Raw genomic sequence first — 56,378 nt, forward strand, 5'->3', positions numbered from 1 at the left:
CCACGAGCCGTTGCTGAAGGTGTCCGGACGCGGCCGGACCATGGTGCTGACCTTCGACGACGGACCCGACCCCCGCTACACCCCGCACATCCTGGACACGCTGGCCGAGTACGACGTCCGCGCGATGTTCTTCGTGTGCGGGGAGATGGCGGTCGACAACCAGGACCTGCTGGCCCGGATGTCCGACGAGGGACACGTCGTCGGCAACCACACCTGGTCGCATCCGCTGCTCACCCGGCTCCGCCGCTCCCGCATCCGCTCCGAGATGGAACGCACCAGCGACGTCATCGAGGACGCCTACGGTGAGCGTCCCCAATGGTTCCGGGCTCCCTACGGGGCCTGGAACCGGGCCGCGTTCCAGCTCGGCGCCGAACTCGGCATGGAACCGCTCGCCTGGACCGTCGACACCCTCGACTGGACCACCCCGGGCACCCGCCGCATCGTCGGCGCGGTGGAGCACGGCGCCGCGCCCGGCGTCGTGGTGCTCTCGCACGACGCCGGGGGCGACCGTTCCCAGAGCGTCCGGGCGTTGCGCGCCTATCTGCCGCAGCTCATCGATTCCGGCTATCACATCACCGTCCCGCGACGGCAGTACGCATAGCCGCAATGCGCCCGCCGGGTCGGGGAACGCTCAGCGGACCTCGACCAGGCGGGCGAAGGCGACGACATTTCCCGCGTATCCGCTCTGCTTGGAGAAACCGCCTCCGCAGGTGATGACCCGCAATTCGGGGGTTCCCTTGGAGCCGTAGACACGGTCGCCGGGGAAATTGCTCTTCTCGAAGACCTCGATGCCGTAGATCTCGAAGATCGCCGTCTTTCCGTCCTGGCGTCTGATCTCGACGCGATTTCCCTTCTTCAGGGCCCCGAGTCCGTAGAACACGGCGGGGCCCTGTTTGTTGTCGACATGACCGACGACGACCGCCGTGCCCTTCTCGCCGGGGGACACCGCGCCGGTGAACCAGCCGGCCAGGTTCGGGTCCTCCGGCGGCGGCGCGCCGACCCAGCCGTCCGGGTCCAGACCGACCGGCACCATCGGCGCGTCGACCCGGATCGCCGGGATGGAGACCCGGTCGGGCGCGGCGTACGGCAGGGGAGCGGGGGCATTGCCGAAGGCCGTGCCGTGCACCCGGCTGTCCGCCGCGGCCGCCGACGCGGGCTGCGGCGGGCCGACGTCGAACTCCCCCGAACCGTTCCGAATGAGCGCGAGGCCGGTCAGCAGAACAAGCGCTATCACGCCCCAGGGAGCGCGCTTCCTCCGCTGCTCCTCCTCTTCGGCCAGCCCGGCCAACTCGGACGCAGACATTGACTTCCCCTCTCGACACGGCCGTCGCCACGTCATTCGCGCATACGAGAACGCTAAGTCCCGCGCGCGAAACCGGCGACGGTTCAGCGGCGAACGGGTGGCCCCCCAACGCGGGTGGTGCGCCATCCGAGTTGCCGTGAACAGGAATTTTCTGACGGTCCGTGACCTGCGGAGATATGCGATTGTGTGCTTTTCGTTCGGCGTGTCCTCTCCACCGTACGGACCAGTGCCGAAATGCGGGCTTGCGCACGGCATCTGAGGGTCTGTCTGGGAGGCGTTTTCTCGCCGATCCACCGGGGACCGTTCCCGGGGCGTCTCCCGCGGAGGATTCACATGCGTACTACTCGTGCCCTGGCGGCCGCAGGCGCCGCGGTCGCCGTGCTCGGACTCGCCGCCCCGGCGGCCGTCGCGCGGGACGGCATGAACCTGAGCCCGAGCAATGTCGTCGCCCTTCCCAACGTCATCGCCCGGGGTGGACAACTGACCATCACCGTCAACAACTGCACCGGCAACGCCACCGCCAGCTCGGACGCCTTCCGGACGATCAGGCTGCGGACGGGAGTGAACAACCTGGCGACGGGACGCGCCACCGTCAACCGGAACGCGGCCACGGGATCGCACAGCATCAGCGTCGTCTGCAGCAACGGCACCGTGATCAACCCCACGGCCTTCACCGTCATCGGTGGCGTCCACGGTGGTCTCGGCGGCAGCAGCTCCTCCGGGGCCACCCCGACCGACATGGCCATCGGGGGCGCTCTGGTGGGCCTGGCCGTCGTCGGCGGCGGGGTGTTCTGGATGCGCAGGCGGTCCGAGAGGCTCATCTGATCTGCGCCGCTCCGCCCCGGACTCCGAGAGGACCGGGGCGGAGCCCTGTGCGGCCGGAGGAGCCGTGTCAGGCGCTGTCGTCGCCGGTGCGACGGCGGGAGAAGTGGTACGCCGCTCCGACCGAGCCCGTGATCAGCAGGGCGCCCATGCCGAGTTTCTTCACGTCGAACCCGGCGAAGCTGCCGCCCTCACCGGCGTGCACACCCCGGCCGGGGTTGAGCGGCACGGGGGTGGGAGCGACCGGGTGCCGGCCGGAGATGGTCAGGGCCGCGGAGCCGCTCACGCCGTCGCAGGTGACCGCCACCCGGTAGACCGCACCGGGCTTGGCGTCCCAGTCGACGACGACCGTCGTCTGGCTCTTGTGCGGCGGGATGACGACGGTGTCGAACACCGCCGACGCCACGGTCGCGGAGCCCCGGCAGCCGCCGTGGTCCCGTTCCAGCAGCAGCGTCACCTGTTCGCCCGCGGTGACGGTCGAGGGCAGCACGCTGAAGCCGAAGGGCGTGATGCCGTTGTCGCCCTTCGCCACGGAGGCCGGTGCGCAGAAGGTCAGGGCGCTCACGCCCAGCAGTGCGGCCGAAGCGACGCGTATCGCGCGCATGGTGGTTCCTCCGGTCCCCGAGGAGCAGCCGCGGATCTTTTCCGCCTACGCCAGAAATGCACCTCGATGACCGAAACGCTAGGAACAGGAGTACGTCCGCGCGATCGCTGTCACTCCGAATGGGGCACACGTGTGGGCCGCTCGGGGGACGCCGGCGGCGTGTCGCACACCGGACGTCCCCACAGCGGTGCCGCGATGAGCGGCCCTCAGCCCTTGATGTCCGGGAACAGGGCGAAGAACGGCTCCGCCGACGCCGTGATGCCACGGCTGTAGGGCGCGTCGAAGTCCCAGATCAGGAAGAGCAGGAAGGCGATCAGCGCGGAGAACAGGCCCGCCAGGATCAGCTCACGTGCCGTACGCCGGATCTGCAGGGCGAAGACCATCCCGATGGTGACGACCGCGCCGCCCAGCAGGCCGAACCAGACCACCCCGGGCATGGTGGGCTCGACCGAGTCCGCGCGGGCGTTGCGGGCCTGGTCCACGGCGGCCACCTGGTCGACGAGCGGCTGGTAGGCCTGGGCCTCGAAGTCGCTCTTCGGCTCGTAGGAGGTGACGTCCGTGCGGAGTCGGTCCAGGAGTTCGGTGCCGCGCTCGGTCATACGGCGGTGGTCGGCCATCTCCTTCCACTCCGTCGTGACGACGTGTCCGACATAGGCGTTGACATCGGCCCGAATGCGGTCACGGACGTCGGCCGGATAGACCTGCACCCGCTCCGAGACCTCGTGCAGCGCCTGGGCCTCCGTCTGGACGTGGTCCTGGGCGGCGCTGCGGGCCTCCCACACGCCCGCGATGGCCAGACCCAGGACGATGGCGTACACCACCCCGATCCACATCGTCATGTACTCGATGACGTCCGGAGTCTCACTGGGATCCTCGTCCACGGGCGCCGCCTTGTGGCGGATGAGCGTGATGACGACCACCACCGCGCACGCGGCCAGCATCGCGAGGATGAGAACAAGCCATTCCGGCAAGGGATGCCTCCAGGGTCGGCACTAGCGGGGCCGCAGGGCGGCCACGGCGACCACCGCGGGCGCGGTGATGAGCAGGACGTAGATCACGGGCGAGGTCGTGCTGTGCGCGGGCCGGTCGGGGGCCTTCGCGTGGTGGTACGCCGGGTAGGTCACCGGGAGCGCGGAGGGGCCCGGGGCCGGCCTGGGCGGCGGCGTCCGGGTCGGGGGCGGGGCGGGAGTCGGGAGGGGGGGCGGAGGCGGGACGGGTGCGGGCGGTGGTGCCGGCCGCGCTCGTGGTGGCGCCGGCTGTGGTGCCGGCGGGGGTGGTGGAGGCGGCGGCTTCGGCGTCGGGGTGGGTGTGGGCTTCGGGGGCTTCGGCGCCGGAGGCGGCTTCGGTGTGGGGTCGGGGGAGGGCGTCGGAGTGCAAGGGGGCTCTGGGGGTTCGGGGGTGGGGGTCGGTGTGGGCGTGGGCGTCGGCGTGGGTTTCGGTTTCGGGCAGGGCGGAGGAGTGGGCCACGTCAGGCTTCCGGCGACCGACACCACCTCCGCGCCCCCGGGACCGACCGAGGCGTAGGCGCAGGCATCCGCCTCGGCCACCTGGGCCGTGGGACCGATGAGCGCCCACGTCAAGGCCAGCAGGGCCAACACACGTATGGCGATGGCGGATTGGGGCGATTCGGGTCGATGCACGACGCAGATCATGAGGCCTGGCGCGCCGTCTCATGCGCGGGCGCGAAGAGATTGCTCCGAAGGAGGGATAAAAGATCGCCCGATGTTTGAATCCAGGGCGTTCGTCCGTCCGGTGAGGCGTATGTCTGTGCGGTCCGAGACGGGTGTGGTCACAGTGTCCGAAAAGAAATATGCGGGACGGTTGAACACAACCCCTGCTCCGGTGCGTACCCATTGTCGTGCGGCGGCGCAGCAGGGCGCTGCAACACCCTTTTGAATTATGGGGAGTTGACGATGAAGACCTCCTGGCGGAGCGCCTCGCTCGTGGCAAGCGCCGCGGCGGTGCTGGCATTGACGACGGCGTGCGGTCAGGAAGGCGGCACCTCGTCGGTGGGCAGCCAGAACGTCGGCGCCACCGCGGCGGCGGGTGGCTACGGCGGTGTCGGCTCCGGTATCGGCACCGGAACCAGCGCCAGCCCCACCGCGAACTCGACCGCGATCGGCCAGGGAAACCTGGGAGCCCAGTCGGCCTCGGCGGGCAAGTTGCAGGTGTCCGCGAACGCCGAGCTCGGCAAGGTGCTCACCGATGCCACCGGTCTCACCCTCTACCGCTTCGACGAGGACACCGCCGAGCCGCCGAAGTCGAACTGCAACGGCGACTGCGCCACGGCCTGGCCCCCGGTGCCCGCGGACGATGCCTCGGCCGGTGCCGGTATCGACAAGGCGCTGCTCGGTGAGGTGACCCGGGCCGACGGCAGCAAGCAGCTGACCATCGCCGGCTGGCCCGCCTACCGCTATGCCAAGGACACCAAGGCCGGCGATCTGACGGGCCAGGGCGTGGGCGGCAAGTGGTACGCGCTGGCGCCCACGGGCAAGAAGGCGTCGGTCGCCAGCCTGCCCGGACTGTCCACGCGCAACGACCCCAGCCTCGGCGAGATCGTCGTCGACAAGAACGGCATGACGGTCTACCGCTTCGCCAAGGACAAGGCGTGGCCCGAGCCGGTCTCCAACTGCACCGGAGCCTGCCTGGAGAAGTGGCCGGTCGTGGCGCCCGTGTCGAAGAACGACACCAAGGGCGTCCAGCAGAAGGGCCTGATGAGCTTCACCCGTTCCGACGGCGTCAAGCAGCAGACGGTCAACTGCTCGCCGATCTACACCTTCGCGGCCGACAAGAAGCCCGGTGACACCAACGGCCAGGGCGTCGGCGGCACCTGGTACGCCGTCCGTCCCGACGGAAAGATGGTCGGCGTCTCCGACAAGTGACACCGGCATCGCCGGCCTCACCGATCCACCGGTCCGACCCCTCCGCGCCGCACGGAGGGGTCGGACCGGTTTGCCGTCATTCCCCGCAACTCCCCCCGATTCGGCGCCCGTTCCAGAACTCTCCGGAGCGCGGCGCCTACGTTTCGTGAAAAACTCACAGCCGCTTCCGAGCGGCACGTGCCGCAGGCAGTGACCGGGAACGGACGGTCAATTTCCGTTTCCGCTCGCTCCATTGGCGGGCGATCAGTAGCCTCAGCTCGAACACCGGATCGCCTACGCCTTGGAGAGATACATGGAGCGTCCCGCCTGGGCTCCCCGGAACATCGACATCTCGGTGCCGAGCGTCGCGCGCATCTACGACTTCTACCTGGGCGGTTCGCACAACTTCGAGGCCGACCGGGAGGCCGCCCGCAGGGCCATGGAGCACGCGCCGGGGCTGCCGAAGACCATGCAGGCGAACCGGGCGTTCCTGCGGCGGGCGGTGCGGTTCGCCGCCGAGGAGGGCATCACCCAGTTCCTGGACATCGGCTCCGGCATCCCGACCTTCGGCAACGTCCACGAGGTGGCCCAGAGCGCCCGCCCCGGCGCCCGGGTCGTCTACGTCGACCACGACCCGGTGGCCGTCGCGCACAGCCAGGCGGTCCTGGAGGGCAACCCGGACGCGGGCGTCGTCGCGGCGGACCTCCGTAAGCCCCAGGAGATCCTTGCGAACGCCGAGGTCCGGGAACTGATCGACCTGAACCGGCCGGTGGCGCTGCTTCTCGTTGCCATACTGCACTTCGTGGAAGACGCGGACGACCCGTACGGAGCGGTGGCCCAGCTGCGCGACGCGCTCGCGCCCGGCAGCCTGCTGGTGCTCTCGCACGCCTCGTACGACGGAATCCCGCTTCCGCCGGAGCGGGCCGAAGGCGCGGTGGACGTGTACAAGGACATTCGCAACCCGCTGATCATGCGCTCGCGCGAGAAGATCGCGCGGTTCTTCGAGGGGTACGAGATGGTGGAACCGGGACTGGTGTCGCCGCCGCGGTGGCGGCCCGAGTCGGCGGCCTGGGACCCCGACGACGAGGACCCGTGGGCCTTCGCGGGGTTCGCCGGCGTGGGGCGTTCCGCGTGATCGCCGAGCCGGACGGGCCGGAGGACAGACTGCGCCGGTTCGCGACGATCTGGAGCCGGGCCGTGTTCCCGGTGACCTCGACGTCCGCGACCCGGCCGGAGTTCGAGGAGCAACTGCTGCCGCTGGCCCGCCGGTTGAGCCAGGCGCTCGCGGCCAGGACCGTCGACACGGACGCGGGCCGGGCGATCGGCGCCGCCCTCGTCGACGCGCACTGCACGGACCCCGAGGCGCTGAGCCGCTCCCTGGACTGCGTCGACGCCTATCTGGTGCTCTACTGCGGCGGCGACGGTGACCGCGAGGACCTGCGGTCCCGGTCCGCCCGTCTGCAGCACGCCATGGCCGCCGGGTTCGCGCAGGCGCTGCGCGAGCGGACGCTGGCCGAGCAGGAGGCCATCGCGCAGGCCGCCCTTCAGGCGCAGGGCGCGGTGGCACAGGCGCTGCACGCGACCGAGGCGCGTTTCAGGGCGGTGTTCGAGGGCGCGGCCATAGGAATCGGCATCGCCGACCTGGACGGCAACGTCCTCCAGGTCAACGGCGCGCTGCTGCGCATGTTCGGCCTCACCGACCCCACGATGCGCGGCCGCAAGGTCCAGGAGTGGACCCACCCCGAGGACGCGCCGCAGACCTGGACCCTCTACGACGAACTCGTCCGCGGCGAGCGCGAGCACTACCACCTCGAAAAGGCATTCTCCCGCCCGGACGGAACGGTCCTGTGGACCAACCTGACGGTCTCCCTGCTGCGCGACGCCGACGGCGCCCCGCAGTACCAGCTCGCCCTCATGGAGGACACCACCGAGCGCCGGCTGCTCAACCTCCGGCTGCGCTACGAGGCCACGCACGACGCCCTCACCGGGCTGCCCAACCGGACCCTGTTCTTCGAACGCCTGGAGAAGGCCCTCAGCGCCGGCGAGGGCCAGCGGTTCGGCCTGTGCTACCTCGACCTCGACGGCTTCAAGACCATCAACGACAGCCTCGGCCACGCGGCCGGCGACCGGCTGCTCGTCGAGGTCGCCGACCGGCTCCAGTCCTGCGCGACCGCGCCGGGCGAGATGGTCGCCCGCCTCGGCGGTGACGAGTTCGTGGCGCTGACCACCGGCCCGGACACCGAGAGCGAGGTCGACGACCTCGCGGCCCGCATCATGAACGTGCTGCTCGCCCCGGTCCGTATCGACGGCCGGGAGCTGACCGTGCGCGGCAGCATCGGCATCGTCGAGGGCCCGGCAGGGGAGCGGGGTCCCGCGGAGGTCCTGCGCAGCGCCGACATCACCATGTACCGGGCCAAGTCGGCCGGCGGCAACCGCTTCGAGCTGGCAGACCCGGAGGCCGACGCCCGCGCCATCACCCGGCACGGGCTGACCACGCAGCTGCCCGCGGCCCTGGAGCGGGGCGAGTTCTTCATCGAGTACCAGCCGCTGGTGCACCTCGGCGACGGCAGTGTCCGGGGCGCCGAGGCGCTGGTGCGCTGGCTGCACCCGCAGCACGGCGTCCTCGGCCCCGACCGGTTCATCCCGCTAGCCGAGCACACCGGGCTGATCGTGCCGCTCGGCCGCTGGGTCCTGGAGCAGTCGGTGCGGCAGGCCCGCGAGTGGCGAGAACGGTACGGCGAGAACACCGCGGGCGGCCCGCTCCGCATCAACGTCAACCTCTCGCCCTGCCAGCTCAGCCACCCCGGCCTGGTCCAGGACACCGTGGACATCCTGGAGCGCGCCGGCGTCGACCCGGACGCGCTCTGCCTCGAAGTCACCGAGTCGGCCCTCATCGGCGCCGACGACGACCTGCTCAAGCCGCTGCGCCAACTCGCCGAAATGGGCGTCGACATCGCCCTGGACGACTTCGGCACCGGCTACTCGAACCTGGCGAACCTGCGCCGTCTGCCGGTCAGCGTCCTGAAGCTGGACCGCTCCTTCACCCGGAGCATGCAGCAGTTCCCCGCCGACCCGGTCGACCTCAAGATCGTCGAGGGGATCGTCTCGCTCGCCCACGGCCTGAACCTGGCGGTGACGGTCGAGGGCGTCGAAACCGGGGCCCAGGCCGAGCAGTTGCGGATACTGGGCTGCGACACGGCCCAGGGCTGGTACTACGCCCGCCCGGGCCCGCCGGAGCGGCTGCACCAGCTGGCGCTGGTGGACGCGGCGGGCTGAGTCCCGCCCCGGCTAGGGCAGCGGCAGTGAGCGCAGGGAACCGTGGGTACGGGCCATGACGACGACGTGGCCCGTGTCCCCGCCCGGCGCGACGAGCACGGGGTGTTCGCCGCCTCTGGTCTGCGAGTACGCCGCGGACATGCGGGGCGCGGCGGTTCCGGTCCCCTGCGGACCGGCGTGCAGGTCGATCGTGAGCACGCGGCCCCGCCTGGTGCGGTCGTTGACGGGGGTGAAGGTCACGAACCGGCCGCCGGCCACGGTGGCGTCCGCCTCGGTGGCGTACGTGCTCCACAGCTTGCGGTCGTTCTCGAGGTCGTACGCGAACCAGTTGCCCGCGCTCGTGTCCTCGGCACCGGCCTCGTACAGCACCAGGATCCCGTCGTCGGAGATCACCCCGTGTACGGGCTTGTCGATCGTGTTCCTCGGGGTCGGCAGCACCCTCAGCGTCGCCGGATCCAGGCGCCGCATGGGCGGGAAGGCGTCCCCCGCGGAGAACGGGCTGCCGGTGCAGACCAGGTAGTGGCCGCCGGTGACGAGGTGCGGGCACTCGACGCCCGTGGGGCTGGTCGCCAGAGTGGCGCCGGTGCGGGCGTCGCGGGCGGTGACCCGGGTGCCGTCGGCCGTGTAGACGCGGCCCCGGAAGGCGGCCAGGGGTTCGCCCGTGCTCCAGGCGACGGTCCGGTGCCACAGGGGCCTGCCGTCGGATGCGCGAAGGGCGTCCAGTACGGCGGTCCTTGACGTGGGGTCCGACGTTTCGAGGGTGTAGACGACACCGCCCGCCGCGCCGAGGGAGGTGTAGGCGCTGCCCGTGGGCAACCGATGGGTCCACGCCTGCCGACCCGTGCGCAGGTTCGCCGCGCGGAGCCTGCCCGCGACCGCGGTCACGGCCCGTTCGTCGGCCGCGTCGACGACCAGTCCGGCGCTCTTGCCGCGGTCGCCCGCGGGCACGGTCCAGGTGATACGGCCGTCGGCCCGCGAACGCCCCACGAATCCACCGGAGTCGGTCGCGCACACCACCTGGTGCGCCGTCGCGCCGCAACTGCCGTGGGCCTCCCGGCCGGAGAGGGACGCCGTCCACGCGCGCCACGGGCCCGAGACGGACATCGAGGCCGTCTGCACCGTCTGTACCGTCGGTCCGGAGGCACCGGACGGCGAGGAGACCACCGGACTCTGCGGTCCGCCGGACGCGGTGTTCCCCGCGCACCCCACCAGCACCAGCAGTACTGCGCCCACCGCAACGATCTGCCGCTTCATCCCCGCCCACCCCGTCCGAGAAGACCCCCATACTACGGCCGCTCAGCGCTCCAGAAGCATCCGCTGCAACTCCCGTGCCGCCCGCGGCGGAGCCACATCGCTACGGTGGGCCAGCGCGATCGTCCGGTGCAGGCCGGGACGGGCGAGCGGGGTGACCCGCAGCCCCCGCCCGGAGCGCGTGGCGACCATGCGCGGTACGACGGCCACGCCCAGGCCCGCCCGCACGAAGCCCAGCACCGCGTCCATCTCCCCGCCCTCCACCGCGAAGTCCGGCTCGAAGCCCTCGGCGCGGCACGCGGCCACGGTCAGTTCGCGCAGGTCGTAGCCGTGCCGGAACATCACAAGCGGCTCATTCTCCAGGTCGGCGATCCGTACGGTACGGCGGCCCGGACCGCCGGGCGCGGACGCCTCCGGCGAGGACACGACGACCAGGTCCTCCCGCAGCAGCTCCACCGTCGTCAGCGCCGGGGACGGCGACGGCAGCGGGAGGACCACCAGGGCCAGATCGAGGGCGCCGCGCGCGAGCAGCCGTACGAGATCGTGGGAGCCGCCCTCCTCGATCATCAGCCGGATACCGGGATAGCGGTCGTGGAAGGCGCGCAGCACGTCCGGCAGCAGACCGGTGCACAGGCTCGGGGTCGCACCCAGCCGGACCCGGCCGCTGCGCAGCTGCACCAGCTCCTGCACCTCGTGCCGGGCCGTGTCCGCGTCGGCCAGGATGCGACGGGCCAGCGGCAGCAGGGCCTCACCTGCGTCGGTGAGGCTGATGTTGCCGCGCGCCCGCACGAAGAGGTCCGCCCCGAGCTCCCGCTCCAGCGCCTTGATCTGCTGGGACAGCGACGGCTGAGCCACATGGACGAGGTCGGCGGCGCGGGTGAAGTGCCGGGTCTCGGCGACCGCCACGAAGTACTGGAGCTGCTGGAACTGCATCCCCGTACGATAGCCGCTATCTATGGAATCAAGCCGGACCATGTCTTGGACCGATCGGGCCCTGGGGCTCTAGCGTCTTGGCCATGGCTCTGGCAACGCGGACGGGCCGACGGCCGTCCATGGCACGCACCGTGTGGGACAGCTCCGTCGGCAAGAAGACCGTGATGGCCGTCAGCGGACTGATCATGCTGCTGTACCTGGTCGTTCACATGATCGGCAACCTGAAGATCTTCTTCGGGGCGGGCGAGTTCAACCACTACGCGCACTGGCTGCGCACGGTCGGCGAACCGTTCATGCACTACGAGTGGACGCTCTGGATCGTCCGGATCGTGCTGGTGGCCGCCGTCGTCGCGCACGCCGTCTCGGCGTACCAGCTCAGCCGCCGCGACATCCGGGCACGGCCCAGCAAGTACGTCCACAAGAAGCCCCGGGCGAGCTATGCGACCCGCACCATGCGCTGGGGCGGGATCATCCTCGGCCTGTTCATCGTGTGGCACGTTCTCGACCTGACGACCGGCACCGTGCACTCCGGCGGCTTCCAGGAGGGCCACCCGTACCAGAACGTCGTGGACACCTTCTCCACCTGGTACGGCGACGTCGTCTACATCGTCGCGATGCTCGCCCTCGGCCTGCACGTCCGGCACGGCTTCTGGGCCGCCGCCCAGACCCTCGGCGCCGGCAGCCGCACCCGCGACCGCGCCCTCAAGGCCGTGGCCAATGTCCTCGCACTGCTGCTCACGGCCGGCTTCATCGCCGTGCCCGTGGGTGTCATGACCGGAGTGGTGAGCTGAACATGACGTACACCGACTACCTGACCGGCGAACCGGTCGTCGACACCAAGGCACCGAAGGGCCCTGTGGGCGAGCGCTGGGACAAGCGCCGTTTCGAGGCCAGGCTGGTCAACCCCGCCAACCGGCGCAAGCACACCGTGATCGTCGTCGGGACCGGCCTCGCGGGAGGCTCCGCGGGCGCGACCCTCGCCGAACAGGGCTACCACGTCGTCCAGTTCTGCTACCAGGACTCCCCGCGCCGCGCGCACTCCATCGCCGCGCAGGGCGGCATCAACGCGGCCAAGAACTACCGCAACGACGGCGACTCCATCCACCGCCTCTTCTACGACACCGTCAAGGGCGGCGACTTCCGGGCTCGGGAGTCCAACGTCCACCGGCTCGCGCAGATCTCCGTCGAGATCATCGACCAGTGCGTGGCGCAGGGCGTGCCCTTCGCGCGGGAGTACGGCGGTCTGCTCGACACCCGCTCCTTCGGCGGTGTGCAGGTCTCCCGGACCTTCTACGCCCGCGGCCAGACCGGCCAGCAGCTCCTGCTGGGGGCGTACCAGGCGCTGTCGAGGCAGATCGCCGCCGGGAACATCGAGATGCATCCGCGCACCGAGATGCTCGACCTGATCGTCGTCGACGGGCGGGCGCGGGGGATCGTGGCGCGCGATCTCGTCACCGGGCGCATCGACACGTACTTCGCGGACGCGGTCGTGCTGGCCTCCGGCGGCTACGGCAACGTGTTCTACCTGTCGACGAACGCCATGAACTCCAACGCGACCGCCATCTGGCGGGCCCACCGGCGCGGCGCCCTCTTCGCCAACCCCTGCTTCACCCAGATCCATCCGACCTGCATCCCGCGCACCGGCGACCACCAGTCCAAGCTCACGCTGATGAGCGAGTCGCTGCGCAACGACGGCCGGATCTGGGTGCCCAAGGCCAAGGGCGACACCCGTCCGCCGAACAGGATCCCCGAGGACGAGCGCGACTACTACCTGGAGCGCATCTACCCGTCCTTCGGCAACCTGGTCCCGCGCGACATCGCCTCCCGCGCCGCGAAGAACGTCTGCGACGAGGGCAGGGGAGTGGGGCCCGGCGGACAGGGCGTGTACCTCGACTTCGCCGACGCCATCGAGCGGATGGGCCGGGCAGCCGTGGAGGCGAAGTACGGCAACCTCTTCGACATGTACCAGCGGATCACCGACGAGGATCCGTACGAGGTGCCGATGCGGATCTACCCCGCCGTGCACTACACGATGGGCGGGCTGTGGGTCGACTACGACCTCCAGACCACGATCCCCGGCCTGTTCGCGATCGGCGAGGCCAACTTCTCCGACCACGGGGCGAACCGCCTCGGCGCCTCCGCGCTGATGCAGGGCCTCGCCGACGGCTACTTCGTGCTGCCGGCGACCATCAACGACTACCTCGCCCGCAACCCGCACCAGGACCCGGTGACCGACGAACACCCTGCGGTACAGGAGGTGTTGGCGGAGACAGAGGACCGGCTCCACCTGCTGCTCGCCGTCGACGGCGACCGTACGCCCGACTCCTTCCACCGCGAAGTCGGGGAACTGATGTGGGAGTTCTGCGGGATGGCACGCTCCGACTCCGGGCTGCGCAAGGCGCTGGACCGTATCCCGCAGATCCGCGAGGAGTTCTGGCGGCGGATCAAGGTACCGGGCACCGGCGAGGAGTTCAACCAGTCGCTGGAGAAGGCGAACCGGGTCGTCGACTACCTGGAGCTCGCCGAGCTGATGTGCCTCGACGCGCTGCACCGCGCCGAGTCCTGCGGCGGTCACTTCCGTGAGGAGTCCCAGACGCCCGACGGTGAGGCCGCACGCCGGGACGACGAGTTCGCCTACGCGGCGGCCTGGGAGTTCACCGGCACCGGTGAGGCTCCCGTCCTGCACAGGGAAGACCTGGTCTTCGAGTACGTCCACCCCACCCAGCGGAGCTACGCATGAAGCTCACCCTGCGCGTCTGGCGACAGAAGAACGCCGACGCCGACGGCGCGATGTCCACGTACGAGGTGGACGGCATCTCCTCCGACATGTCCTTCCTGGAGATGCTGGACACCCTCAACGAGGAGCTCATCCTGCGCGGTGAGGACCCGGTGGCCTTCGACCACGACTGCCGCGAGGGCATCTGCGGCGCGTGCTCGCTCGTCATCAACGGCGACGCGCACGGACCCGAGCGGACGACCACCTGTCAGCTGCACATGCGGTCCTTCTCGGACGGCGACACGATCGACGTCGAGCCGTGGCGGGCGTCCGCGTTCCCGGTGATCAAGGACCTGGTCGTGGACCGGTCGGCCTTCGACCGGATCATCCAGGCCGGGGGATACATCACGGCGCCCACCGGGTCCGCACCGGAGGCGCACGCCACGCCGGTGCCCAAGCCCGACGCCGACCTCGCCTTCGAGCACGCCGAGTGCATCGGATGCGGGGCGTGTGTCGCCGCGTGTCCCAACGGGGCGGCGATGCTGTTCACCTCGGCCAAGGTGAACCATCTGAACGTGCTGCCGCAGGGGGCCCCGGAGCGGGAGACCAGGGTCCTCGACATGGTGGAGCAGATGGACGAGGAGGGCTTCGGCGGCTGCACGCTCGCGGGCGAGTGCGCGACGGCCTGCCCCAAGGGCATTCCGCTGGTCTCCATCACCGGCATGAACAAGGAGTGGCTGCGGGCGACCCGGAAGGTCGCCAAGCGCTGAGAGACGTTCGCCGACAAGGTGCGGACGGGCGGGGCCGGACGTGGTGCTCAGGTCCGGCCCCGCCAAGGTCACGTGGAGAGGGCCGTGTCGATCAGGGCGCGGAACTTCTCGTCGTCAAGGATTGCCCGGTAGTCGCCGTACGCGGAGAGACGGGCGTCCCGGGCGCGGAGGGACTCCAGGGCGGTGCGTGCCGGCTCACCGAGTGTGCCGCCGAGGCGGATCAGGGCGCTGAGCGCCTCACAGAACGAGCCGTAGTGCTCGCCGCCCGCCGCCATCGCCAGGAACTCCGCCTCCAGGAGCGGGCGGGCCGGCTCGGGATCGCCGGTGATCGACCAGAGGGCGATCGCCGCCCGGAGCCTGACCCCACCCAGCTCGCTCTCCAGGGCGTTGCGCACCCGGTCGGCGTACGGCGCGGCCGCGGGGCCGAAGTCGGCGAGGAAGTCGACCGCGGCCAGACCTCCGGCCTGACTCGTGACAGGGAGGGACTCGCCGACGGCCCGCAGGTTCCCGGCGGGATCGTCGCCGATGCGCCAAAGGACCCAGTGCAGCCAGGTGTTGTTCTCCTCCGGGTCCTGGGACAGGTGCGCGCGCACGGCCGGGGCGGCGCAGAGGGCGGCCGGACCCAGCGTCGCCAGCGTCCGCACGGCGTCGTGCCACCGGAAGCGGTCCGGCAGAAACCCCGTGATCTCCGGCAGGGCGGGAAGGGCGGCGGGCCCCCAGGCCCGGAGGACCTCCAGGAGGTCGGCCATCAGGTAGCCGTCCGCGTCGGGGTCGGTCAGCCCGCGGCGCAGTTCCTCGCGTATCGACGGCAGGAGCTCATCGACGTGGGCCGTCATCGGCCCCAGGACGTCGACGAGTTCGGGCCGGCGTGGATCTCCGGAGGTGTAGGAGCGCCCGTCCTCCTCGCGGAACCGCGCGCACAGCCGCTCCACCAGCTTCGGCAGCGCCCGTGGGTCGTCCATCCGGGTCAGCGCCCACAGCGCGTGCTCGCCGACGGTCCCCTCCAGGAAACCGCCGTCGCCGGGGTCGTCGAGCAGGCCGGCGAGTCGGTCCGCGTATCCGACGGCTCGGGGGCCCAGCGCGGCGAGGAGATGCACCGCCCTGAGGCGCACCGGGGAGTCCGGGTGGTCCATCAGACCCGCCGCGACCGGGAGCAGTGCGGCCTCGGCGGACCGGTGACGTGTCAGCAGCCGCCAGGACCGGTCCAGCACCGCTCGCAGCAGATCGGCGTCCTCGACCGGGTCCGCCGCCGCGGCCAGCCCGGTCAGGAACCTCGTCTCCACGTCCGGCGTGTCCTCGAACAGGACGGCCGTCCAGAAGGCGACGTCCTCACGGCTGAAGGGCTCGTCCACGTCCGGGACATACCAGACGGCCTTCCAGCGCGACCGCAGAGCGGGATCGGCGAGGGTCTCGACCAGAGCGTCCAGCTCTCGTACGGCGAGCTCGGGCTCCGTTCTCGCGAGGGTGTGGACGGCCGCGACCCGCAGCACAGGGTCGGAGCCCCGCAGTAGTCCGGTGAGAAGACGGTGGACTTCGGGGTCCGCCGCGTGGTCGCCCAGCGAGAACAGCACCGTCAACCGGACCGCGGGGTCCCGTTCGGCCCGCCAACGCTCCCCCAGTGGGCCGGGGCCCTCCGCGAGGCGGAGCGCCTCTCGTCGTACGGCGGGATCGGCGTCGGTGAGCAGGGCCTGGACCGTGTCGCGGGCGCGCCGCCACGCCTCGGGCCAGCCCGGGTCCACCGGGCCCTGCCGTCGGGTCAGGGCGGCCAGCAGTTCGACCAGGGTCTTGCGCGCACCCGTCCCGGGGTCGGCGACGAGCGCGACGACGAACGGCAGGGCGGCGGTGGCGAGCGCGGAGACACCGGTCGGTGGGCCTGCCAAGGCCCAGAACAGCGGGTCGCAGTCGCTCTCGGTCGAGTCCGGGCCCAGCTCAAGCAGCCGGCTCAGAGCGCGCCGCACGTCCTTCGCCGACACGCCCAGCTCCTCCCACGCAACCGCCTCCAGCGCCTCCACCACTCGCACGCCCCCCTGTTTCCGCGATCGGCTCCCGGAGAGAGACGGTAGCCCTGGCACGGGGGTTGCCTTGCTCCGGCCACCGGCGGGACACCGGCCGGTCGACGGAGTCGGAGGCTCCGGACACCTTGCCCGAGCCGTTCAGCGTCCGCACATCCGCGCTCTCGGAACCGGTCACGTACACGCCAACCGGCGTCGGAAGAACTGGGACAGCGGCACCGCTCGCCGCTCCCGCCCGTGACCTGGAGAGTGCCATGACCGGCGTTTCCACCCTGGACCGTCCCCCGCAGAGCGTCGCCCCCACCCGCTACACCGTCAGCCTGGCCCGCGACGAGGACGACGTACGGGCCGCTCAGCGGCTGCGGCACGACGTGTTCGCCGGGGAGATGGGCGCTCTCCTGGCCACCCCGGAACCCGGCCTCGACGTGGACGGCTTCGACGCCGGCTGCGACCACCTGCTCGTCCGCGACAGCGTGACCGGACAGGTCGTCGGCACCTACCGGCTGCTGCCTCCGGAGCGTGCCGCGGTGGCCGGACGCCTGTACTCGGAGGGCGAGTTCGACCTCGCCCCGCTCGACGCGATCCGCCCCGGGCTCGTCGAGGTCGGCCGCTCCTGCGTGCACCCCGACCACCGCGACGGGGCCGTCATCGGCCTCATCTGGGCCGGGATCGCCCGCTACATGGTGGACCGCGGCCACGACTGGCTGGCGGGCTGCTGTTCGATCCCGCTCGCCGACGGCGGCGCGCTGGCGGCCGGCACCTGGGGCCGGGTGCGCACCAAGTACCTGGCTCCCGAGGAGTTCCGGGTACGGCCCCTGCTGCCCTGGGAGCCCGCGGAGGGGACGCCCGCGGTCCGCACCGAGCTGCCCGCGCTGCTGCGCGGCTATCTGCGCCTCGGCGCCTGGGTGTGCGGGCCGCCCGCCCACGACCCGGAGTTCGGGGTCGCCGACCTGTACGTGCTGCTGTCGATGCGCCGGGTCGACGCCCGCTATCTGCGGCACTTCCTCTCGCTCGTCCCGGCCTGATGAGCGTCTGGCTGCCCAGCACTCCCTGTACCCCCGGGGCGTGTCTGGAGCGGACGAAGGCCACGGCCGTACCCCGTGCCGTGCTGCTGCTCCTGGCGGTCGCGGTGGTCCTGCTTGCCGGGATCACGCTGCTGCCGGCCGGCCGGTGGGTCCCGGCCGGAGTGGTCAGGTGGTGGTGCCGGGCGGTGGTGCGGGCCTCGGGGGTCCGGGTCCGCCTGTCCGGCGTCACCGCACCCACGGGCGGGGTGCTGCTGGTCGCCAACCACATCTCCTGGCTGGACATCCCGCTGCTGGCCGCCGTACGTCCTGCCCGGATGCTCGCCAAGTCCGAGATCCGCCGGTGGCCCGTGGCGGGTTGGCTGACGGCCCGCAGCGGCGCGCTGTTCATCGAGCGGGACCGGCTGCGTGCCCTCCCGGACACGGTCGCCCGGATCGCCGACGCGCTGCGCGGGGGCGCGGCGGTCGCCGTCTTCCCCGAGGGAAGCACCTGGTGCGGCCGCGCCCAGGGCCACTTCCGGCGCGCGGTGTTCCAGGCGGCCCTCGACGCCGGGGCGCCCGTCCAACCGGTGAGCCTGCGCTACCGGCTCGCCGGCGGCGGGCCCAGCACGGCCCCCGCCTACATCGGCGACGACTCGCTACTGGCTTCGGTGTGGCGGGTGGTGTCGACGCGCGGGCTGACGGCCGAGGTGGAGGTCCCGGCCTCGATCGCCCCGGGCGTCCACCCCGACCGCCGCTCCCTGGCCAGGGCGGCACAGTCGCGCGCGTGCAACGGGCGCACCGGCAAGCACACGACCGGCTGCAACCCGTCGCCCGTGGCAGGCAGGCCCTTCGGCAAGTCGGCTGACCGCGTTCCGCGTCCGGGCGAGGGCGGCAGCCGTCGTGCCGCCTGACGGAGTCGGCCGCCCGCGCGCCGGAGCGGCAGCTCGGTGCCGGGGCTCCCGGACTCAGGCGCCGGCCCCCAGCGTCCTGGCCAGGTACGGCGCCGTGGCGCTGCCCTCCGCCGCGGCGACGTGTTCCGGCACGCCGGTCGCCGTGATCCGGCCGCCCGCGTCGCCGCCGCCCGGGCCCAGGTCGATCACCCAGTCGGCGCCCGCCACGACCGACATGTCGTGCTCGACGACGATCACCGTGTGCCCGGCGTCCACGAGGCCGTGGAGCTGTCGCATGAGGACCTCGACGTCGGCCGGGTGGAGACCGGTGGTGGGTTCGTCGAGGAGGTACAGGGTGTGGGCGCGGTGGGCGCGCTGGAGTTCGCTCGCGAGCTTGATGCGCTGGGCCTCGCCGCCGGAGAGCTCGGTGGCGGGCTGGCCGAGGTGGAGGTAGCCGAGGCCGATGTCGAGGAGGGTGGTGAGACTGCGGGCCACGAGCGGGGTGTCCGCGAAGAAGTCCGCCGCCGACTCCACCGTGAGGTCGAGCACCTGGGCGATGTTGCGTCCCCGGTACGTCACGTCGAGCGTCGCGGGGTTGTAGCGGGCCCCGCCGCAGTCCGGGCAGGGCACGTAGGTGCTCGGCAGGAAGAGCAGCTCGACGCTGACGAAGCCCTCGCCCTGGCAGGTCTCGCAGCGCCCTCCGGCCACGTTGAAGGAGAACCGGCCCACCCCGTACCCGCGGTCACGCGCCGCGTCGGTGGCGGCGAAGACCTTGCGCACGACGTCGAACAGGCCCGTGTAGGTGGCCAGGTTGGAGCGCGGGGTCCGGCCGATCGGCTTCTGGTCGACCGAGACCAGGCGGCCCACCCCCTCCAGCTCCTCCGTGATCTCGCCGACCAGCGTGGACTTGCCCGAGCCCGACACCCCGGTCACCGCGGTGAACACGCCGAGCGGGAACTCGGCCGTCACCCCGCGCAGGTTGTGCCGGTTGACCGGACCGACCTTCAACGTCCCCCTCGCCGCCCGCACTTGACGCTTCGGGACAGGTGAGCGGTCGAACAGGTACCGGGCGGTCGCGGACTCCTCGACCTTCGCCAGCTCCGCGACCGGACCGCTGTGCAGCACCCGCCCGCCGTGCTCACCCGCCCCCGGCCCGACGTCCACCAGCCAGTCCGCGCCCCGCATGACGTCCAGGTCGTGCTCCACCACGAACACGGAGTTGCCGGCCGCCTTCAGCCGTGCCAGCACCGTGAGCAGAGCCTCGGTGTCCGCGGGGTGCAGTCCGGCGGAGGGTTCGTCGAGGACGTACACCACGCCGAACAGTCCCGACCGCAACTGGGTGGCGAGGCGCAGTCGTTGAAGTTCGCCCGCGGACAGGGTGGGGGTCGCGCGGTCCAGGCTCAGATAGCCGAGGCCGAGCTCGAGGACGGGCTCGATACGGGACTTGAGGTCGTCGGTGAGGACGCGCGCGGTCTCGCCGTGGGCGACCAGCGAGGCGGCGAGCTCGGTCAGCGGCAGGGCCGCGAGGTCGGCGATCGTGCGGCCCGCGAAGGTGACCGCCATCGCCTCGGGACGCAGCCTGCTGCCGCCGCAGACCGGGCACGGGGCGGAGACCAGGAACCGTTCCGCCTTCGCCTTCAGCGCCTGGCTCTTGGAGTCCGCGAACGTCTTCAGGACATAGCGGCGGGCACTCATGTACGTGCCCTGGTAGGGGCGTTGGATCCGGTCCGCGTCCCGTACCGGGTGCACGGTGACCACCGGCTGCTCGTCGGTGAACAGGATCCACTCGCGCTCCTCGGCGGGCAGTTCACGCCACGGCCGGTCCACGTCGTGGCCGAGCGCGTCGAGGATGTCCCGCAGGTTCTTGCCCTGCCAGGCACCGGGCCACGCGGCGATGGCGCCCTCCCGGATCGACAGCGACGGGTCGGGCACCAGCGACTGCTCGGTCGTACGGTGGACGCGGCCCAGGCCGTGGCACTCCGGGCAGGCGCCGACCGCCGTGTTGGGGGAGAAGGAGTCCGAGTCGAGCCGTTCGGCGCCCGGCGGGTAGTCACCGGCCCGGGAGAACAGCATCCGCAGCGAGTTCGAGAGGTTGGTGACCGTGCCGACGGACGAGCGGGACGTCGGTGCCGAGCGCCGCTGTTCCAGCGAGACCGCGGGCGGCAGCCCGGTGATCTCCCCGACCTTCGGCGCCCCCACCTGGTGGATCAGCCGGCGCGCGTACGGCGCCACCGACTCGAAGTACCGCCGCTGCGCCTCCGCGTAGATCGTCCCGAACGCCAGCGACGACTTGCCCGACCCGGACACCCCCGTGAACACGGCCAGCACATCCCGGGGGACATCGACGTCCACGCCCTTGAGATTGTGCTCACGGGCACCGCGGACGCGGACGTACGGGTCGTGGGAGCCGGTCGGGTCGTGCATGAGATCGACTCTAACCGGAGGTGATCGCCGCCAGCCGCCGATAGGAGTCCAGCAGGGCCTCGCGGTCGTACGTACTGGTCGTGACCAGCACCTCCTGTGCCCCCGTCTCCTTCAGGACGGTCTCCAGCTCGTGGGCGACCTGCTCCTCGGTGCCCGCGATGTGGCCGGCGAGCCCGGACTCGTACAGGTCCCGTTCCCTGTCCGTCATGGGGAGAGTCTCCACGCGCTCGGCGGGCGGCAGGGGCGGGAAGGTGCCATGGGTCCGGGAGTACGCCATCGACCAGGCCTCCGGGATCAGCAGGCGCCGCGCCTCCTCGGGAGTGGCGGCCACCGCGACCGTCCCGGAGATGACGACGTACGGCTCCCGCGCCCACGGAGAGGGCCGGAAGTGTGCGCGGTACTGGTCGATGCCGCGCTGCATCTTCTCCCGGTTCCTGAGGTCGCCGATGACCATCGGCAGGCCCGCGCGGGCCGCGATCACGACGCCCTCGCCCATGGCCAGCACGAAGGGCGGCACGGTCAGGCCCTCGGCGGGGCGGGCGTGCACCCCCGTCGGGGAGGTGCCGCGGAACCAGCCCAGCAGTTCCTCCAGCTGTACGGCGAAGTCGTCGGCGTCGTCCTTGTCGCGGCCCAGCGCCTTGCGCACGCCGCCGGTGAAGCCGACCGAGCGCCCCAGGCCCATGTCGATCCGGCCCGGGAAGAGGGAATCCAGCACCCCGAACTGCTCGGCGACGACCAGGGGTTGGTGGTTCGGCAGCATCACGCCACCGGTGCCGACCCGGATGGTGTCGGTGGCCGAGGCCACGGCGGCGGCCAGCACGGTCGGCGCGGAGCCCGCGACCCCCGGCACGCCGTGGTGCTCGGAGACCCAGAAGCGGTGGTAGCCGAGTGCTTCCAGCTCCCGCGCCAGTTGGACGGTGTCCTGGAGCGCCTGCGCGTTCGTGCCGCCCTCGCGGGTGCGGGAGCGGTCGAGGACGGAGAAGCGGGTGGCGGCGGTCAGGGAGCTCACACAGGGTTCAACGCCCGACCGGATGCGGTATTCCCGCGGAAAATTGGGTGACCGCGATCGCCGCAGGTCAGCACAATGGGCCGGGTGACCGTTCAGAACATCCTGCTCTCCGGCATCGTCGGCTCGACCGCGTACGGCCTCGCCCGCGAGGGCTCCGACGTGGACCGGCTCGGCATGTTCGCCGCGCCCACCGAGACCCTGCTCGGCCTGCGCACCCCGAAGGAGTCCCACGTCAGCACGGCACCGGACCGCACGCTGCACGAGGCGGCGAAGTGGTGCCGGCTCGCCCTCGGCGGCAATCCGACCGTCATGGAACTGGTGTGGCTGCCGGACGAGCTGTACGAGGTGCGCACCCCGCTGGGCGACGAACTCATCGCCATCCGGGGGTCGTTCCTGAGCGCCAAGCGGATCCGGGACGCCTATCTCGGGTACGCCTCCCAGCAGTTCAGGAAACTGGAGAGCCGCGACGGCGACCACCGCACCGCCAAGCACGCCCGGCACCTGAAGCGGCTCTGCCACCAGGGCCTGGAGCTGTACACCACCGGACGGCTCTCGGTGCGGGTCGAGGACCCCGAGGAGTACCACCGCTTCGGGGACGCCGTCGCCGCCGACCCGGCCTCGGCCCGCTCGCTGCTCGCCCGCTACGAGACCGCCTTCAGCGAGTCCCACAGCGCGCTCCCGGACCGGCCCGACGAGGCACCGGCCGAGGCGTGGCTGCGCCGCGTCCGCGCCGAGTTCTACGACACGGCGGCGTGAGCGGGGGCTTCAGCTCAACCGGCTGACCCGGGCCCTCAGTCCTCGGGGCGGAGCAGGCCGCGCTCGTACGCCTTGACCAGGTGCTGGGGGACCAGATGCGCGACCCCCTCGATCGTGACCAGCACCAGCCGCGGGGTGCCGGCCTTCCACTGCGCGCGGCGGTGGCGGGTGTTGCTGCGGGACATCTTCCGCTTGGGGACAGCCATGGCGGGAACCTCTTCGGTGGCCTCGGTGGGTGAGCACCGAGGACGCTACATGAAAATGGATCCCATTAACAGTCAGCGGCGGCGCCGGGACCGCACCCGGGCCTCCCTCGGCGGCTCGATGAACTGCAGCTCCAGCGCCACCGGCGGCTCGGCGACTCCCGGCCCGCCCGCCGCAGCCCACCGCACGACCTCCTCGGTGCCCTCGTCGTCCTTGACGAACCCGATCCACGCGGCCCGGCCCCCCGCCCGGCGCCCGGCGCCCGAGGGCCGCACGACGATGACGTTGGCCTGGTCGCAGGGGCCCAGGCAGTCGGTCGTACGGACCTGGAAGCCGTGCTCGGCGGCGCCGGCCCGCAGCAGCTCCAACTGCCAGGCGTGGTCGGTACCGGGGTGTTTGCGGGCGTCGCCGCAGCAGCAGCCCCGGCAGACGACGAGCGTGCAGGAGCCGGAGCCGGTCAGGAACGTACGGGGCGTCGGGGGCATGGGAGAAGCATGATCCATACCGTCCGCGCCCCGTGCCACCGGGTCGGCCGGATCAGAACCTCGCTCCCACGGCGGCCCCGCTCCGCGGCACCAGGAACGACGGCGCCGACGGCAGTGAACCGTCGGCCCCGCGTGCGCCCGTGAGCGGCGCCGGGTCCGTGCTCAGCACCGAGGAGGCGTTCCAAGTACCGCCGAGATCCCAGGAGTTGCCGCTGGAGACGGTCGCCGAACCGAGCGCAACGGCCTTGGCGTCGGCGACGGACAGGTTCGCGGTCAGCTTGGCCTTGCCGCCCGAGACGTCGGCGTCGAAACCGGTGCCGCCGTTGGCCCACGTCGAGTTGCGGTTCAGGACGAGGGCACCGGTGTTGCCGTTGTCCGTGACGCCGTGGGCGGCGTTCTTGAAGGCGACCGAGTTGCGCAGGGTGTGCGCCACCGCCGGCGCCGGACTGCCGCCGCCCAGCTTGAAACCGTTGCCGTCCCCCGCGAAGTCGGGGAAGTTCCAGCGGTTGAACCCGTTGCCGTACGCGACGGTGTTCTCGATCAGGACCGGCGAGGTGAACTTCCAGGTGTCGAGGCCGTCGTCGACGTTGTTCCACAGCCGGGCACCCCGCACGACGTTGCCGGTGCCCGAACCCTCCTTGATGGCGAGGCCGTCCGCGCTCTCGCCGTTCTTGCGCGGATCACGGTTGGCGTAACTGTCCAGGTTCAGGATCTGGTTGCCGCTGGAGGCGCCCTGCAGCTGGAAGCCCGACTCGTAGTTGTCGTGGGTCTTCAGACGGGCGAAGACATTGCCGTTGCAGCCGTCGCAGTAGACCCCGTACGGGCCGTTCACGATCTCCAGGTCCGAGATCCGCCAGTAGGACGCCTCCTGGTGGAGCGCCCCGCGCTCGGCCCGCGGGATGCTGCCGCCGACCGGGGTGTGGCTCGCGGCCAGCTGCTCGCCGTCGATCACGACCCGCTCGCCCTGGTAGGCGCCCAGCGTGATGGGCTGGGACGCGGTGCCCGAGGCGGCGATGGTGATGTTGTCCGTGAGGGCGTACGTCCCCCCGCGGACGGCGATGGTGTCGCCGGGCTTCGCCAGGTCCACCGCTCGCTGGACGGTCCGCAGCGGCTGGGCGAGCGTACCCGGGGCGGTGTCGTTGCCGTTCGTCGCCACGATCAGGGTCGTCGGCGCCGCGGACGCCTCGGTCACGGGTAAGGCCAGGGCCGCGCCCACCAGTGCCGCCGTCCAGATCGCTGTCTTCACGCGCATGGAGTCTCCCGCCTCGACCGACTGTTCTCTCGTGAGCCAGTGGTCGCCCGGGGCGGGAAGGTTGCCGGGTCTAGGGTGGGTGACGTGACCGACAGCAGCAAGCGCCCGCTCGCCGTGTTCGACCTGGACAACACCCTGGCCGACACGGCCCACCGGCAGCGGTTCCTGGAGCGCAGGCCGCGCGACTGGGACGGGTTCTTCGCGGCCGCGCCCGAGGACCCGCCGATCCCCGAGGGCATCGCGCTGGTGCTGGAGAGCGCCGAGGAGTGCGAGATCGTCTATCTCACCGGGCGGCCCGAGCGCTGCCGACGCGACACGCTCGCGTGGCTCACCGCGCAGGGTCTGCCCGAGGGGCGCGTGTACATGCGGCGCAACGACGACCGGCGGCCTGCCCGGCGCACCAAACTGGAGATCCTGAAGCGACTCTCCGGCACCCGGGAGATCCGGGTCCTGGTGGACGACGACGAGTTGGTCTGCGAGGACGCCCGACGGGCCGGATTCACCGTCGTACAGGCACGCTGGACCGCCCCTTCCGCGACCCTGGAGGTGGCGCAGGAGCGGGAGGGGCGCGCCTGAGAACCTCAGCCGGACTCGTCCAGGCGGAAGCCGACCTTGAGCCCCACCTGCCAGTGCTGGACCTGCCCGTCCTCGATCTGGCCCCGCACCTGGGTCACCTCGAACCAGTCGAGGTTGTGGAGGGTCTGCGAGGCACGGGCGATGCCGTTGCGGATCGCCTGGTCGACGCCGTCGGGTGAGGTGCCGACGATCTCGGTCACCCGGTAGGTGTGGTTCGTCATGGTTCCACGGTGCCCCAGGCGGCGGTGGAGCGCGAGCCGTCCGGCCTATCTTTGACCCATGGACGGTATGCCCCGTGACATCCACGCGCCCACTGCCGTGAACCCCCTGCGCCGGCTCACCCTGGAACAGCTCCGACGTCGTACGAGCATGAAATGGCGGACGTACCCGGCGGACGTGCTGCCGCTGTGGGTCGCCGAGATGGACGTCCCGTTGGCCGAACCGGTCGCGCGGGCCGTCCGGGACGCGGTGGCGCTGGGCGACACCGGGTATCCGGCCGGGACGGCGTACGCCGAGGCGCTGGCTGGCTTCGCGAGCGAGCGGTGGGACTGGGACGGGCTCGCGGTGGAGCGTACGGCGATCGTCCCGGACGTGATGCTGGGCGTCGTCGAGATGCTCAAGCTGGTCTCCGGACCGGGTGATCCCGTGGTCGTCAACTCGCCCGTGTACCCGCCCTTCTACCAGTTCGTCGGGAACATGGACCGGCGGGTCGTCGAGGCTCCGCTCGGTGGGGACGGCCGGATCGACTTCGAGGTCCTGGAGGACGCCTTCCGGCGGGTCCGGAAGGGTGCGGCCCGGCCCGCGTATCTGCTGTGCAGCCCGCACAACCCGACCGGCACCGTGCACTCCGCCGAGGAACTGGCGGAGGCGGCGGCGCTGGCGCGGACGTACGGGGTGCGGGTCGTGGCCGACGAGGTCCACGCCCCGCTCACGGCGGCGGGTGTGACCTTCGTGCCCTACCTGAGCGTTCCCGGCGCGGGGAGCGGGCTGTCGCTGATGTCGGCGTCCAAGGGGTGGAACCTGGCCGGGCTCAAGGCCGCCGTGGCCGTCGCCGGGCCCGACGCCGCCGACGACCTCGCGCGCCTTCCCGAAGAGGTCGGTCACGGCCCCAGCCATGTCGGCGTCCTCGCCCACACGGCCGCGCTGCGGGACGGCGGCGCCTGGCTCGACGCCCTGCTCACCGGCCTCGACGACAACCGCCGGCTGCTGGCCGGACTCCTCGCCGAGTCGCTGCCCGCCGTGCGCTACGAACCGGCCGAGGCCACCTTTCTGGCCTGGCTGGACTGCCGTGCGCTGGATCTGGGCGACGATCCGGCGGCCGTCTTCCTGGAGCGCGGCCGGGTCGCCCTGAACTCCGGCGTCCCGTTCGGTACCGGGGGCGCCGGCTTCGTCCGGCTGAACCTCGCGACCTCGCCCGAGCTGATCACCGAGGCGGTACGGCGGATGGCCGCCGCCCTCGGCCGACGCTGACGGGGGGCCGGTACGAACCGGCCCCCCGCGCGTCGTCCCGCTACTTCACCACGCTCAGCGACAGCGCGAACCGGCCCTCGCTGTCCGTCCACCAGTGCGCCAACTCCAGGCCCGCGGCGGCCAGTTCACCGCGGACGCCCTCCTTGCGGAACTTCGCCGAGATCTCGGTGTACAGCTCCTCGCCCGCCGCGAAGTCGACGGCCAGGTCGAGCGCCGGGACCTTCACGGTCTGGTCCGTACGGGACCGCAGCCGCATCTCGATCCACTCGTTCTCGGCGTCCCAGAGGGCCACGTGGTCGAAGGCCCCGGGATCGAAGTCGGCGCCCAGTTCGCGGTTGACGACGGTCAGGACGTTCTTGTTGAACGCGGCCGTCACTCCGGCCGCGTCGTCGTACGCCCTGACCAGCACGTTCTCGTCCTTGACCAGGTCCGTGCCGAGCAGCAGCGCGTCACCGCGGGAGAGCAGGGAGCGTACGGAGGCGAGGAACGCGGCGCGCTCGACCGGCAGCAGGTTGCCGATCGTGCCGCCGAGGAAGGCCACCAGGCGGGGGCCCGGTGTCTGTGGCAGGGACAGACCGCCCGTGAAGTCGGCGATCAGCGCGTGCACGCTCAGCTCCGGCCGCTGGGCGATGAGCGCGTGCCCGGCCTGGGTGAGCGCGCTCTCGCTGACGTCGACCGGGACGTAGGTGTGCAGCCCGGTCAGCGCGTCGAGCAGATACCGGGTCTTCTCCGAGGAGCCGGAGCCCAGTTCGACCAGGGTGCGGGCACCGGTGGCCCGCGCGATCTCGCCGGAGCGCGCGACGAGGATCTCCCGTTCGGCGCGGGTCGGGTAGTACTCGGGCAACTCGGTGATCTGCTCGAAGAGTTCGCTGCCGTGGGCGTCGTAGAACCACTTCGGCGGCAGTGCCTTGGGCGTGTGCGTCAGGCCCTTGAGGACGTCGGCGCGCAGGGCGGCCTCGGTGGCGTCCTCGGGCAGGGTGCGGGTCAGCAGGAACGGACTCACGTGCGGGGCTCCTTGAGTGGTTCCAGGGACTTGAGGGGGGTCAGCAGGACGTCGGTGCGGCTCGCCGTGAGCAGCGTGCGGTCCGGGACCTCCTGCCAGTGCGGATCGTCGTCGTACGGCTCGGAGACCACGACCGTGCCCGCGCCGGGGCGTTGGAGGTACCAGAGGGTGTCGCCCCAGGCGGTCGCCGCGATGGACTCCCCGTTGGTCAGCAGCAGGTTGAGCCGGGAGCCGGGGGCCGCCTCGGCGACCTCCAGGACGGTGTCGGCCAGCGCCTGGCCCTCCTCGTCGCCGCCGCGCAGCCGGTTCAGGACCAGGGCCCACACGAACGCCGAGTCGTTGCGGGCCTCCATCGACAGAAGATCCGCCGGGGGCACAGCGGTGGTCAGGGAGGCCAGGGAACCCGGCCAGCCCTTGACCGCGCCGTTGTGGCTGAACAACCAGGGACCCGAGGCGTACGGTGCCGCGGCGGCCTCGGCGTCGGCTCCCGCGAGGGTCGCGTCCCGTACGGCGGCCAGGATCGCCGTGCTTTTCACCACCCGGGCGAGATCGGCGAAGGACAGGTCGGCCCAGATGGGCCCGGCCCGCCGGTACCGCGCCGGTTCCGGGTCGTCCTCGGCGTACCAACCGACTCCGAAACCATCGGCGTTGACGGTGCCGTACCGCTGCCGCCTGGGCGCCCAGGACTGGCGGTACAGGCTGTGCGGGGGCTCCACGAGGAGCCGGCCGAGCGGCACCTCGGGGCCCAGGTAGGCCAGGTGACGGCACATCAGACGGCTCCCGCGGAACGGGCCGTGCGGAAGCCGGAGAAGATCTGCCGCCGGATCGGATAGTCCCAGTTGCGGAACGTGCCCCGGCAGGCCACCGCGTCCACGGCGAACGAACCGCCGCGCAGCACCTTGTGGTCGGGGCCGAAGAACACCTCCGAGTACTCCTTGTACGGGAACGCCTGGAACCCGGGGTAGGGCTCGAAGTCGCTCGCCGTCCACTCCCATACGTCACCGATCAACTGGCGTACTCCGAGTGGTGATTCGCCCTCCGGGTAGCTTCCGGCGGGGGCGGGACGCAGGTGCCGCTGGCCCAGGTTCGCGTGCTCCGGCGCCGGATCGGCGTCGCCCCACGGGTAGCGGGTCGAGCGGTTGCCGGCCGGGTCGTGGCGGGCCGCCTTCTCCCACTCCGCCTCGGTGGGCAGCCGCCGTCCGGCCCAGCGGGCGTAGGCGTCGGCCTCGTACCAGGACACGTGGACCACCGGCTCGTCGGGCGGCACGACCTCGGTGACGCCGAAGCGGCGCCTCAGCCACTGCTTGCCGTCACGGCTCCAGAACAGCGGGGCGTGGATGGAGTTCTTGCGGATGTGTGCCCACCCGGCCGTGGCCCACCAGCGCTCGGTGTCGTAGCCGCCGTCCGCGATGAACGCCTGGTACTCGGCGTTCGTCACCGGAGTGGTGTCGATGTAGAAGGGGTCCACCTCGCGCCGGTGCGCGGGGCGTTCGTTGTCCAGGGCCCACGGCTCGTCGGAGGTGCCCATGGTGAACGGGCCACCGGGGACGAGGACTTCGGCCGGGCCGGTGAACAGCGGGGCCGGTTCCGGGTCCGGGGCGGTCAGGGCCTGCGGTCCCTTGCGGAGCTGATGGGTGATCAGCATGGTCTCGTCGTGCTGCTGTTCGTGCTGCGCGACCATCCCGAAGGCGAACCCGGCCTCGGTGAGCCGGGTACCGTGCAGCGCGGTGCCCTCCAGGACGTCCAGGACCCGTCCCCGGACCTCCGCCGCGTAGCGCCGGGACTCGGCGGGCGACAGCAGGGGCAGGGTGGGGCGTTCGGAGCGCGGGTGCTCGAAGGCGTCGTAGATGCCGTCGATCTCGGGCCGTATCGCCTCCTGCCCGGCGACGGTCCGCAGCAGCCACTGCTCCTCCTGGTTGCCGATGTGGGCGAGGTCCCACACGAGCGGCGACATCAGCGGCGAGTGCTGGGCGGTCAGGTCGGGGTCCTCGACGCAGCTGGTGAGGAGTGTCGTACGGTCCCGGGCGGTGACCAGGGTGGCCACGGCCCGCTCGCGGAAGGTCTCGGGATCGACGGACAGGTCGACAGTGGGGTCGGTCATGTGCGGATTTCCCTCCCGAGCGAACCGTGCGTCCGGTCCAGCAGATCGTCGGCGGGGCAGCGGCCCCGGATCACATAGCGGTGCAGAAACGCCCCCACGGCGTCCGTGACCCCGGTGGTGGCGCCGAGCCGGGGCAGGGCCTCCAGGGCCGCCGAGAAACAGGCGACCGCCGCCTCGTGCAGCTCGGGGTCGGCCAGGCCGTGGCGGGCCGCGTCGATCCACAGCGGATTGTGCGGCGCGGGCATCGACAGGGCGCGCTCGGTCAGCGGCTTCACCGCCCGGTAGGCGGTCTCGGCGGCCTCCGGGTCGTCGAAGAGCGCCGCCGTCACGGCGAGCGGGACGATCCAGCCGTCCTCGCCGGGCTGGGCGTCCATCATGCGCAGTTCGAGATGGCCGCGCGGCCGGACCGGCGGGAACAGGGTCGAGATGTGGTAGTCGAGATCCTCCCGGGTCGGTCGCCGGGGCGCCCCCGACCTGGCCCACTCCCGGAAGGAGAGCCCCTCCGGGACGTCCCAGGGGCCGCTGTCCCGCCGTATGCACATCACGGGTGCGTCCAGGACGTGCCTGGTCCAGGCACCGCGGGGGTCGGCGTCCAGGTCGGGACCGCCCGCCCGGTCCTTGCCGATCTCCGTCCACAGCAGCTGGCGGGTCGAGAGCCAGCCGGTGGGCTCGGACTCGGCGAGCGGGGAGTTGGCGAAGGCGGCCACCAGGACCGGGCCCAGCTGGTGCGCCAGCCACCAGCGGCGTCCCAGGCCCAGCGGGCCGGGCTCCTCGTGGCCGGCGTCGACGCACACCTGCACGGAGGCCGAGGTGCACATCATGGCGCGGCCGGCGGGTCCGGTGCGGTCGAGGCAGGTCTCCATGGCGTCGTAGCGCGGTTCCCGCAGGTATCTGCGGGGCGGGTGCCAGGGGTCGTGGCCGAGGCCGACGAGGCCGAGCCCGTGCTCGGCCAGGGCCGCCCGGACGGCGGCGAGGTCGGCGGAGACGGTACCGATGCACTCCATCAGGGAGTCGGCGGGCTGCGAGCTCAGCTCCAGCTGGCCGCCGGGTTCGACGGTGAGCGCCGACGTCAGGGGTACGGTCCGCAGTGCGGCGTAGGCCGCCGCGAGTCGTTCGGGTGTGACGGGGAGCCGAGGGCTGCTCAGCTCATGGACGAGCCATTCCACTTCCACCCCGATACGGCGGGGCGGGCCGGTCTTGAAGCAGATGCCGCGGACCAGGGCCTCGATCTCTGCTTCGGGGAGCGACGTACGGGGCTTCGTACAGTCGCTTAGTGAGTCGGACATGTCGGGATCCTCCTGAGATTCCACCATGCCACCGGTCCGGAAATCAGGTAGGCCGGACCGGCAACGCTCGTACCACCCAAGACCCTCATCTCGTTCCGCACAAGGGGGCCCTTCCTCGCATTAGGGGCTGTGGATCTCCGTTTCCCAGGGTTTTCAAGGTGTTTTACGGTTGTGCCCGGCCTCGAAAACTCGTTTGCGCCGTATCCCCGGCATCACCGACCATTCCTGTATGGGCACGACGGGGGAGACCGCGCGGCGTGCGGTCATGGCGCTCACGGGGGTGGCGCCATGAGCGCACGTCTGCGCGGGATCGCGCAGGAGACGGAACGGATCGTCGCGGCGGGGCACTATCGCGCGCCGGACGGGCGCGAGGTCTCCGTGGCCGCCGGGATCGAGGCGGCGCGAGCGGGGACGCGGATGTACGGACCGGAACCCGTGCAGGTGCAGGCCTTCGCCGCCGTGGACACGCTCGTCGAGGTCACGGGCGAGAGCAGCCTGGAAGCGGCCCGTCGGCTGGGCGGCCGGCCGGCCGTGCTGAACTTCGCCTCGGCCCGCAATCCGGGCGGCGGCTATCTGAACGGCGCCCAGGCCCAGGAAGAGGCCCTGTGCCGCGCCTCCGCGCTCTACACCTGCCAGTTACGGGCCCGCGCGTTCTACGACCATCACCGGACCCACCGCGACCCGTTCTACACGGACCGCGTCATCCACTCGCCCGGCGTACCGGTGTTCCGGGACGATCACGGCCGTCTGCTGGAGTCGGCGCCCCTCGTCGGGTTCCTGACGGCGGCCGCCCCGAACGCCGGGGTGGTGCGGCGCACGGCGCCCGAGCGGGCCGCCGACCTGCCGCGGGCCCTCGCGGCACGCGCCGAGCAGGTCCTGGCGGTGGCCGTGGCGCAGGGCTACCGGCGGCTGGTGCTGGGCGCCTGGGGTTGCGGGGTCTTCCAGAACGACCCCGCGCAGGTGGCGGGGGCGTTCCGGACGCTCCTCGGGCCCGGCGGACGGTTCGCCGGTGCCTTTGAGCACGTGGTGTTCGGGGTGCTGGACCGGACGCGGGGCGCGGTGGTGCGTGCGGTTTTCGAACAGACGTTCACTGTCGAGCGGTTGCTCCAGAAGGGTTGACCGTCAGGTCCAGCCGTACCGCTCGTGCAGCCGCTGCCTGACCAGATTGAACCGCCCCCGGTCCAGCGCGCACGCCTCCCGGCGCATGCCCTCCTCGTGGAGGCGCAGGACCCGGTCGACGTCCACCCAGGAGTCCCGTCCGGTCCGGTCCCAGGGCCCGCTGCCGATCGGCACCCACTCCCGGTCCCCGTCGTGCCGCTTGCTCGACAACTGCACGGCGAGGAAGGTGCCGGCCGCCTCCCGGGCGACCACGAGCACGGGACGGTCCTTGCCGCGTCCGTCGTTCTCCTCGAAGGGCACCCAGGTCCACACGATCTCGCCGGGATCGGGGTCGCCGTCGTGCGCGGGGGAGTACTCGGTGCGCACGCTGCCCACCTCGCGCGGGTCGGCCTCGGTGGTGGCGGTGGCGCCGAAGCGGCCGGGGACGTTCTCATCGGTAAACGCAGTCACGGGGGAACCTTAAGGCGTCCCGAACCGGGGTGAGGGTACGGTCGGTCGGATGAACGCAACCTCGGCCGCGACGGCGAGCGCGGTCACCTTCGTGTGGCTCGGGATGGTGCTGGCGATCTCCTTCCTGGAGGCGCCGCTGAAGTTCCGCGCCCCGGACGTGAGTGTCCGGATCGGTCTGGGGACCGGGCGCCTGGTCTTCCGGGCCCTGAACCTCGTGGAGTGCGTCCTGGCCGCCGTGGTCGTCGTCGCGGTGGCCGCAGGTGACGCACCGGGGCGCGTCATCGCCTGGACCGCGGCCGCGATGGCCGTGCTCATCGTCCAACTGGCCCTCGTCCGCCCCCGCTTGAACCGCCGCTCCGACCGTGTCCTGGCCGGCGAGGACCTGCCCCGCTCGCGCGGCCACCTCCTCTACGTCGCCTTCGAGGCGGCCAAGGTCGTCGCGCTGCTCGGCCTGGGCGTCACGTTGTCGGGACTGTGAACTGTCAAAGTTGTCAACACAGGTCGGCCGGGGTCCCTTTCCTCAAGGACCCCCGCCGCCCAGCACGGTTATCCGGGTCCGGCGCCGGAAGGGGCGCCGGGGGGGCGGCCCCCGGGACATAAGTGGGGTTGTGGGGCTTGTCAAGTCTAATTGTTTAAAACACTGGTGGGCGGGGGCCCCTTCCCACACGCACCCGCGCCGACCTGCCCGTTACTCCTGGACCGGCACCTTCTGGGCCGCCGGAGGGACGACCCCGTTCAATGAAGTGCTGTTGACGCTCTGCCCGTTCTGGTTCATCGACGCCAGCAGCTGGCGTGCCAGCCCCAGACCGGTGCCGCCCATGGTGAGCGCCTTGGCGAACATGTCCGCCATGCCGTCGGCGCCGTTGAGGATCACCATGTTGTCGGCGTTGCCGAATGCGGACGCACCGGCCCTGACGATCTCCGGCCAGTTCTCGGCGAGTTGCTGGGCGACGACCGCCTCCTGGTTCTCGGCGAGGGCGGCGGCGCGGGCCTTGATGCTTTCCGCCTCCGCGAGACCCTTCGCCCTGGCCGCCGCGGCCTCCGCGAGACCCTTGGCCTGAGCCGCCGCGGCCTCCGCCTCACCGGTGGCCCGGGTGGAGGCCGCCATGGCCGTACCGCGGGCCTTGGTCGCCTCGGCCTCGGCCATCGCGGCCGTCTTGACCCGGGTGGCCTCGGCCGCCGCGGCGAGCTCGGTCTCCTTCGCCTTGGCCTCGGCCCCGGAGATCCGCGCGTCGCGCTCGGCCTCGGCGAGCGTGCGCTTCTCGTAGGCCTTGGCGTCCGCCGGCTTGCGGACGTCCGCCTGGAGCTGCTGCTCCCGCCGGTTCGCCTCGAGTTCGGCGATCCGGGTCTCCTGGACGACGACCTCCTGGCGGGCCGCGGCGTCGGCGAGCGGACCGGCCTGGCGCGCCTTGGCACCCGCCTTGTCCCGCTCGGCCTGGTAGCCGGCCTGGAGGATCTCGCTGTCCCGGGTGGCCTGCGCCATCCGGGCGTACGCCTGCTGCTCGGCCTCGGTGGCCAGCCGGTTCGCCTCCGCCTGCGCGATCCGCGCGTCCCGCTGGACGGCGGCCGCGTGGGGCATCGCCAGGTTCTGCATGTACCCGGTCGGGTCCTCGATCTCGTGGATCTGCAGCGAGTCCACGATCAGACCCAGCTTCTCCATCTCCGTGCCGCAGGCCGCCCGGGTCTGCCCGGTGAGCTTCTCCCGGTCGCGGATCATGTCCTCGACCGTCAACCCGCCCACGATGGACCGGAGATGACCGGCGAACACGTTGTGCACGCGCTCCGACATCAGCTTCTGCTGGTCGAGGAAGCGACGGGCCGCGTTGGCGATCGACACGAAGTCGTCGCCCACCTTGAAGATGACCACGCCCCGCACCTTGAGCGGAATGCCCTGGTGGGTCACGCAGTCCACGTGCAGTTCGGTCTCGTTCAGGTCGAGCGACATCTTGCGCACCGCCTGCACACCGGGCAGCACCAGCGTGCCGCGCCCGGTGACGATGCGGAATCCCATGCCCGCCTCAAGACCCTCGGTCTTGTGGTTGGACCCGGAGATGACCAGTGCCTCGTTGGGTTCCGCGACACGCCACATCAGCTTGAACAGACCGATCAGAACGGCGATGGCAGCTACGGCCACCCCCGCAACGACGCCGACAATCATCGGCATACGCCCCCTTTGCATGGTGCCCTTTCGGCACCGAACGAAGGGAGTGTGCGCCTCTTCGAGGCCGCGGTGAAGACGCCGGCGGATCCTTGTCGAAACCTTGATACACGCCTCTCACCTGCGCGTGAGCAGGCTCAACTGTCGTACGCCGACTGCACGTAGACCGTCCTCGGCGGCAGGTACTCCACCACCGTCACCACCGTGCCCCGCTCGATCCGGTCCGTGCCGGTGACGGGGTAGGCGAGGAAGTGCTCGGCGCCGCCCCGTACCCGGACGATCACCTCGCCGACGAGCCCCGGCCCGATCGTCCCCGTGACCCGCCCCATGAGCCCGACCATCGACGCATCGTCCATGGTCACAGGGTACGGGCGGAACACCGTCAGGCGGCCGGGGAATCCACGGCAGCCGCCTGGGGCGGCCACGTCTCGTGCCAGCGCAGCTCGTCCTCCAACTGCGCCGCCAGCGACAGCAGAAGCGGCTCGCTGTTCGCGGGTCCGAGCAACTGCGCCCCGACGGGCAGTCCGCCGTCGACGAACCCGGTGGGCACATTGACCCCGGGCCATCCCAGCACGTTCCACGGCCAGGCGTACGGACAGGCCGCGATCATCGCCCGGTCGGTGGCCAGGCCGCCCAGCTCCAGCATCGCCCCGATGCGCGGCGGGGGAGCGGCCGTCGTCGGGGCGAGGACGACGTCGTACGCCGTGAAGAACCCGCCGATACGGCGGTGCAGGACAGCCTCCGCGCGCCGCGCCGCCCTGAGCGGGACCCCGCCGAGCAGTCCGCCGAGCCGGGCCGCGTCCCGGGTGCGGCGGTCCAGGAGCGCGGGGAAGGGCGCCTCGCGGACCCGTTCGGCGATTCCGGCCGTGGCGCGTGGGATGAAGGTGAGCCCGATCTGCCCGTACGGCGGATCGGCCTCCTCGACCAGATGTCCCAACGCGCTCAGCCTCTCGGCGAGTTCGACGACCCGCGCCCGCACCTCCGGCTGGAGCCGGGCGGGCAGCGCGGTGAACGGCGGCTTCAGGGCGAGCGCGATGCGCAGCCGGCCGGGGTCGCGGCCGACCGCCGCGGCCGCGTCGACGGCAGGCGGCCGATGCGGGTCCAGGGGGTGGTTGCCGGCGGCCGCGTCGAGGAGGAGGGCCGCGTCGGCGACCGTGCGGGCCAGCGTGCCGTTGACCGTGATGCCCTGGAAGGACTCGCCGCGCGGCCAGGTCGAGATGCGGCCGCGCTGCGGCTTGATGCCGACGAGGTGGGTCCAGGAGGCGGGGATCCGTACCGAGCCGGCCCCGTCCGAGCCGAGCGCGGCGGGCACGAGACCGGCGGCGACGGCCGCGGCGGACCCGCCGGACGAGCCGCCCGGGGTGTGCTGCGGGCTCCATGGGTTGCGGGTCGCGCCGAAGGCCGGCCCCTCGGTGAACGGCCACTGCCCGAACTCGCAGGTGTTGGTCTTGCCGACAATCACGGCTCCGGCCGCGCGCAGCCGCCGTACCGCCTCACCGTCCCTGGCGACCGCAGGGAACTCCCCCCGGCAGCCGAACGCGGTGGGCTCACCGGCCACGTCCATGTCGTCCTTGACGGCGACGGGCACCCCGAGCAGCGGTTTCCGTACTCCGGCGGCCAGTTGGGCGTCCGCGGCCTCCGCCTCGGCGAGCGCGGCGTCCGTCCGTACGATCCGGAAGGCGTTGAGGGAGCCCTGGGAGGCCTCGATCCGGGCCAGGGTCTGCTCGACGAGCGCACGGGAGGTGATCGTGCCGTCGGCCAGTGCGCGGGCGGTCTCCACCAGGCCTGCGGAACGGTCGTACGTCATACGGGCACCTCCGGGACTCCGTGACGAGGGTTGCCTACTGAACGGTAACGTCGGAAAGCGCTTTGTCGGAACGCCTTCCGGCGAGAGCGGCGGTTCGGCAGGCGCCACAGCCATCTCACAGCGCCCAGCAGGTCATGCGCAAAGCATTGACGCGTTCGGGTCACAGCCCTACCTTCTGATCGACTTTCCGAACCTCGTTCGGTATGTCGGACATTTCGAGCCGCGTTGTGTCCTTGCCCCAGGGAGAGCCGCCGTGACCACACGTCCCCCCACGCCGTCCCGCCGCACCCTGCTGCGCGCGATGGCGGCCCTGCCCGCCTCCGCGGTCCTGCTGGGCGAGCTGCCCGGCGCGGCCTTCGCCGCCGCCCCGGCGAGCGGTTCCGCGACCCGCTACACGATCGTGCCCTTCCTCAACAGCAACGACGGGACCGTCAACGTCTACCAGTCCGACGACGCCACGGACTTCCGGCTGCTCAAGTCCTCCGCCTACACACCGCCCAGCAACAGAATCCGCGACGCGAGCGTCTTCAAGCACACCGACGGCTACTACTACCTCACGTACACGACCCACACCTGGCAGGACGTCAGCACCACGATCGGCTTCGCACGCAGCTCCGACCGTGCCAACTGGACCTTCCTCTACGACTACACGGTCCCCCTCGCCGATCTGTCCCGCGCGTGGGCGCCGGAGTGGTTCGTCGACAGCGACGGCAGTGTGAACGTCATCGTGTCCTGCTCGCTCACCAGCGACGAGTGGATCTTCACGCCGTACCGGCTGAGGGCGACCAACTCCACCTTGACGGCTTGGAGTTCACCCGTGGCCCTGTCCGGGATCGGCCCGAACCACATCGACACGTACCTTGTGAAGACCGGCTCGACCTACCACGCCTTCACGAAGAACGAGACGACGAAGTACATCGAGTACGCGACGGCGTCGTCTCTTACGGGCCCCTACACGATCTCCAGGACCGGCGACTGGGCCGGCTGGGGCAGTTACCGCGAGGGCCCGTCCGTGATCCAGCTCGACAACGGCGGCTGGCGGATCTTCTTCGACGGCTACGGCGACGGGAACTACTACTACAGCGACAGCTACGACACCTTCGCGACCTGGTCGGCCCCGACGGCGCTGCCGGTGGTCTCCGGCACCGCCCGCCACTTCACGGTCATCAAGGAGACGATCTCCGGCGGCCCGTCGCTCGCCAAGAACGTCACCCGTTCCTTCCGGTCGGCCAACTACTCCACTCGGTACTGGCAGACCCAGTCCTCGCTGCTGAACCTCCCGGTGGTGACCAGCTCCAGCACGGCTGCCGAGAAGACGGCGTCCACCTTCACGGCCGTCGCGGGCCTCGCCGACCCGGGCGGCTACTCCTTCCGCGACTCCTCGGGCAACTACCTGCGCCACTGGGACTTCCGCGCTCGTTTCGACGCCAACGACGGCACGTCGACCTTCGCCAAGGACGCGACGTTCATCGCACGCACCGGCACGTCCTCGGGTGCGATCCGCTGGGAGTCGTACAACTACCCCGGGTACTACCTGCGCCACTACAACTACCAGCTGCGGCTGGAGCGGACGGCGGGGACGGACCTGTTCCGGCAGGACAGCTCGTTCGTGCCGGTGACGGCCTGGGGCTGAGCCGCACCGCTGTGGACCTGGGGAGGAGCATTGGCGGCAGCGGAGTAGTTCCCTCCAGTTCCTGCAACGGCCCAGCGTCCGCTGGGTCCCGTGTGCCCTCGCGGGGTGACGGTTCGCGTTCCGCCTGTCGTTCACCTCACGGGGAAGAAGGCCGGGGACGCGCTCTCTCCTGCGGGCCTCCGCCCCTGGTGGGGAGAAGGTTGCCGGAGGCCGCATACTCGGTGATCGTTGCGAACTGTGGGGCCCAGCACGCTGGGCGGGTTGAAGGGTGTGGGGGGATATGACCGACGTGGACGATCTGGCCGCTGTGGACGTGGTGGAGGATCCTGACACAACGGGGCGCCAAGGCGGTGCTCTGGGACAGTGGTTGCTGCGACACCGGGTGCAGGCGGTCAATCCGGCGGCGGAGGCAGGCGCCGGGGAGTCTCATGCCTGGTGGAAGGTGATGTGCCTGACCGGCGTCGACTACTTCTCCAGCCTGGCCTACGTGCCGGCGATCGCCGCGCTCGCGGCCGGTGCGGTCTCGCCGCTGGCCACGTTTCTGCTCGTGGTGCTGACCCTGGTGGGGATGCTGCCGATGTACCGGCGGGTGGCCGGCGAGAGTCCGCACGGAGCCGGATCGGTGGCGATGCTCGAGGACCTGCTGCCCTTCTGGCGGGGCAAACTGTTCGTCCTGGTCCTGCTCGGGTTCGTGGTGACCTCGTGGATCATCACCATCACCCTCTCCGCGGCCGACGCCTCCGTACATCTGGTGGAGAGTTCCTACGCCCCGCATGCTCTGCAAGGACATGAGGTCGTCATCACCGTGGCGCTCCTCGTGCTCCTCGGCGGGGTCTTCCTGCTCGGGTTCAGCGAAGCGGTGAGCGTGGCCATCCCTCTGGTCGCCGTCTTCCTCGCGCTCAACGCGGTGACCATCGGCGTCGGCCTGGTGGACGTGTTCACCAGCCCGGACGCCTTCTCGGCCTGGACCGGCGCACTCACCGAAGGCCGCGGGTTCGGCGACCTGGCCGAGCCCGCGCTGCTGGCCTTCCCGCTGCTGGTGCTGGGTCTGTCCGGTTTCGAGACCGGAGTGAGCATGATGCCGCTCATCTCCGCCGAGGGCGAGACCGCCGAGCAGCGGCTCACGTCCCGCATCCGCAACGCCCGCAGGCTGCTCACCACGGCCGCGCTCGTCATGAGCGTCTACCTGCTCGCCGCCAGTTTCGTGACCACCGTCCTCATCCCGCACAAGGAGTTCGAGGCGGGCGGTGCGGCCAACGGCCGGGCTCTGGCCTGGCTGGCCCACGAACACGTCGGAGAAGCCTTCGGCACCGCCTACGACATCAGCACCATTCTGATCCTCTGGTTCGCGGGCGCCTCCGCGATGGCCGGACTGGTCAACATCGTCCCGCGTTATCTCCCCGCCTACGGCATGGCCCCCGAATGGGGTCGAGCGGTGCGCCCCGTCGTCCTGGTCTACACGGTTCTGTGCGTCGTCATCACCATCGCCTTCGACGCCGACATCGACGCCCAGGCCGGCGCCTACGCCACCGGCATCCTCGCCATGATGGTCTCCGGGGCCTTCGCCGTCACCGTCTCCGCGCTGCGCCGCCGCCAACGCACCCTGTGCGTGGGATTCGCCGCGCTCACCGCGGTGCTGCTCTACGCGCTGGTGGCCAACATCATCGACAAGCCGGACGGCATCACCATCTCCGCGATGTTCATCGTCGGCATCATCATCATCTCGCTGGTCTCCCGCATCTCACGCACCACCGAACTGCGCGCGGACAAAATCGTGTTCGACGACGCCGCCCGCCAGTTCATCAGGGACACCCTCGCCCACGACAACGCCATCAACATCGTCGCCAACCGCCGGGAGGCCGGGGACGCCGCCGAGTACGCCGACAAGGAACGCGAACAGCGTGCCATCAACCCGGTGCCCGGTCTCGCCGACATCCTGTTCCTGGAGATCGACGTCGTCGACCCCTCCGACTTCAGCGAAACCCTCACCGTCCACGGCGTCGAAGTCGACGGGCACCGGATCCTGCGAGCCGAAGCGCCCGCGGCTCCGAACGCCATCGCCGCGATCCTTCTCACCCTCCACGACACCACCGGCGTCCAGCCGCACTGCTACTTCGCCTGGGCGGAGGGAAGCCCTCTGACTCACATGCTCCGCTACTTCCTCCTCGGACGCGGAGACACGGCCCCCGTCACCCGCGAGATCATCCGCCAGCACCAGCCCGACCCCGCCCGCCGCCCCGGCATCCACGTCGCAGGCTGACACCGCAGTGGGAAACCAGAGCCGACGGCACCTGGGCTCTCACGCCGAACCCAGTGGGTCCTGACTTGCAGGTTTCTTGACGAAAAGGGAGGACTGGACAGCTGACGCAGGGCAATGAGCGAGGAGTGAAACGCATCGCGATCGTCGTCCTCGCTCTGGCCGCCGGCACCGTGGCGGTTGTTGCCGCGGTCGGTCTCTCGCCCTGGTGGTGGGCCGCCGCCGTACCGCTCACCCTGCTGGGTCTGCTGGGTGCGGCGGACCTGTTGCAACGGCGGCATTCGGTGCTGCGCAACTATCCCGTTCTTGGCCATGCCCGCTTCCTTCTGGAGCGGATCCGCCCGGAGCTGCAGCAGTACTTCATCGAGCGGAACTTCGACGGGCGGCCCTTCGACCGTGATGTCCGCACCATCGTCTACGAGCGGGCGAAGGGCACCGACGCCGAGCAGCCGTACGGCACCGAACGGGACGTCTATCTGCCCGGCTACGAGTTCCTGGTGCCGTCGATGGCGCCGTGCCCGGTCCCGAAAACGCCCCCGCGGGTACGGATCGGCGGACCCGACTGCAGCCGTCCCTACGACATGGCGCTCCTGAACGTGTCGGCGATGAGCTTCGGCTCGCTGTCGTCCAACGCGATCCTCGCTCTCAACGGCGGCGCGGCGGCCGGGGGTTTCGCCCACGACACGGGGGAGGGCGGCCTGTCGGAGTACCACCTGAAGCCGGGCGGGGACCTGGTCTGGGAGATCGGCACCGGCTACTTCGGCTGCCGTACCCAGGACGGCGACTTCGACCCCGCCGAGTTCACCGAGAAGGCCGCCCACGATCACGTCAAGTGCGTGTCCCTGAAGCTCTCGCAGGGCGCCAAACCGGGCATCGGTGGCGTCCTGCCGGGGGCCAAGGTCAACGCCGAGATAGCGAAGGTGCGGGACGTGCCCGAGGGGCGGACGGTGATCTCACCCCCGTACCACAAGGTGTTCTCCACCCCGCGCGAACTGGTCCGCTTCATCGCCCGGATGCGCGAGCTCTCCGGTGGCAAGCCGACCGGATTCAAACTGTGCGTGGGCTCGCGCCAGCAGTTCCTCGCCGTGTGCAAGGCCATGCTGGCGGAGGGCACGGCCCCCGACTTCATCATCGTGGACGGCGGCGAGGGCGGCACCGGAGCCGCGCCCCTGGAGTTCGCCGACCACGTGGGCACCCCGCTGACCGAGGGCCTGCTCACGGTGCACAACGCCCTCGTCGGCGCGGGTCTGCGCGACCGCATAAGGATCGGAGCGAGCGGCAAGATCGCCACCGGTACCGATCTGGTGAAACGCCTGGTCCAGGGCGCCGACTACGGCAACGCGGCGCGGGCGATGATGTTCGCCGTCGGCTGCATCCAGGCTCAGCGCTGCCACACCAACACCTGCCCCACCGGCGTGACGACACAGGACCCCCGACGCGCCCGCGCCCTCGACGTCCGTGACAAGACGCCGCGCGTCCAGCGCTTCCAGGAGGCGACCGTGGCCAGCGCCCTGCAGCTCATGGCGTCCATGGGCGTCACCGACCCCGCCGACCTGCGTCCGCACATGCTGCGCCGGCGCATCGACCCCTACACCGAGCGCTCCTATGAGGAGTTGTACGAGTGGCTCGAACCGGGGCAGTTGCTCGCCGAGCCGCCTGCCGCCTGGGCGGCCGACTGGACCGCCGCCGACCCTGACCGATTCACCGTCTGAAAAACCGGAGGACTCACGTGGCCCGCACCGTCGCCCGCGTCATCGTGGACGCACTGAGCGAACTCGGCGTACACCAGGTGTTCGGCGTCGTGGGAGACGCGCTCAATCCCCTGACGGACGCCATTCGCACCACCGAGGACCTGGAGTGGGTGGGTTGCCGGCACGAGGAGGCGGCGGCCTTCGCCGCGAGCGCCCAGTCGCAGCTCTCGGGCACCCTCGGGGTCTGCATGGGCACGGTCGGACCCGGTTCCGTCCACCTGCTCAACGGACTGTACGACGCGGCCAAGAGCCACACCCCCGTCCTGGCGATCGCCGGGCAGGTGCCGCTCGCCGAACTGGGCACCGACTACTTCCAGGAAGTCGACAACGACGCCCTCTTCAGCGACGTCGCCGTCTTCCGCGCGACCATCACCTCTCCCGACCAGCTGCCGCAGATGCTCGAGACGGCGGTGCGCCACGCCCTGGGCCGCAAGGGCGTCGCCGTCCTGACCGTGCCCGGAGACCTGGGCGAGCGCGAACTGACGTCAGACCGCCCGGCCAGGTTCTCCCTGAACCCTCCGCTCAGCCGGCCGGAGGAATCCGCCGTACGGCACGCCGCCGAACTCCTGGACCGCTCCGAGCGGGTCACTCTGCTCGTCGGACGGGGTGCGCGCGCCGCGCGCGAGGACGTGCTGGCCCTGGCCGACCGGCTGGCCGCACCGATGGTGCTCACGCTCAAGGCCAAGGAGGGCTTCGAGGGCGACGCCAATCCGTTCCAGGTCGGCCAGACCGGGCTGATCGGCAACCCGGCCGCCGCGTCGGCCCTCCAGGACGCGGACACTCTGCTGCTCCTGGGGACCGACTTCCCCTACCGGGACTGGTATCCGGAGGGGAAGACCGTCATCCAGGTGGACACCGAGCCCGCCCACATCGGGCGGCGCGTGCCGGTCGACGTCGGTCTCGTCGGCGACACCGGCGTGACCGTCCGCGACCTCCTCACCCACCTCGCCGCAGCGCCCGCCGGGACGGACGGTGCCCGGGACCGCTCACACGTGGAGAAGGCACGTGAGCGTTTCGAGCGGTGGCGCGAGGGCCAGGCACGGCTGGCCGATCCGGCACACGACCGGGGCCTGCTCGGCCGGGTGCGTTCCTCGCTCGACAACCGCACCCACGACATCCGGCCGGAGGCGCTGGCGGCCGTGGTGGACCGGCTCGCCGACGAGAACGCCGTCTTCACCTCCGACACGGGCATGGCGACGGTGTGGCTCTCGCGGTTCGTCGAGATGCGGGGCGAGCGGCGGCTCATCGGCTCCTACAACCTCGGCTCCATGGCCAACGCGATGCCGCAGGCGCTGGGCGCGCAGTGCCTGGACCGCGAGCGGCAGGTCGTGGCGTTCTGCGGGGACGGCGGGCTGAGCATGCTCCTCGGCGACCTCATGACACTGAAGACGCACCACCTCCCCGTGAAGCTCGTCGTCTTCGACAACCGCCGTCTGGGCATGGTCAAACTCGAACAGGAACAGGCTGGACTGCCGGAGTTCGGCACCGTCCTGGACAACCCCGACTTCGCCGCCGTCGCCACCGCCATGGGCATCCCCGGGATCCGGGTGACCGACCCGGCCGACCTGGAGAAGGCCGTACGCCGCGCCTTCGACACTCCCGGCCCTGTGCTGCTCGACGTGCTCACCAACCCGGACGAGATCGCGGTGCCGGCCAAGCCGACCGTCGAGCAGGGCTGGGGGTTCGCCGTGGCCAAGGTGAAGGAGATCGTGCGCAGCCATGGGGACGACAGCACGCGCTGAGAGGGGCGGGCGGGCATCGGTGACCGTGGAGGGAACCGCTCGGGTCCAGCGTGATTGCGGGTGGACGGGGCACGCGGTCCAGCAGAAGCGGGGAACAGGAGATCGCTGATGTCGGAGCACGACGACAGGGCCCGGCCGTACGAGGACGAGGGGGCCCGGGTCGAGGCGGAGCTGCTCGACGGCCTCCGTGTGGACGAACGCCGGCCGGAGAAGCCGATCGTCCTGGACGCGGACGGAAGTCCGGTGGACACGTGGCTGGAGAACTACCCGTACGACCGGAAGGTGAAGCGGTCCGAGTACGAGAGGACCAAGCGCGTCCTGCAGATCGAGCTGCTGAAGATGCAGCGCTGGGTGAAGGAGACCGGACAGCGGGTGGTCGTGCTCTGCGAGGGCCGTGACGCGGCCGGCAAGGGCGGCACGATCCAGCGGTTCACCGAGCGGCTCAACCCGCGAGGCGCCCGCGTCGTGGCGCTGGAGAAGCCGACCGAGCGGGAAGCGGGGCAGTGGTACTTCCAGCGCTATGTGGCGCACCTGCCGTCCCGCGGTGAGATCGTCTTCTTCGACCGCTCCTGGTACAACCGGGCCGGCGTCGAGCGGGTGATGGGCTTTTGCACCGAGGCCGAGTACCGCACCTTCCTGGAGCAGGCCCCGTTGTTCGAGGAGATGCTGACCAGGGACGGCATCCTGTTGGTGAAGTTCTGGTTCTCGGTGTCCCAGGCCGAGCAGCGGACCCGTTTCGCGATCCGCACGGTCGACCCCGTACGCCGCTGGAAGCTCTCCCCCACGGATCTCGCCTCGCTCGACCTGTGGGACGAGTACACGGCGGCCAAGGTCGCCATGTTCCGGGCGACGGACACTCCACACGCCCCGTGGACCGTGGTGAAGAACAACGACAAGCGCCGCGGCCGGCTCGAAGCGATGCGCAGCCTCCTCGACCGCTGCGACTATCCCACCAAGGATCACGCGGCCGTGGGCAAGCCCGACCCCCTGATCGTGGGCGCCGCGAACACGCTGCTGGAGGCCGGCGAGGAACCCACCGACCTCTCCCCGACGCCCCTGACCGGATACGACCGCGGCCCCGGCAACCACCCGGCCAGGGCGGACGACGAGCAGCGCTGATCCACGGCGTCGGGCTTCGCGTGCGGTGATGCCGACTGCAGGGGAGTCCGTTCGCCGTTCACCGGGTCGAACCCGGTTACGGAGAAGCGGGCAGGTCTGGGGAGCGGAGTACGAGCAGGGTGATCTCGCTGGGGGCGAAGACGCGGAACGGTGGGCCCCAGAAGCCTGTGCCGCGGCTGGTGTAGAGGAGCGTGCGGGCCCCGTGGTGGCTGAGGCCGGCGAGGGCGGGCTGGTCGAGGCGGACCAGGTGGTGGAAGGGCCAGATCTGGCCGCCGTGGGTGTGGCCGGAGAGCTGGAGGTCGATTCCGGCGGCCGCCGCCCGGTCGACGAACTTGGGCTGGTGTGCCAGAAGCAGGACGGGCAGGTCGGGGTCGACGCCGTTCAGGGCCCCGGCGAGGTGGGCGCCATGGCCCGCCAGGCCGGAGGACTCGGCGGTGACGTCGTCCACGCCGGCGACCACGAGGGTGTCGCCCCCGCGTTCGAGCAGCAGATGGCGGTTGCGCAGCGGCTCCCAGCCCAGCTCGTCCATCAGGTCGACCCAGCCCTGGGCCTCGCTGTAGTACTCGTGGTTGCCGGTGACGTACACACGGGCCCGGGTGGCCTGCACGGTACCGAGGGGGACCGCCTGGGCGCGGCGGCGTTCGGCCGTGCCGTCCGCGATGTCGCCGGTGTGGCAGACCAGGTCGGCTTCCAGAGTGTTCACCGTCTCGCACACCCGCTCCGACCAGCGAGCGCGGTCGAGCGGGCCGTAGTGGGTGTCGGTGATGAGGGCGACGCGGAGGCCGTCCAACCCGGCGCCCAGCCGCGGGAGTTGTACGTCGAGTCGGCGCACGCGTGGCACACGGCGGGCCTCGGTGTACCCCCAGACGAGCAGCAGGGCGGTGACGCCGAGGACGGCCCAGGTGACGGTCCGGGCCCGGTCCTGGCTCTCGCCGACGCCGGCCGCGGTCAGGGCGAGCCGCAGGAAGACGCCGAGCAGAACGGACCAGGTGAACAGAATCCAGCTGGCGCCCAGCAGGGTGTCACCGAGGATCGCCGCCCGGTCCTGCTGGCGCCGACCGTGCCCGCGCACCATCGCGAGCGGCATACCGGCGAGGCCGAGGACGAACAGGGCGGTGCCGGCCAGGGTGACGGGCAGCGGCCAGTGCTGGCCTGCGTACAGGAGCACCCAGCAGGGCACGGCCCACAGCAGGACGGGGGCGATCAGCGGGAGGTAGCGCATCAGGCGGAGCAGTCGGCTCTGCCGCGGAGCCTGCGCTTGCATGTCGGCGGGTCGGGTGTTGCTGGTGTCGGTCACGGCTTCCTCTCTCTCCAGGCTGCCGTAGAACAATCGATCGTCGGGCCGTCATTCCACGGCGGGCACGGGCTTCCACTCCGCCTCGGGGTCGGGGGGCGGCTCGGGCCGGTCGCGCGTGAACGCCGTGGCCTGTTCTTCGACCTTCGGCAGCCCATCGGTAGGCGTGATGGTGCAGGTTGAGGAACTGTACGGTGGCCGGCCGTGGCGGCATCGCGCGGAAGGTGCCCTGCTCCACGGCCTCCGCGAGCAGCCCGGAGATCAGTTCCTCGAAATCGGAACGCTGACCCAGCACGGCCTTGAGTTCCGTGCCGCTCAGACTGCGGTGGTCGTGCTCGTGGACCCAGATGTGGTCGAGCCTGCGGAAGATGATGGTGAGCAGCGATTCGGACAGCAGGCGCAGCCGCAGCAAGCGGATCCAGGTCGAGGCCGGCGATCTGACGGGCGCGGGAGAGCAGCGGACCCATCACCCGGGACTGGATCTCGACGAGCAGGTTCTCCTTGGAGCCGATGTAGTAGTACAGGGCCGCCTTGGCGAGCCCCACCACCCTGCCCAGGTCGTTGATGGACGTCGCCGCGTATCCCTGCTGGGCGAAAAGCGCAGCCCCGACGTCGATGATCTTCTGGCGTCCGACCTCGAAGCCCGGTCCGTGGCCCGGCGGTCGTGGCAACGCTTCTCCCCCGCTTGCGCGACGACATGCCGACCAGGCGCGACTCCCGGGACCGCGTCGGACGCCTTGCGGCATGCCCCGGAGGGAGCGGCCTCCCCCGCTTCCCCACGAAGGAGGAACTGGAGCAGCGACGCAAGGCGGTGGCGCCGACGACTCCGGCGTTGGCCATGTGCAGCAGCACCAGGTCCGATGAGTCGAAGTCCTCACGCAGTCGGCGGGCGCCGCCCCGGACGCCTGGCGCCGCGTCGTCGCCCTGCTGATCCAGTCCTTCGAGACCCCGGCCCGCGGCCCGCTGCAGGGCCCGCAGGAACCCGGTCGGTGTGCTGGTGTCGGAGTTCGGACTCCACGACACCGTGGGCATGACCCAGCGCACCCGCGAGCTGCTGTCCCGCCACGACCGCCCCACCGCCGTGGAGATCGCGGCCACTCTCACTGTCCGGGAGGGCACGGCGCCCCTGACGGAGCTCGGGGGCAGCCGCGCCCCGGCTGCCGGGGAGGAGGCAACCGGGGCGAGGAGCTGTCGGTCGGTCAGGAGGCGGGCGGGACGCGGGTACCGGTGACGGAGTCACCGGACTTCTCGACGTGATACATGACCTCGGCGTCGCTGTAGAAGTGGAAGGTCAGCGTCACCTGTTCGCCGTCGCGCAGCGCGTTCAGGAACTCGGGGGTCAGGATGATCGTGTCCTTCGCGTAGTCCGGCGAGAAGGCGCTGTTGAACTCCTGGTACGGCGTCCAACTGGTCTGGCCGGCGTTGCTGCCGTCGCCGTACCTGGCCTCCATGGTGGCCAGCTCGTCACCCCGGTACTCGGTGGGGACGGTGAACGCGCCGGTCCTGCCCGTGGCGTCGGAGAGCACCGGGGTGTCGTAGGTGACCACCTCGATCTGCCAGGGCAGCCCGCTCGAGAACCGGGCCTGCAGCGTGGCGTTGACCCCGTACGCGCGGTCGCCGGTCAGCCGGGTCAGTGCGCCGGCCGTGAGGACGAGCCGCTTGTTGTCGGAGACGGTGTAGTCCCGTCCCTCGACCAGCTTGGTCCTGCCGTGCCACAGGCCCCGGAACCGGGTGCCGTTCGGATTCAGGGTGAGCCCCTCGGCCGTGATCGGTTCCGACTTCGGCACGTAGATCTTGTCGAAGGAGGCCGTGCCCGAGCGGGTCGTCCAGCTGGACCTGATCCAGGCGAACAGGGCCGGGTCCGTCCACTTCAGGGTCTCCCGGTTCAGGTAGGCCCAGGTTCCGGGGTCCCACAGCGCGGTGGTGACTCCGGCGAGGCGTGCCGCGTGTCCGAGTTGCTCGTAGTACTTCAGTGCCTCGCCCCGCTCGACCCGGGAGGGGTGGTTGTGGTCGGGCCAGCCGAGCAGGCCGTACTCGCCGAGGTAGACCGGGATGCCCTTGGCGACGAACGTGTCGTGCATGCGGGCGAAGGCATCGTCGAGGTCCTTCTGGGCGACCTCGTCGTAGTGGGTGCCGCCCGCGATGTTCACGCTGAACGGGTACCAGCTGTAGTAGTGCACGGTGGCGACCAGATTGCGGTCGCTCAGCGACTTGATCGTGGTGTACAGGTCGTCCATGAGGGTCTGGCCGGGGGTGGCGGCCTCGGTGGGCAGCACGAGCAGGCGGTCGGTGTTCCCGCCGCCCGAGGACCTGACCACCTTGTGGAACGAGGTGTTGAGCTCGCGTAGAAGCTTGGTCTTCTGCTCGGCCGTGGCGTTCTCGAACTGCGGTTCGTTGACGCTCTCGAAGAGCAGGGTGCGCGGCTCGTCGCGGAACGTCCCGGAGATCTGGGCCCAGGTGGCGTCGAAGCGGGCCAGCACTCCGTCGTGGTCGGCGGGCATCTTGTTGATCCACTGCCACGAGTCGTGGTGGACGTTGACCACGACGTACAGGCCCGCGTCGAGCGCCTCGTCGACGACCTGCTTGACGCGGCTCAGGTACGCGGCGTCGACGGTGTAGGGGGCGGTCGCGGACTGGTGGTCGGACCAGGTCACCGGGATGCGGACGCTGCGGAAGCCGTCACGGCGGACGGTGTCGAACAGTTCCCCGGTGGCCTTCGGGTTGCCCCAGGACGTCTCGTCCGGGATGGCGTCCAGGGTGTTGCCCAGGTTCCAGCTGGGCTGCATCGCGGCGACGGCGTCCTTGGCACGGGCCGGAACTCTGGTGGACTGAGCCGGCTGCGCCGCCCCGTCGGTCGTGGCGGCCGAGGTGCCGCCGGACAGTCCCAGCATGACGGCGAGCACCAGGAGCAGGGAGGCCAGGCGGCCGCGCGCCCGGCGACGGGCCGGTTGCCCTGAGTCCTTCATAGGTCGTCCCTTTCGGTCTGCGTGCCCTTGGGGCGGTTCAGCCTTCGAGAGGCTCGTAGTCGAACCAGTCGAAGTGGACGGTGCCTGCGGCGGCGTACATGCCGATGACCCGGCCGGTGAAGCCGCCGGCGACCTCGGTCGACAGATAGCGGCCGTCGAGGGACGCCAACTCGGTGACGGTGCCGTCGGGTTGTTCGACGCCGAGGCAGACGACGTCGGGTCCGGTGCACGGTCCGTGCGGAGCCGGTGGGTCGCCGATCGTGACGGTGAGGACCAGCGGCCCGGCGGGTACGGCGGCTTCGGCCACCACCGTGCGCAGGGAGCCGACCCTTGCGATCACCCGTACGTCAGTCCCGGACGCCTCGATCGCGTAGTGGTGCCGCTCGTCCAGCCGGACGGCCAGGCCGCCGCTGCCCCGCTCCGGGTCGACCAGGGTGCGTGCCCGGCAGGTGAGGTGCTGCTGGCGCCGGCCGGCGAACACCACGTCGGGCTCGTCCAGGGAGCCGCCCCGGGCGCGGAGCGTCAGCCATCCGGGGCGCTCCTTGGTGGTGCAGAGCTCGGCGGTGCGGTCCCGCACGGAGATCCAGGCCGGTCCGAGCTCGCTGAACTCGAAGTCGTCGCGCACTTCCCCGGGGGGCGCGGGGGAGAGCGGCCAGGGGAGTTCGGACAGGTCCAGGGTGACCTCGCCGACGACCGGCCAGCCGTCCTCCCAGGTCACCGGCGCCAGGAAGGTCTCCCGGCCGAGCACGTGCCAGCCGGGGGTGCCGCCGCGTGGGCGTACGCCGAGGAAGACCATCCACCAGGAGCCGTCGGGCGCCTGCACCAGGTCCGCGTGGCCGGTGTTCTGCACGGGGTGGTCGGTGCCGCGGTGGGTGAGGACCGGGTTGGCGGGGCACGCCTCGAACGGGCCCTGGGGCGTGCGGCCACGGGCGATCGACACGCCGTGGCCGCGCTCGGTGCCGCCCTCGGCGATGAGCAGGTACCAGTAGTCGCCGATCCGGTACAGGTGCGGCGCCTCCGGAGCCTTCGCGCCGGGACCGCCGGACCAGAGCCCCCGCGGGGTCCCGTACGTCTCGCCGGTGGACGGGTCGAGGCGGATCTGCGACACCCCGGCGACCGTGCACCAGCAGGTGCCGTCCTCGTCCCAGGCCAGGTCGGGATCGATACCGGGCACACCCGGCGCCGGGATCGGATCCGACCAGGGGCCGGCCGGGTCGGTGGCCGTGACGATCAGGTTGCCGCCGCCCTCGCTGCAGTTGGTGACGATCAACCAGAAACGGCCGTCGTGGTGGCGCAGGGTGGGGGCGTAGATGCCGCCCGAGGACGGCATGGAGACCGGCAGACGCAACTGCTCCGGCCGGTCCAGCGCGTTGCCGATCTGCCGCCAGTGCACCAGGTCACGGCTGTGGAAGAGGGGTACGCCGGGGAAGTACTCGAAGCTGGAGCAGGCGAGGTAGTAGTCGTCGCCGACACGGCAGATGCTCGGGTCGGGGTGGAACCCGGGGAGCACGGGGTTGGCGGCGCGGGCGGGCGGGGTCTGAGCGGGCACCCTCGGTCGTCCTTTCGTCGGGTGAACGGCGGGGCGCTCAGCGAGCGTCCGGCTCGGTGCGGGTGATGCGGAACAGGGCCGCGGACGGCGCGGTGGGCAGGTTCACGGTGAGCTCTCGCGTGAGCCTCGCCCTGCGCATCACCTCGTCGTCCTCCTGCCGGACCGGCTCGTCCCACTGCTCGGGGTCGCAATCCCCGTCATCGCGGCTCTCCGCGCAGTGTCGAAGCGCTTCACTTGTAGGGGAAGTTAACGGACGTGTTTCCTGCGGAACAAGAGCAATGACAGAACGAAAGTTTCTTGATCAGGGAAGATGACGGTCGGCAGGGTCGGCAGTGAGCGTCGATGCGCTTCGACAGTCAGGTCAGCGCACGAGGCGCACTTCCCGCAGCCGGATGGTGGGCGCCGGACCGACCGCTTCGAATCGCACCTCGACGGACCCGGCGGGACGATCCGCGTCGAGCGGGAGCACTCGGGAGACTTCCTCGCCCTCGGGCGTGAGCGTGTCCAGCACATGCCCGTCGACCAGGACGCGGGTCGGCCCGGCACCTGCCGAGGGAAGGTGGACCACCTGCAGGCCGGTGGCGGCGCCCGCGCGGTCCGTCAGGCGGTAGGACCACCATCCGGTGGCGGCCCGCCACCTCAGCCCGTCGGTGAGGTCCGACCACGTGTCCTGCCCCTCGAACCGGTGGTCGCTCTCCGGCTGTTGCTCGCCCGCGGCAACGGCGTCGACTGTTCGGTCGCGCAGGGTCAGTGCCGCCTCGTCGGCCGCGCGCAGCTCCGCCCGCCGCTCCGGGAGCCGTCCCGGGTCCGCCAAGGGGAAGTAGAGGACGTAGCGGGATTCATGGATGCCGGCGAACGGGACGAGGACGACGGACTCACCCGGTCGTGCGTCCACGTGCTCCAGGGCGAACGCCGGCCGGTCCAGGTCGAGTCGGCGCACGCCGGCCGTCAGATCGGAGGTGCTGCGGGCGAGCACGACGGGGAGGTTCCCCAGGGGGCGCAGCGGGCCGCCGGCGACATGTCCCATCCGGGAGTCGTCGGCGAAGTGCCCGACCAGGTCGTCCCGGTCGCCCTCGGCCGCGAGCACGGTGGGCCCGTAGCGGAACGACACCCACGGCGAGCCGTCGGGGAGCAGGTCGGCGCTGACACGCGGGCGCAGGCGCATGGTGATGGTGTCCCCCGCGCGCCACCGCCGCTCCAGACGCACGTATGTCAGGGGCCGTCCGCCTTCGCCGCGGCGCGTCGTGAGCGGGGCCGGTCCCTCCTCGGTCGGTGCGCCGTTGACACGGACCTGCGGCGTCCCTTCGTGCCAGCTGGGGACGCGTAGGTGGATCGCCATGGGGGTGGCGGGAACGTCGCGGACCGCGAGTCGCACCTCGCTGTCGTAGGGGGCCGTCGCGGTCTGCTCCAGCACCAGATTCCGCTCGGGCAGGCTGAGCCGGGAGGCGATGAAGAGATTGACGAACAGGTCGCCGTCCTCGGCGGTGTACGCCAACTCGCCGTACTTCGCGTGGTTCTCCAGCCCGGTGCCGACGCAGCACCAGAAGCAGTTCTGGGGAGTCGACACCACGCGGTAGTGGCCCGGTCGCACGGGTGTGAAGTACACCAGCCCGCCCTTGGGGTGCAGGGACGACAGGATGTGGTTGACCGTCGCGCGCTCGTAGTGGTCGAGCACCTCCGTGTCCGGCTGTTCGAGGAACAGGGCGCGGCTCAGCTTGAGCATGTTGTAGGTGTTGCAGGTCTCGGGGCCCTCGGGCGACTCCAGGGCGGAGCCGAAGTCGTCGCGGGGGTGCAGGTGCTCGCGTACGGAGTTGCCGCCGAAGGAGAACGTCCGGTGCCGGGTCATGGTCTGCCAGAAGAACCGGGCGGCGTCCCGCAGGCCGGGATCGTCCACGACCTCCCCGAGCCGCTGGTACCCGACCACCTTGGCGATCTGGGTGTTGGCGTGCATCCCGTCGAGGGCGTCGCGGTGCTCGCGCAGGGGCCGCAGCAGGGACCGGTCGAGGAAGCGCCGTGCCAGGGCGGCGTACCGGTCCGTGCCGGTGACGTCGGCGAGGTCCGCCAACACCTCGCACATCCCACCGAACTCGGTGCGCAGCATGGCCTCGTGGGTGTCGTCGTCCATCCCCGCCGCCACCCGGTCCCACCAGTCGGCCAGCCGTCGTACGGCGGTCAGGGCCAGGTCCGAGCCGGCGTGCCGGTGGGCGTCCAGCAGGCCGGCGAAGAGTTTGTGCAGGTTGTACCACGGCACCCAGGCGCCACCGAGCACGAAGGAGTCCCGGTCCACCTGTCCCGCGGCCACCCGCCGCCACAGCCGAACGCCGTCGGGAACGCCCCCGACGTAGCCGGTGCCCAGGGCGTCCTGGCACTCGACGACGCCCTGAACCAGCCGCTCCACCATGGCCCTCGGCCGGGGATCATCCGTGACCGCGCTCATGAGGGCCGCGCCCGACAGCGCGTGCCCGACGGTGTGGCCGTCGAGCCCCGAGTTCTCCCAGTTGCCGTAGGACTCGGCGACCGCCGGCAGGCCGGCCTCGCGCCGCAGGGGTGCGAGGAGCCGGTCGGTGTCGAGGGACAGCAGGTAGTCGAGAGCGGTGGCCTGCGCGTCCAGGAACGGGCCGGGGAGAAGACGTACCGCGCTGCGGGGGAGTGACTGCATGGGTGCTCGTTTTCCCTTCGATGGAAGCTTGCACGCTGCGGTGGGCCGCGTCGCGACTGATCGTGCGTGATCGGGAGTCGCGGTGCTGCCTCGGCCCCCGTCCGCCGCGGGGCCTCCTCGGGGATCGGACATCGGTGGGGCTGCCAGTTCCAGTCGTGGTCGATGTGAAGGCGGCGGCCGTCCGCCCAGCGTGCGTGCCGGGGCGGCGCGCATCGACAGGTCGCTGGTGAGGGTGTTGAACTCGTGGCGGAGGCGGGGCGATGGCTGACGGCGCGACCGGAGGTGACCGCCGCTTCGCCGCCGACGACCTGATGGCCATCGGCACCCTGCGTGCCCTGAGCAGGCAATCCGCGATGTACCCGGTGACGTCAGCCTCGTCGGAGGGCGGCGACGACGGTGACGTTCTTGAGGGAGGCGATGGCGTCACTAGCTGAGTATCGAAAGGTATATACAGCTGTGCCCACGGCGGCGATGACGTCCTGTGTCAGGATCTTGAGGTGCTCACCCCCCAGGCCCACGGCATCGACGAGGACGCGCGGAAACGGGATGACGACCGATGACTGACACCGCAGAGGCCGAGATCCTCGCCGACGTCCACCGAGGCGTCGGCCGCATCCTCCTGAACCGGCCCAAGGCACTCAACGCCCTGACGACAGACATGGTCGTCGCCATCGACCGGGTGCTCGCCGCGTGGGAGGACGCACCGCTGTCCGCCGTGGTGCTCGGCAGTACCGGCCCGAGGGCGTTCTGCGCCGGCGGAGACATCCGTACGATCCGCGCGCACAGCCTCGCCGGGGACGCCGAGGCCAGTGAGCGGTTCTTCGCCACCGAGTACCGGCTCAACGCCCGGATCGCCGAGTACCGCGTGCCGGTCGTGTCGCTCATCGACGGCCTGTGCATGGGCGGCGGCCTCGGTCTGTCCGTCCACGGTGGCTTCCGCGTCGTCACCGAGCGCGCGGTGCTGGCGATGCCCGAAACCGCGATCGGCTTCTTCCCGGACATCGGGGCCAGTTACTTCCTGCCGCGGCTGCCCGGAGCGATCGGCATGTACCTGGGGCTGACCGGGCACCGGCTCGACGCGGCCGACGCCCTGTACACGGGTCTGGCCACGCACTTCGTCCCCGCTCACAGCATCGACGCGGTCGGCGACGCCCTGGCCGACCATCCCGGCGACCCGGTGGACGTGGTCCTCAACCGCCTCGCCGGCCCTTCCCCGGTGGCGCAGAGCAGGCTGGCGGAGGTACGCGGGGACGTGGACCGGGTGTTCAGTGCGTCGACCCTCGGCGAGATCGAGAAACGTCTGCGCCACCTCGACATCCCCTGGGCGGCTGCCGCGCTGGCCGCTCTGGAGTCCGCCTCACCGCAGAGCCTGGAGATCACTCACGCCCTGCTGGCCCGGGGCAGGCAGCGCACGTTGCGCGAATGCCTCGACGCGGAACTCGCCCTGGGGCGGACGACCATCCGCACGCCGGACTTCCTGGAGGGTGTCCGCGCGGCCTTGGTCGACAAGGACCGCACACCGCGCTGGCAACGGAGGTCGCTCGACTGAGGGACGCGGCCGTACGGCCCGTAGGGCGCCTGCGGTCAGCAGGGTCTCACTCGATGCCGAGCACCGTCGTCGATCAGTCGATCAGTCGATCAGTCGATCAGTCGATGCGGGCGCCGGCGATCAGTCCTTGCCGGGCCCCATCGACACGACGACCTTGCCGGCCTTGGTGCGGCCCTGCTCGACGTATGCCATCGCCTCGAGGGTCCGGTCGAACGGGAAGGTGCTGTCGATGACCGGGCGGAGCTTCCCGCTGTCGTAGAGGGCGCCGATTTTGCGCAGCTGGGAACCGTTGGCCTGCATGAAGAGGAACTGGTAGCGCACGCCCAGCGCCTTCGCCTGCTTGCGGATCTTGCGACTGAGCACGCTCATGACCAGGCCCAGGAAGGAGGGAGCCCCGAGCTGCTTGGCGAAGCCCGCGTCCGGCGGGCCGACGACACTGATGGCCAGGCCGCCGGGCTTGAGCACGGTCAGCGATTTCTCGAGGTTCGCTCCGCCCACGGAGTCCAGCACCAGGTCGTAACCGGACAGCACCTTCGAGAAGTCCTGCTTGGTGTAGTCGAAGACGATGTCGGCGCCGAGGCTCCTGACCAGCTTCTCGGAATCGGTGTTCGCGGTCGTCGCCACGCTGGCGCCGAGGTGCTTCGCGAGCTGGATGGCCGTCGAGCCGAGACCGCCGGCACCGGCGTGGACGAGCACCTTCTGGCCCGGCTTCACGCGGGCGCGGTCGACAAGAGCCTGCCAGGCGGCCAGGGCCACCAGCGGCACCGCGGCTGCCTCTTGCGGGGTGAGGGAGGCCGGCTTGGGCGCGACGTCGTCCATGTCGATCGCGATGAACTCCGCGAAGCCTCCGATCCGCAGGTCGCGCGGACGGGCGTAGACCTCGTCGCCGACCTGGAGGCCGTGTACGGCGGAGCCGACCCGGGTCACGACGCCGGCCACGTCATGGCCGAGCACGAAAGGAGGCTTGTACTTCAACAGCTGCTTGAACTCCCCGTTGCGGACCATTTTGTCCAGCGGGTTGATACTGGCGGCGCTCACTTTGACCAGGACGTCGCGGTCTCCGACGGTGGGCTCGGGTACCTCGGCGGCGCGCACGCCGTCCTTGCCGTACTTCTCGACGACGAATGCCTTCATGTCGGCCGCCTTTCCAGGTGATCTTCTCGGTCGTCTATGTGCCAGCCATGACGCTACTTTCTGAGTATAGAAAAGTAAACTCAGACGAGGTTAGAATCACCCCATGGACACGAGGACCGAAGCTCTCACGGACGCCGGCATGGATGCCCGTCTCGACCGGGACACGTCGAACTGCTCGATCGC

At 71.1% G+C, this 56,378-nt stretch carries 49 protein-coding genes and 2 pseudogenes (1 of these 51 running past the window's edge); 23 read left to right on the forward strand and 28 right to left on the reverse strand.

All coding sequences use genetic code 11. The features are described from left to right. Positions 1-601, forward strand: a 601-nt coding sequence (locus ACFVYN_RS12125; RefSeq protein ID WP_389996258.1) for a polysaccharide deacetylase family protein, incomplete at its 5' end; no start/stop codon positions are given. 30 nt (positions 602-631) lie between these two features. Here ACFVYN_RS12125 and ACFVYN_RS12130 read toward each other — a convergent pair. Beyond that, complete coding sequence (locus ACFVYN_RS12130) at positions 632-1,303, reverse strand: class F sortase (RefSeq protein WP_389996261.1); 672 nt, start codon at positions 1,301-1,303, stop codon at positions 632-634. Between the two features lie 333 nt (positions 1,304-1,636). Between ACFVYN_RS12130 and ACFVYN_RS12135 the strand changes: the two genes are divergently transcribed. Beyond that, positions 1,637-2,128: a hypothetical protein gene (locus tag ACFVYN_RS12135; protein WP_389996263.1), complete on the forward strand. Its 492-nt coding sequence runs from the start codon at positions 1,637-1,639 to the stop codon at positions 2,126-2,128. A 67-nt stretch (positions 2,129-2,195) separates the two neighbouring features. Here the strand turns inward: ACFVYN_RS12135 and ACFVYN_RS12140 are convergent, their stop codons facing one another. The 3 genes from ACFVYN_RS12140 to ACFVYN_RS12150 all read right to left on the reverse strand — a co-directional run bounded on the left by ACFVYN_RS12140 (position 2,196) and on the right by ACFVYN_RS12150 (position 3,853). Next, a complete protein-coding gene (locus tag ACFVYN_RS12140) occupies positions 2,196-2,729 on the reverse strand; it encodes a hypothetical protein (protein WP_389996266.1) in 534 nt (177 codons plus the stop codon). Between the two features lie 206 nt (positions 2,730-2,935). Further along, positions 2,936-3,700, reverse strand: coding sequence for a DUF4239 domain-containing protein (locus ACFVYN_RS12145; RefSeq protein ID WP_389996268.1), 765 nt, complete (start codon positions 3,698-3,700; stop codon positions 2,936-2,938). 21 nt (positions 3,701-3,721) lie between these two features. Further along, positions 3,722-3,853, reverse strand: a complete 132-nt coding sequence (locus tag ACFVYN_RS12150) for a hypothetical protein (protein WP_389996271.1) — start codon at positions 3,851-3,853, stop codon at positions 3,722-3,724. A gap of 789 nt (positions 3,854-4,642) precedes the next feature. On the opposite strand from ACFVYN_RS12150, the gene ACFVYN_RS12155 reads away from it, so the two are divergent. The 3 genes from ACFVYN_RS12155 to ACFVYN_RS12165 all read left to right on the forward strand — a co-directional run bounded on the left by ACFVYN_RS12155 (position 4,643) and on the right by ACFVYN_RS12165 (position 8,866). After that, positions 4,643-5,611 carry an SCO0930 family lipoprotein gene (locus tag ACFVYN_RS12155; RefSeq protein WP_389996274.1) on the forward strand — a complete coding sequence of 323 codons (969 nt, stop codon included), beginning with the start codon at positions 4,643-4,645 and terminating at the stop codon, positions 5,609-5,611. A gap of 292 nt (positions 5,612-5,903) precedes the next feature. Continuing rightward, positions 5,904-6,725, forward strand: coding sequence for an SAM-dependent methyltransferase (locus ACFVYN_RS12160; protein ID WP_389996276.1), 822 nt, complete (start codon positions 5,904-5,906; stop codon positions 6,723-6,725). Next, positions 6,722-8,866, forward strand: a complete 2,145-nt coding sequence (locus ACFVYN_RS12165; protein WP_389996279.1) for a putative bifunctional diguanylate cyclase/phosphodiesterase — start codon at positions 6,722-6,724, stop codon at positions 8,864-8,866. Before ACFVYN_RS12160 ends, ACFVYN_RS12165 begins: the two co-directional genes overlap by 4 nt. A gap of 12 nt (positions 8,867-8,878) precedes the next feature. Here ACFVYN_RS12165 and ACFVYN_RS12170 read toward each other — a convergent pair whose 3' ends face one another. Together ACFVYN_RS12170 and ACFVYN_RS12175 are read right to left on the reverse strand one after the other, a co-directional pair. Then, positions 8,879-10,120 carry a PQQ-binding-like beta-propeller repeat protein gene (locus ACFVYN_RS12170; protein ID WP_389996281.1) on the reverse strand — a complete coding sequence of 414 codons (1,242 nt, stop codon included), beginning with the start codon at positions 10,118-10,120 and terminating at the stop codon, positions 8,879-8,881. A gap of 42 nt (positions 10,121-10,162) precedes the next feature. Beyond that, positions 10,163-11,050, reverse strand: a complete 888-nt coding sequence (locus ACFVYN_RS12175) for a LysR family transcriptional regulator (RefSeq protein ID WP_389996284.1) — start codon at positions 11,048-11,050, stop codon at positions 10,163-10,165. 119 nt (positions 11,051-11,169) lie between these two features. Here ACFVYN_RS12175 and ACFVYN_RS12180 point away from each other — a divergent pair, with 119 nt between their 5' ends. The 3 genes from ACFVYN_RS12180 to ACFVYN_RS12190 are packed head-to-tail and all read left to right on the forward strand — an operon-like array spanning position 11,170 to position 14,536. Beyond that, on the forward strand, positions 11,170-11,841 hold the full coding sequence (locus ACFVYN_RS12180) for a succinate dehydrogenase (RefSeq protein WP_389996617.1): 672 nt from the start codon (positions 11,170-11,172) through the stop codon (positions 11,839-11,841). A 2-nt stretch (positions 11,842-11,843) separates the two neighbouring features. Next, positions 11,844-13,790 (forward strand): fumarate reductase/succinate dehydrogenase flavoprotein subunit, encoded by a 1,947-nt coding sequence (locus ACFVYN_RS12185; protein ID WP_389996286.1) that lies wholly within the window; start codon positions 11,844-11,846, stop codon positions 13,788-13,790. Beyond that, positions 13,787-14,536 (forward strand): succinate dehydrogenase/fumarate reductase iron-sulfur subunit, encoded by a 750-nt coding sequence (locus tag ACFVYN_RS12190; RefSeq protein WP_389996289.1) that lies wholly within the window; start codon positions 13,787-13,789, stop codon positions 14,534-14,536. Before ACFVYN_RS12185 ends, ACFVYN_RS12190 begins: the two co-directional genes overlap by 4 nt. Before the next feature lie 68 nt (positions 14,537-14,604). On the opposite strand, the gene ACFVYN_RS12195 is transcribed toward ACFVYN_RS12190, so the two are convergent. Then, the gene (locus ACFVYN_RS12195) at positions 14,605-16,557 is read right to left on the reverse strand and encodes a HEAT repeat domain-containing protein (protein WP_389996292.1); all 1,953 of its coding nucleotides are present in this window, start codon (positions 16,555-16,557) and stop codon (positions 14,605-14,607) included. A gap of 245 nt (positions 16,558-16,802) precedes the next feature. Here ACFVYN_RS12195 and ACFVYN_RS12200 point away from each other — a divergent pair, with 245 nt between their 5' ends. Beyond that, positions 16,803-17,573 (forward strand): GNAT family N-acetyltransferase, encoded by a 771-nt coding sequence (locus tag ACFVYN_RS12200; protein ID WP_389996295.1) that lies wholly within the window; start codon positions 16,803-16,805, stop codon positions 17,571-17,573. Continuing rightward, positions 17,573-18,463 carry a lysophospholipid acyltransferase family protein gene (locus ACFVYN_RS12205; protein WP_389996298.1) on the forward strand — a complete coding sequence of 297 codons (891 nt, stop codon included), beginning with the start codon at positions 17,573-17,575 and terminating at the stop codon, positions 18,461-18,463. The genes ACFVYN_RS12200 and ACFVYN_RS12205 overlap by 1 nt, the downstream gene beginning before the upstream one ends. 54 nt (positions 18,464-18,517) lie before the next feature. On the opposite strand, the gene ACFVYN_RS12210 is transcribed toward ACFVYN_RS12205, so the two are convergent. Together ACFVYN_RS12210 and ACFVYN_RS12215 are read right to left on the reverse strand one after the other, a co-directional pair. Further along, positions 18,518-20,866: an ATP-binding cassette domain-containing protein gene (locus tag ACFVYN_RS12210; protein WP_389996301.1), complete on the reverse strand. Its 2,349-nt coding sequence runs from the start codon at positions 20,864-20,866 to the stop codon at positions 18,518-18,520. A gap of 10 nt (positions 20,867-20,876) precedes the next feature. Then, positions 20,877-21,875: an LLM class flavin-dependent oxidoreductase gene (locus tag ACFVYN_RS12215; protein ID WP_389996304.1), complete on the reverse strand. Its 999-nt coding sequence runs from the start codon at positions 21,873-21,875 to the stop codon at positions 20,877-20,879. Positions 21,876-21,959: 84 nt separating this feature from the next. Between ACFVYN_RS12215 and ACFVYN_RS12220 the strand changes: the two genes are divergently transcribed. Then, the gene (locus ACFVYN_RS12220; protein ID WP_389996307.1) at positions 21,960-22,631 is read left to right on the forward strand and encodes a DNA polymerase beta superfamily protein; all 672 of its coding nucleotides are present in this window, start codon (positions 21,960-21,962) and stop codon (positions 22,629-22,631) included. A gap of 35 nt (positions 22,632-22,666) precedes the next feature. On the opposite strand, the gene rpmF is transcribed toward ACFVYN_RS12220, so the two are convergent. The 3 genes from rpmF to ACFVYN_RS12235 form a co-directional block, all read right to left on the reverse strand. Next, positions 22,667-22,837: a 50S ribosomal protein L32 gene (rpmF, locus tag ACFVYN_RS12225; protein ID WP_389996310.1), complete on the reverse strand. Its 171-nt coding sequence runs from the start codon at positions 22,835-22,837 to the stop codon at positions 22,667-22,669. A gap of 72 nt (positions 22,838-22,909) precedes the next feature. Next, complete coding sequence (locus tag ACFVYN_RS12230; RefSeq protein ID WP_389996313.1) at positions 22,910-23,320, reverse strand: (2Fe-2S) ferredoxin domain-containing protein; 411 nt, start codon at positions 23,318-23,320, stop codon at positions 22,910-22,912. 52 nt (positions 23,321-23,372) lie between these two features. Next, on the reverse strand, positions 23,373-24,572 hold the full coding sequence (locus tag ACFVYN_RS12235) for a right-handed parallel beta-helix repeat-containing protein (RefSeq protein WP_389996316.1): 1,200 nt from the start codon (positions 24,570-24,572) through the stop codon (positions 23,373-23,375). 84 nt (positions 24,573-24,656) lie between these two features. Between ACFVYN_RS12235 and ACFVYN_RS12240 the strand changes: the two genes are divergently transcribed. Continuing rightward, positions 24,657-25,148 (forward strand): hypothetical protein, encoded by a 492-nt coding sequence (locus tag ACFVYN_RS12240; RefSeq protein WP_389996319.1) that lies wholly within the window; start codon positions 24,657-24,659, stop codon positions 25,146-25,148. A 5-nt stretch (positions 25,149-25,153) separates the two neighbouring features. On the opposite strand, the gene ACFVYN_RS12245 is transcribed toward ACFVYN_RS12240, so the two are convergent. After that, positions 25,154-25,369, reverse strand: coding sequence for a dodecin (locus ACFVYN_RS12245; protein ID WP_389996322.1), 216 nt, complete (start codon positions 25,367-25,369; stop codon positions 25,154-25,156). A 67-nt stretch (positions 25,370-25,436) separates the two neighbouring features. On the opposite strand from ACFVYN_RS12245, the gene ACFVYN_RS12250 reads away from it, so the two are divergent. Further along, positions 25,437-26,618, forward strand: coding sequence for a MalY/PatB family protein (locus tag ACFVYN_RS12250; protein WP_389996620.1), 1,182 nt, complete (start codon positions 25,437-25,439; stop codon positions 26,616-26,618). Positions 26,619-26,658: 40 nt separating this feature from the next. Here ACFVYN_RS12250 and egtD read toward each other — a convergent pair whose 3' ends face one another. From egtD to egtA, 4 genes are read right to left on the reverse strand one after another with little or no spacing between them, the layout of a single operon-like run. Continuing rightward, complete coding sequence (egtD, locus tag ACFVYN_RS12255; RefSeq protein WP_389996325.1) at positions 26,659-27,621, reverse strand: L-histidine N(alpha)-methyltransferase; 963 nt, start codon at positions 27,619-27,621, stop codon at positions 26,659-26,661. Next, entirely contained in the window at positions 27,618-28,391 is a 774-nt protein-coding gene (gene egtC, locus ACFVYN_RS12260; protein ID WP_389996328.1) for an ergothioneine biosynthesis protein EgtC, read from the reverse strand. The genes egtD and egtC overlap by 4 nt, the downstream gene beginning before the upstream one ends. Next, positions 28,391-29,722, reverse strand: coding sequence for an ergothioneine biosynthesis protein EgtB (egtB, locus tag ACFVYN_RS12265; RefSeq protein WP_389996331.1), 1,332 nt, complete (start codon positions 29,720-29,722; stop codon positions 28,391-28,393). The genes egtC and egtB overlap by 1 nt, the downstream gene beginning before the upstream one ends. Further along, entirely contained in the window at positions 29,719-31,008 is a 1,290-nt protein-coding gene (gene egtA, locus ACFVYN_RS12270; RefSeq protein WP_389996334.1) for an ergothioneine biosynthesis glutamate--cysteine ligase EgtA, read from the reverse strand. Before egtA ends, egtB begins: the two co-directional genes overlap by 4 nt. Positions 31,009-31,296: 288 nt before the next feature. Between egtA and ACFVYN_RS12275 the strand changes: the two genes are divergently transcribed. Next, a complete protein-coding gene (locus ACFVYN_RS12275) occupies positions 31,297-32,127 on the forward strand; it encodes a TIGR02452 family protein (RefSeq protein WP_389996337.1) in 831 nt (276 codons plus the stop codon). A 3-nt stretch (positions 32,128-32,130) separates the two neighbouring features. On the opposite strand, the gene ACFVYN_RS12280 is transcribed toward ACFVYN_RS12275, so the two are convergent. After that, the gene (locus ACFVYN_RS12280) at positions 32,131-32,577 is read right to left on the reverse strand and encodes a type II toxin-antitoxin system PemK/MazF family toxin (RefSeq protein WP_389996340.1); all 447 of its coding nucleotides are present in this window, start codon (positions 32,575-32,577) and stop codon (positions 32,131-32,133) included. 49 nt (positions 32,578-32,626) lie between these two features. Here ACFVYN_RS12280 and ACFVYN_RS12285 point away from each other — a divergent pair, with 49 nt between their 5' ends. Next, the gene (locus tag ACFVYN_RS12285; RefSeq protein WP_389996343.1) at positions 32,627-33,055 is read left to right on the forward strand and encodes a hypothetical protein; all 429 of its coding nucleotides are present in this window, start codon (positions 32,627-32,629) and stop codon (positions 33,053-33,055) included. A 210-nt stretch (positions 33,056-33,265) separates the two neighbouring features. Here ACFVYN_RS12285 and ACFVYN_RS12290 read toward each other — a convergent pair whose 3' ends face one another. The 3 genes from ACFVYN_RS12290 to ACFVYN_RS12300 all read right to left on the reverse strand — a co-directional run bounded on the left by ACFVYN_RS12290 (position 33,266) and on the right by ACFVYN_RS12300 (position 36,542). Further along, a complete protein-coding gene (locus tag ACFVYN_RS12290) occupies positions 33,266-34,741 on the reverse strand; it encodes a flotillin family protein (protein WP_389996346.1) in 1,476 nt (491 codons plus the stop codon). A gap of 131 nt (positions 34,742-34,872) precedes the next feature. Next, positions 34,873-35,091, reverse strand: coding sequence for a hypothetical protein (locus tag ACFVYN_RS12295; RefSeq protein ID WP_389996348.1), 219 nt, complete (start codon positions 35,089-35,091; stop codon positions 34,873-34,875). Positions 35,092-35,117: 26 nt separating this feature from the next. Further along, entirely contained in the window at positions 35,118-36,542 is a 1,425-nt protein-coding gene (locus tag ACFVYN_RS12300) for an amidase (RefSeq protein WP_389996351.1), read from the reverse strand. 253 nt (positions 36,543-36,795) lie between these two features. Here ACFVYN_RS12300 and ACFVYN_RS12305 point away from each other — a divergent pair, with 253 nt between their 5' ends. From ACFVYN_RS12305 to ppk2, 5 genes are all read left to right on the forward strand, one after another. Further along, entirely contained in the window at positions 36,796-38,175 is a 1,380-nt protein-coding gene (locus tag ACFVYN_RS12305; RefSeq protein WP_389996354.1) for a glycoside hydrolase family 43 protein, read from the forward strand. 280 nt (positions 38,176-38,455) lie between these two features. Then, complete coding sequence (locus tag ACFVYN_RS12310) at positions 38,456-40,435, forward strand: amino acid transporter (protein ID WP_389996357.1); 1,980 nt, start codon at positions 38,456-38,458, stop codon at positions 40,433-40,435. A 125-nt stretch (positions 40,436-40,560) separates the two neighbouring features. Beyond that, positions 40,561-42,144, forward strand: coding sequence for an FMN-binding glutamate synthase family protein (locus tag ACFVYN_RS12315; protein ID WP_389996360.1), 1,584 nt, complete (start codon positions 40,561-40,563; stop codon positions 42,142-42,144). Positions 42,145-42,161: 17 nt separating this feature from the next. Then, positions 42,162-43,925: a thiamine pyrophosphate-dependent enzyme gene (locus ACFVYN_RS12320; RefSeq protein ID WP_389996362.1), complete on the forward strand. Its 1,764-nt coding sequence runs from the start codon at positions 42,162-42,164 to the stop codon at positions 43,923-43,925. 108 nt (positions 43,926-44,033) lie between these two features. Further along, on the forward strand, positions 44,034-45,044 hold the full coding sequence (ppk2, locus tag ACFVYN_RS12325) for a polyphosphate kinase 2 (RefSeq protein ID WP_389996365.1): 1,011 nt from the start codon (positions 44,034-44,036) through the stop codon (positions 45,042-45,044). A 76-nt stretch (positions 45,045-45,120) separates the two neighbouring features. Here the strand turns inward: ppk2 and ACFVYN_RS12330 are convergent, their stop codons facing one another. The 6 genes and pseudogenes from ACFVYN_RS12330 to ACFVYN_RS12355 all read right to left on the reverse strand — a co-directional run bounded on the left by ACFVYN_RS12330 (position 45,121) and on the right by ACFVYN_RS12355 (position 53,512). Then, positions 45,121-46,341 carry a metallophosphoesterase gene (locus ACFVYN_RS12330; RefSeq protein ID WP_389996368.1) on the reverse strand — a complete coding sequence of 407 codons (1,221 nt, stop codon included), beginning with the start codon at positions 46,339-46,341 and terminating at the stop codon, positions 45,121-45,123. Between the two features lie 211 nt (positions 46,342-46,552). Continuing rightward, positions 46,553-46,750: pseudogene (locus ACFVYN_RS12335) on the reverse strand (TetR/AcrR family transcriptional regulator); the annotation flags it as partial. A 127-nt stretch (positions 46,751-46,877) separates the two neighbouring features. Beyond that, positions 46,878-47,084, reverse strand: a pseudogene (locus tag ACFVYN_RS12340) (TetR family transcriptional regulator); the annotation flags it as partial. Between the two features lie 453 nt (positions 47,085-47,537). Then, positions 47,538-49,304 carry a cellulase family glycosylhydrolase gene (locus ACFVYN_RS12345; RefSeq protein WP_389996371.1) on the reverse strand — a complete coding sequence of 589 codons (1,767 nt, stop codon included), beginning with the start codon at positions 49,302-49,304 and terminating at the stop codon, positions 47,538-47,540. Positions 49,305-49,341: 37 nt separating this feature from the next. Further along, positions 49,342-50,853, reverse strand: coding sequence for a glycoside hydrolase family 43 protein (locus ACFVYN_RS12350; protein WP_389996373.1), 1,512 nt, complete (start codon positions 50,851-50,853; stop codon positions 49,342-49,344). 361 nt (positions 50,854-51,214) lie between these two features. Then, positions 51,215-53,512, reverse strand: a complete 2,298-nt coding sequence (locus ACFVYN_RS12355; protein ID WP_389996376.1) for a beta-L-arabinofuranosidase domain-containing protein — start codon at positions 53,510-53,512, stop codon at positions 51,215-51,217. 260 nt (positions 53,513-53,772) lie between these two features. Between ACFVYN_RS12355 and ACFVYN_RS12360 the strand changes: the two genes are divergently transcribed. Further along, a complete protein-coding gene (locus tag ACFVYN_RS12360) occupies positions 53,773-53,946 on the forward strand; it encodes a hypothetical protein (RefSeq protein WP_389996379.1) in 174 nt (57 codons plus the stop codon). A gap of 122 nt (positions 53,947-54,068) precedes the next feature. Continuing rightward, positions 54,069-55,061, forward strand: a complete 993-nt coding sequence (locus ACFVYN_RS12365) for an enoyl-CoA hydratase/isomerase family protein (RefSeq protein WP_389996381.1) — start codon at positions 54,069-54,071, stop codon at positions 55,059-55,061. A gap of 120 nt (positions 55,062-55,181) precedes the next feature. Here the strand turns inward: ACFVYN_RS12365 and ACFVYN_RS12370 are convergent, their stop codons facing one another. Further along, positions 55,182-56,195 (reverse strand): NADP-dependent oxidoreductase, encoded by a 1,014-nt coding sequence (locus ACFVYN_RS12370; protein ID WP_389996384.1) that lies wholly within the window; start codon positions 56,193-56,195, stop codon positions 55,182-55,184. Between the two features lie 139 nt (positions 56,196-56,334). Here ACFVYN_RS12370 and ACFVYN_RS12375 point away from each other — a divergent pair, with 139 nt between their 5' ends. Beyond that, positions 56,335-56,378: the start of a winged helix-turn-helix transcriptional regulator gene (locus ACFVYN_RS12375; protein WP_389996623.1), read on the forward strand. Its footprint extends 430 nt past the window's final position; only the first 44 of its 474 coding nucleotides appear in the window; the start codon lies at positions 56,335-56,337; its stop codon lies off the right edge, out of view.

This window comes from Streptomyces sp. NPDC058307, from assembly GCF_042880295.1.
Taxonomy (GTDB): Bacteria; Actinomycetota; Actinomycetes; order Streptomycetales; family Streptomycetaceae; genus Streptomyces.

Excerpts from the sequence above, each read along its gene's own strand:
- ACFVYN_RS12130 (WP_389996261.1), bottom strand. The coding sequence starts at position 1,303 with ATGTCTGCGTCCGAGTTGGCCGGGCTGGCCGAAGAGGAGGAGCAGCGG.
- ACFVYN_RS12135 (WP_389996263.1), top strand. The coding sequence starts at position 1,637 with ATGCGTACTACTCGTGCCCTGGCGGCCGCAGGCGCCGCGGTCGCCGTG.
- ACFVYN_RS12140 (WP_389996266.1), bottom strand. The coding sequence starts at position 2,729 with ATGCGCGCGATACGCGTCGCTTCGGCCGCACTGCTGGGCGTGAGCGCC.
- ACFVYN_RS12155 (WP_389996274.1), top strand. The coding sequence starts at position 4,643 with ATGAAGACCTCCTGGCGGAGCGCCTCGCTCGTGGCAAGCGCCGCGGCG.
- ACFVYN_RS12160 (WP_389996276.1), top strand. The coding sequence starts at position 5,904 with ATGGAGCGTCCCGCCTGGGCTCCCCGGAACATCGACATCTCGGTGCCG.
- ACFVYN_RS12170 (WP_389996281.1), bottom strand. The coding sequence starts at position 10,120 with ATGAAGCGGCAGATCGTTGCGGTGGGCGCAGTACTGCTGGTGCTGGTG.
- ACFVYN_RS12175 (WP_389996284.1), bottom strand. The coding sequence starts at position 11,050 with ATGCAGTTCCAGCAGCTCCAGTACTTCGTGGCGGTCGCCGAGACCCGG.
- ACFVYN_RS12180 (WP_389996617.1), top strand. The coding sequence starts at position 11,170 with ATGGCACGCACCGTGTGGGACAGCTCCGTCGGCAAGAAGACCGTGATG.
- ACFVYN_RS12185 (WP_389996286.1), top strand. The coding sequence starts at position 11,844 with ATGACGTACACCGACTACCTGACCGGCGAACCGGTCGTCGACACCAAG.
- ACFVYN_RS12190 (WP_389996289.1), top strand. The coding sequence starts at position 13,787 with ATGAAGCTCACCCTGCGCGTCTGGCGACAGAAGAACGCCGACGCCGAC.
- ACFVYN_RS12200 (WP_389996295.1), top strand. The coding sequence starts at position 16,803 with ATGACCGGCGTTTCCACCCTGGACCGTCCCCCGCAGAGCGTCGCCCCC.
- ACFVYN_RS12205 (WP_389996298.1), top strand. The coding sequence starts at position 17,573 with ATGAGCGTCTGGCTGCCCAGCACTCCCTGTACCCCCGGGGCGTGTCTG.
- ACFVYN_RS12210 (WP_389996301.1), bottom strand. The coding sequence starts at position 20,866 with ATGCACGACCCGACCGGCTCCCACGACCCGTACGTCCGCGTCCGCGGT.
- rpmF (WP_389996310.1), bottom strand. The coding sequence starts at position 22,837 with ATGGCTGTCCCCAAGCGGAAGATGTCCCGCAGCAACACCCGCCACCGC.
- ACFVYN_RS12230 (WP_389996313.1), bottom strand. The coding sequence starts at position 23,320 with ATGCCCCCGACGCCCCGTACGTTCCTGACCGGCTCCGGCTCCTGCACG.
- ACFVYN_RS12235 (WP_389996316.1), bottom strand. The coding sequence starts at position 24,572 with ATGCGCGTGAAGACAGCGATCTGGACGGCGGCACTGGTGGGCGCGGCC.
- ACFVYN_RS12245 (WP_389996322.1), bottom strand. The coding sequence starts at position 25,369 with ATGACGAACCACACCTACCGGGTGACCGAGATCGTCGGCACCTCACCC.
- ACFVYN_RS12250 (WP_389996620.1), top strand. The coding sequence starts at position 25,437 with ATGCCCCGTGACATCCACGCGCCCACTGCCGTGAACCCCCTGCGCCGG.
- egtC (WP_389996328.1), bottom strand. The coding sequence starts at position 28,391 with ATGTGCCGTCACCTGGCCTACCTGGGCCCCGAGGTGCCGCTCGGCCGG.
- egtB (WP_389996331.1), bottom strand. The coding sequence starts at position 29,722 with ATGACCGACCCCACTGTCGACCTGTCCGTCGATCCCGAGACCTTCCGC.
- egtA (WP_389996334.1), bottom strand. The coding sequence starts at position 31,008 with ATGTCCGACTCACTAAGCGACTGTACGAAGCCCCGTACGTCGCTCCCC.
- ACFVYN_RS12275 (WP_389996337.1), top strand. The coding sequence starts at position 31,297 with ATGAGCGCACGTCTGCGCGGGATCGCGCAGGAGACGGAACGGATCGTC.
- ACFVYN_RS12285 (WP_389996343.1), top strand. The coding sequence starts at position 32,627 with ATGAACGCAACCTCGGCCGCGACGGCGAGCGCGGTCACCTTCGTGTGG.
- ACFVYN_RS12290 (WP_389996346.1), bottom strand. The coding sequence starts at position 34,741 with ATGCCGATGATTGTCGGCGTCGTTGCGGGGGTGGCCGTAGCTGCCATC.
- ACFVYN_RS12295 (WP_389996348.1), bottom strand. The coding sequence starts at position 35,091 with ATGGACGATGCGTCGATGGTCGGGCTCATGGGGCGGGTCACGGGGACG.
- ACFVYN_RS12300 (WP_389996351.1), bottom strand. The coding sequence starts at position 36,542 with ATGACGTACGACCGTTCCGCAGGCCTGGTGGAGACCGCCCGCGCACTG.
- ACFVYN_RS12310 (WP_389996357.1), top strand. The coding sequence starts at position 38,456 with ATGACCGACGTGGACGATCTGGCCGCTGTGGACGTGGTGGAGGATCCT.
- ppk2 (WP_389996365.1), top strand. The coding sequence starts at position 44,034 with ATGTCGGAGCACGACGACAGGGCCCGGCCGTACGAGGACGAGGGGGCC.
- ACFVYN_RS12345 (WP_389996371.1), bottom strand. The coding sequence starts at position 49,304 with ATGAAGGACTCAGGGCAACCGGCCCGTCGCCGGGCGCGCGGCCGCCTG.
- ACFVYN_RS12355 (WP_389996376.1), bottom strand. The coding sequence starts at position 53,512 with ATGCAGTCACTCCCCCGCAGCGCGGTACGTCTTCTCCCCGGCCCGTTC.
- ACFVYN_RS12360 (WP_389996379.1), top strand. The coding sequence starts at position 53,773 with ATGGCTGACGGCGCGACCGGAGGTGACCGCCGCTTCGCCGCCGACGAC.
- ACFVYN_RS12365 (WP_389996381.1), top strand. The coding sequence starts at position 54,069 with ATGACTGACACCGCAGAGGCCGAGATCCTCGCCGACGTCCACCGAGGC.
- ACFVYN_RS12370 (WP_389996384.1), bottom strand. The coding sequence starts at position 56,195 with ATGAAGGCATTCGTCGTCGAGAAGTACGGCAAGGACGGCGTGCGCGCC.